The sequence below is a fragment of the Novosphingobium sp. Fuku2-ISO-50 genome (genome assembly GCF_001519055.1).
GTDB lineage: Bacteria > Pseudomonadota > Alphaproteobacteria > Sphingomonadales > Sphingomonadaceae > Novosphingobium.
In genome coordinates this window covers 448678-503253 of sequence record NZ_KQ954285.1, presented here as the reverse complement: position 1 = coordinate 503253, position 54576 = coordinate 448678, and the positions used below count along the sequence as shown (strand labels likewise).

Genomic DNA, 54576 nt, shown 5'->3' with positions numbered 1-54576 from the left:
GCGCGAAGCCGCTCTATTTCACGTCGCGCTCATCACTCGCGCAATCGCCACGAACTCGGCTATGTCGAGCGTTTCGGCGCGGCGGGAGGCGTCGATGCCGAGCGCTTCGAGTGCGGGCAGGGCGCCGGGCAGGCCTTTGAGCGACTGGCGGAGCATCTTGCGGCGTTGGCCGAAGGCGGCCTCGGTCAGGCGTTCGAGCGTGCGGGGGGTGACGCCTTCGGGCATGGCCGCCGGGGTGACGTGGACGATGGCCGACATCACTTTGGGCGGGGGGGTAAAGGCGCTGCGGTGGACCTTGATCGCGATGCGCGGGGTGGCCCGCCATTGGCTCAGGATGGCGAGGCGGCCATAGGCGTCGCTGCCGGTCTTGGCGATGATGCGTTCGGCGACTTCGAGCTGGAACATCAGCGTCAGCGATTGCCAGCGCGGGGGCCAGGCGGGGCCGGACAGCCAGCCGGTGAACAGCGCCGTGCCGACATTGTAGGGCAGGTTTGCAGCGATGTGGTAGGGGCCGTCGAACAGCGTGGCGGGGTCGATCTTGACGGCGTCGCCTTCGATCACGCGCAATTGGCCGGGGAACGCTTCGCCCAGTTCGGTCAGTGCGGGGAGGCAGCGGCGGTCCATTTCGATCGCGGTGACGTGCGCGCCGGCGCGCAACAGCGCGCGGGTCAGGCCGCCGGGGCCGGGGCCGACTTCGAGAACCTGGGCGCCTTTCAGATTGCCGGGAACGGCGGCAATGCGGCCGAGCAACTGTTCGTCGAACAGGAAATTCTGGCCGAGCGATTTCTGCGCAAGCAGGCCGTGGCGGTTGACGACATCACGTAAGGGCGGAAGGTCAGGCATTTTCGGCCCTGCGCGCGGCGCATTGGCCCGCCATCAGCAGCGCGGCGACCGTGGCGCCGGGGCGGGCGGTGCCGGTTCCGGCGATGCCGAAGGCGGTGCCATGGTCGGGGCTGGTGCGGATGATCGGCAGGCCGAGCGTGACGTTTACCCCTTCGTCGAAATCGAGCACCTTGATCGGGATCAGCGCCTGATCGTGGTACATGCAGATCGCAACGTCATAGGCTTCGCGCGCGGCGGCGTGAAACATGGTGTCGGCGGGCAGCGGGCCGGTGGCGGCAATCCCGGCGGCCTTGAGCGCTGCGACCGCAGGCGCGATGATGGCGGCGTCTTCGTGGCCCATGCGGCCGTCTTCACCGGCATGGGGGTTGAGCCCGGCGACCGCGAGACGGGGGGCTGCAATGCCGAAATCGCGGGTGAGCGCGGCGGCGGCGATCGTGGCGCGGCGGACGATGACCCCGGTGGTCAAAAGGCGCGGGACATCGGCGAGCGCGACATGGACCGTGACGGGCACGACGCGCAAGTGCGGCCCGGCAAGCATCATCACCGCGTCTTGCGCAGGCACGGCGCAGGCGGCGGCGACGAATTCGGTCTGGCCGGGGTAGTCGAATCCGACGCGGGCAAGGCGGCTCTTGGCGATCGGGCCGGTAACCAGCGCGGATGCCGCGCCGCTGCGCGCCAAGGCGGTGGCGCGAGTCAGGCTTTCGAGCGCGAGCGCGGCGCCGGTGTCATCGGGCGCGCCGGGGGTATAGGCGCCATCGCCGATGTCGAGCACCGGCAGCGCGGTATCAAACAGCGCGAGCGCCTGATCGGGCGCGGCAATGCCGACGATCGGGACATCGAGGCCGCGCCGCGCTGCCGCCGCTGCGATGATCCGCTGCGAGCCGACGACGAAAAACGGCGGCAGACCGGCAGTGCCCGACAGCGCCCAGGCGGCGGCGGCCAGTTCGGGGCCGACGCCGGCGGGATCGCCCATGCTGAGCGCGAGCGGGCGGATCATCACTGCGCTCAGTTGTATTCGATCACCGCGTCGCGGCGCAAATCGCGCAAATAGGTCTGCGCACGCTTGTTGACACGGTCGTCTTCGAGCTGGCCCTGCAGCTGTTCAAAGCTCGGGCCGTTATCGACTTTGGGATCGTCGCGGCCGCACAGCAAAAGCACGCGCACCCCGTCTTCGACCGAGCCGAACGGCGGGGTCGCTTCGCCCACGGCGAGCTTGAGGATGGCGTCCTGCAAGGCGACCGGCAGATCGCGCGCCTTGATCTGGTCATTGCCGACCACGTTGGCGCCGATTTTTGCAGCGGCGTCATCGACCTGGCCGCAGCCGTGGATTTCCTTGACCGCCTTGGCAAAGCCGCTGGCGCGGACCGCCGCATCCTTTTCGGGCGTGCCGGGGGCAAAGCTGATCGAGATCTGCTTCAGGCTGAGCACGGCGTCGCGCGGGTCGGCGGTCAGCACCTGGCGCTTGTCGATGACATAGATGATCGAATAGCCGCCGGGGATCTCGATCGGTCCGGCAAGCTGACCCGGGCCCATCGTCGCGGCAGAGCCGGCGATCTGGGCGGGCAACTGGGCCAGGCGGATCCAGCCGAGATCGCCGCCGACCGCAGCGGTCGAGGCCTGCGAATACTGGCGCGCATAAGCGACGAAGCTGCCGCCCTTTTTGAGCTGTTCGACGATCTTGTCGGCATTGGCGTGGACTTGCGTCCTGGTCTCGTCGGTCGCGGCGAGATAGATTTCGCCGAGATGGTATTCGTCGGTGCCCTTGGCGGCCTTCAACCGGTCCATCATTTCGCGCACTTCGGCATCGGACACGTTGATGAACGGCTGAACATTGCGGCGCAGCAGGCGCTGCCAGGCGATTTCGCCCCGGATCTGGCGCTTGAGCGAGGCGCCCGCCGAGCCGATCTGGGTCAGATAGGCTTCGAGCGCGGGCGGATCCTTGCCCATGTTCTGTTGCGCGACATAGGCAAAGCGCTGGTTCACTTCATCGTCATCGATGGTGATGTCGGCGCCTTTGGCTTCCTGGATTTCTAGCGTTTCGTCGATCAGGTTGCGCAGAACTTGCGCACGAAGGCGGTCTTGTTCTTCGGGGCTCAGCTTGCCGGCGTTGGCATTGGCAAACAGGGCATAGCGCTGATCGATGTCGGTGCCGGTGATGATCTCGCCGTTGACGATCGCGGTGGCGTGGCGATGGTTGGGGTCCATCTTGCCAAAGAACTGCGGATTGCTGGGCAGATTGAGATTGCCCTCGGAATCGGTCGAGGCGGGCGGGGGCGGCGGGGCCGCGTCTTGCGCGCGTGCGGGCATGGCCGCCACGGCAAGCCCCAGCAACAGCGTCAATCGCAGCGAGACCGGCGTCGAAACAGGCAGCAAACGAAATGCGGACGTCATGACAGTCGATCAATCCTGTTGGTTGCACCCGGCAGGGTGCAAGATCTGGCCTGGGGCATTGCCGAATTGTGCCAAAACCGGCTTAACCCACGCTGAGTGACGAGGGCGATAGCGCCTTTGCCGCAGGGAGGGAAGTTTTCCCGCAGCAAAAACCCGAAGCGAGCCGCACCATTACCGTGTCCCGATATTTTTCAGCGACAACGTCAGCGCATAAGAGTTGCCGCGCACCGCGTCGCCGGTGGTGACATAGTCGCGCCGCCAGGTGAAGGCGAGGTCGAGGCAGCCGTCGGTATAGGCAAGGCCAAGCCGATGGCGGATCATCTGGAACCCGTTCGCTCCGTTGACCGGATTATCGGCCTTGGACGTCAGATTGACAATCCCCGAGCCGAACAGCGACCAGTAATGGGCAAAGGCGGCGCGGGCCGAAACGCGCAGCTCCTTGCTGTCCTGAAGATCTTCATAGGACAGCGGAATGCTGCGGTTGAGCGCGATATAGCCAATTTCGACATAGGTGCGGTGGCTGCCGATGGTCGCGTCGAATTCGTTGCGGCGCAGTTGGAATGTGGCCTTGTCGAGCTGAAACCGTTCGGTCAGTTGGACGATGTCGCGAAACCGTACTTCGGCGCGGCCGACCACGTCGGAAAACCGCGTGGCGAGGCCGGTTCCGACCGGCACGATGCTGGTTTCGTCGAACGAACGATAGGATTGTGCAAGGGTTGCCGAAGCGCGCCAGCCGGGCCGGTCGAACCGCCAGTCGACGCCATACGTCACGCGCAACCCGTCGCCGACCCGGTCATAGCCGGGATAGCGGTTGAGCGAAAAGATGTTGTCCGTCTCCAGCTCGATCGCGCGCGAATCCTCGTCCGGGATGGCAAGGTTGCGCAAACGCGGCGTGGCGACGAACTGCACTTCGGGGGTCAGCACTTGCGTTCCGCCCAGAAACTCGCCCGCAAAGGGCCATTTGACATCGGCGGCAATCGTCGCGATGCCGCGCGCCTGCCATCCGGGCAGGCCTTGATAGATCGGATTGGTGGTCAGCAGGTTATCGCTGCTGTGATAGATGTCGCCGCGCAAGAGCGCGGTCAGCGTCAGGACTTGCCCGCCCGACGTGATCGTGCGCAGATCCCATTGCGCACGGGCCAGCGCGCGTTGCGTGTCCTGCCCGTTGGTGCGGGTCAGCGCCAGCGAATTGACTTCCACTTCCAGCTTTCCGCCGACGCCGGGCATGTCGAAACGCTGGCGGTAGTCGATGCTGGGCAGCGCCAGCGGCTGTTTGTTGGCGAAATCGTTGGTGCCGATCGCCTGGATCGCCCATCCGGCAAAGCTGAAATAGCTGTCCTGATTGATGTGTTCGAGATTGAACGTCGAACGCAGCCGCGTGTCGGACGACAGGTCATAACGCAGCAGGAACGTGCGGTCGGAGACATAGCGGCCCGACGCGGTCAGGCTCCAGTCGTTGCCCAGTTCGAAGCGGCCGTTGGCTTCGAGATAGCCGCGCATCGTGAAATCGCCGTTTCCGGCAGAGACCAGCCCGCCGTTCGCATTGGTGGCGGCATCGGTCTGGCGGCTGTACGTCAGATAGCCGTTGACCTGAAACGCGCCCTTGTCGGTCAATTGGCGATAGTGCGCCGAAACCATCGGCAGCGATTTGGAAAATAGCGTGCCGGTGACCGACAAGTCGCGGTTGGCGGCAAGCCGCCAATAAAACGTGTTGCTGATCTCGGCGCCGTTTGACGACGACAGGCTGAATGTCGGTATCAGGAAGCCCGATGCGGCGCGGAAATCCGACGGATGGCTCAGACCCGGCAGCGGCAGCAGCGGGACGCCGAACACGCGCAGCTTTGCTCCGTAATAGCGCACGGTCTTCTTTTCCGGATCATAGGCCACGCGCACGGCGGTCAATTCCCAGCTCGGCTGCCGCGGGCAGCCTGCATCATCGACCACTTCGCAACCGCTGTAGGCGACCTGATGGAGCACGATGCGCCCGGCATCGTCGCGCTCGCCGGAGCGGGCCGCCATGCGCCCGCCTTCGCGCAGGACGAGCAACAAGTCCTGCGTCGCGCCGGCCTTGAACTGATCGGTCAGATCGATGTGATCGCCATAGAGCACATCGCCGTCTTCGTCGACGAAGCGGATATTGCCGGTGGCCTGGATGGCGCCGGTCTTGCGGTTCCATGTAACCGTTTCGGCACGCAGCGATTGCGCATCGCGCCGCATTACCACGTTGCCCGAGGCGGTGATCACGTCGGTGTCGTGATCATAGCTGACTTTGTCGGCGGCAAAACGGACCAGATCGGTCGCGGCCGGCTCGGTCTTCGCATCGGGTGCGGCCTGCTGGGGATCGGCTGGCGCGGCGGGGGGCGAATCGGCCGCAGGCGCAGCCGCATGCGCCGCCTCGAACGCGGGCAAGAGCCCGGTCATGCCCAACAAGGCAAGGCATGCAGTGGAACGGCGCGCTCGCAAGCGCATGGAAAAGGCTTGCGGCTGGGGCCGCGTCAGGGGTCGCATGCGCTTGCCTATCGCACCGGTGCGGCTTAACTGCAAACCCACAATTCCGGTAATGTCCGCATGCCCGGCGGATCGCCATGGCCCGCCCGGGGCCCGGGCCGGGCCATGGCGCTGCCGATCAGGAGTTTTTGCATGACCATCGTTTTCGCTTCTGCAGGGATTGCCCGCCCTCGCCTGGTCGCCCGTCTGGTCGGCGAAGGCACTCTGCCCGCAGACCTGGCCGAGCCGGTGCGCGAAGCCGCCGTGGCGAGCCGTTTTTCGGGCAAGACGGGCCAGGTGTTCGAAGCGTTCGTGCCCGGCGAAGGCGGTCTGACGCGCCTCGCGCTGGCCGGTATCGGCCGTGCGACGGGGGCCGACCGGATCGCCGCGCTGGAACGCGCAGGCGGCGCGCTGGTGGCGAAATACCTGACGTCGGGCGAGCCCGCGCTGGGTATCGATTTCGCGGGCAGCGCGCTGACCGCCAACGAAGCGACCTCGGTCCTGCTCGGCGCGCGGCTGCGCGGCTGGCGCTATGATGTCTACAAGACGCGGCTGACCGACGAGCAGAAGCCCTCGCTCGAACGGATCGTCGCAATCGACGCGCCCGAAGGCACCGAAGCGCTGTGGCAGACCGAAGCGGCGCTGGCCGCGGGCGTCGAATTCACGCGCGAACTGGTCACCGAGCCCGCCAACGTGATCTATCCCGAAAGCTTCGTCGAACGCTGCGCGAAGCGCTTCGCCGGGACCGGGGTCGACGTCGTCGTGCTCGACAAGGGCGAGCTGGAAGCGCTCGGCATGGGCGCGCTGCTCGGCGTGGCGCAAGGCTCCGTGCGCGAGGCGCGCGTGCTCGCGCTGCGCTGGAAAGGGCGCGCGGGCTCTCGCCCGACCGCGTTCGTGGGCAAGGGCGTGACATTCGACACCGGGGGCATCTCGATCAAGCCCGCCGGCGGGATGGAAGACATGAAGTGGGACATGGGCGGCGCGGCGGCAGTCGCGGGCGCGCTGCTGACGCTGGCGCTGCGCAAGGCAGAGGCCGATGTGATCGGCGTCGTCGGCCTCGTCGAAAACATGCCCGACGGCAATGCGCAGCGGCCCGGCGATGTCGTCACCAGCCTGTCGGGGCAGACGATCGAAGTGATCAACACCGATGCCGAAGGGCGACTGGTGCTGTGTGACGTGCTGACCTGGGTGCAGCAGACCTATGCCCCGGCGACGATTGTCGATCTGGCCACGCTGACCGGCGCGATCATGGTTTCGCTGGGCACCGAATATGGCGGGATGTTTGCCAATGACGATCTGCTCGCCAGCCAGCTCGATACGGCGGGCAAGGCCAGCGGCGACAAGCTGTGGCGTTTCCCGATGGGCCCGGCCTATGACAAGCTGATCGACAGCCCGATTGCTGACATGAAGAATGTCGGGCCGCGGCTCGGCGGATCGATCACGGCGGCGCAGTTCCTGCAGCGGTTTATCAACGAAGGCGTCGCCTGGGCGCATCTCGATATCGCGGGCATGGTCTGGGCGGACAAGCCGGGGGCTACCCACGGCAAGGGCGCGACCGGGTTTGGCGTGCGCCTGCTCGATCGCTATGTCCGCGACGTGCTGGAGGCCTGATCGGGGAATACGGTCCGGCGGCGATGCGCGTCGATTTCTATCAACTGACCCGCGACCCCGCCGAACTGGTGGTGCCGTTGCTCGCGCGCAGCACGCTGGGCGCGGGCGAGCGGTTGCTGGTGGTGTCCGACGATCCTGCGCAATTGGGGCGGATCAGCGCCGCGCTGTGGCAGCGCGTCGCGGATTCGTTCCTTGCCCATGGCTATGCCGGCGGGGCGCATGACGCGCGTCAGCCGATTCTGCTCGGCGCAGAGACGCAGGCCGCCAATGGTGCGCGCTATTGCGTGCTGGCCGATGGGCAATGGCGCGAGACGGAGGGGATGGAGCGCGTGTTCCTGCTGTTTCCGCCCGAACGGATCGACGATGCGCGCCGGACCTGGCGCCTGCTGGGCCAGCGCGAAGGCGTCGAGCGGCGCTATTGGCGGCAGGATGGCGGAAAGTGGCGCGAAGGGCCGTGAGGCCTGTGCCCTGCCTTGCGATTTCCGGCGTTCCCGGCTAGGGGCCGCGCCCATGGGTCGCCCGCGTTGGCCCCAATCCCGATTTTCCATTGCAAGGATCTGTACCATGGCGGTTACCCGCACGTTTTCGATCATCAAGCCCGACGCCACCCGCCGCAATCTGACCGGCGCCGTGACTGCAAAGCTTGAAGAAGCCGGTCTGCGCGTCGTTGCCTCGAAGCGGCTTCACCTCACCCGCGAACAGGCCGAAGGCTTTTACGCGGTCCATGCCGAACGCCCGTTCTTCAACGATCTCGTCGAATTCATGATCTCGGGCCCGGTCGTGGTCCAGGTGCTTGAAGGCGAAGACGCCGTGAAGCGCAACCGCGACGTGATGGGCGCGACCAACCCGGCCAATGCCGACGCGGGCACGATCCGCAAGGAATTCGCCGAATCGATCGAAGCCAACTCGGTCCACGGTTCGGATTCGGAAGAAAACGCCGCGATCGAAATCGCGTACTTCTTCAAGCCCGAAGAAATCGTCGGCTGAACACCGGCGCATCAGCGATGATGACGAAGGGGGCCCGCCGTGGCCCCCTTTTTGTTGCGCAAGTCAGGCAAGGCATGGTTTAATCGCCCGCTGAAACACCAAAAGCGGGAGCGGGCCTGACATGATGGGCATGGGAGAGGGCGCATGCCCATTCGAATTCAATTTTGACGCCGCCACGTTCAAACCCGGCGACATGGTCAGCTATCGCGTCACCGGCAGCCTCGACGGCATGCCCTTCGTCGGCACCCTGATCGAAGTCCACCCCGACCACGTGCTCATCTCCGCCGACCCCAACGATCCCACCATCCGCTATCGCGCGACGCGCGAAAGCCGCCCGGTGGTGGAAGGGAGTGAGATTTAAGCGGCGTTGGGATGCTCGCTGCGTGCGTGGCGGTTTTGAGAGCGATGGTGCGAAAGGCGGCGTTACGCTGCAACGCGCTTTCGATCGTGCATTTGAACGTCAGCTTTGCGCTCCAGAGCGGTCGTTCATCCGGGCGATGCCATTCGTTAAAACCCGCCATACGTTCACTGGGCAGGGGTTTGAGTAGCGACAGAACTGAAAACCTACATTTAGGGCGGGCTTGGTGCTAATATTGCCCTATGACCGACGACACCATGATCCCGCTGGGCTATATGCTCAAGGCCGTAACCACACCTGCCCCTGCTTGGATGAAGTCCCCACAGGTTCGATTCGTTCATTCGTTAAGTGGTTGCGTGTCGGCGAATTTCGGGGACTATATCAACCTGTGGCAACACAATGGCTGGTGGCTCTTCGATTCCCCTGCCGCCGTCCGGCACGCGGCAGAAAGCCTGAGTGTCCCATCCGAAGCGCTTGAACTTTTTTATTACGAGGCGTTTTCGCGCCAATTTAACGAAGATTCCAAAAGCTGGGAGCCAATCGAACCTGAAACATCGTTCGCAACGCAGGTGACTCTACCCGATCAAACACGGGTATCATTGAGCGGCTATGATGTCGTGACGTTCTTTGTGAGGGCTGGACCAGAATGTTCGCCGCTTTCTTGTAACGGGCTTGCAGCTTCTCTTCCTGCGAACGCACGCTGCTTGTTTGACAATTTTGACTTGGCACGATCTGCGGTCGAAAACGGGGACTTCGCCAATAGCGAGCCGGGACCATTCCGCATTATCGCTGTTTACAAAGTATCATAGCTGGTCCCTCCATGTCGGCTAAGCTTGGTCTGTCGTTGATAGGAGTCATTCCGGACTCCAGTCGTAGCAGGGATCGCCAACAACGATGATTTTTCGCCGACTTGGGCGCAGCTCCGTAGCGCACAAGATATGCAGTCACCAATCGGGCTGGGTATTGCCTTCAACCAGCCGGGCGAGGCAGCGGGCGTAAAGTTGGTGTTCGGCGAACAGGACGCGGGCGGCGAGGCGGTCGGGGGTGTCGCCGGGCAGGATCGCGACCGGGATCTGGCCGAGCAGGGGGCCTTCGTCGAGTTCTGCGGTGACCAGATGGACGGTGCAGCCGCCGTGGCTGTCGCCTGCGGCGATGGCGCGGGCGTGGGTGTCGAGGCCGGTGTATTTGGGCAGGAGGCTGGGGTGGATGTTGATCATCCGGCCCTGCCAGCGTTCGACGAACGGGGCTGACAGGATGCGCATATAGCCGGCTAGCGCGATCACCTGGGCGCCGCTGGCCATGACTGCGGCTTCCATTGCCGCGTCATGGTCGGCGCGTTTCATGCCTTTGTGCGGCAGGACGAAAGTCGGCACGCCTTCGGCGGCGGCGAGTGCCAGTCCGCCCGCCTCGGGGTTGTTCGAGGCGACCAGTGCGATCCGGTAGGGGCAGTCGGGCAGGCGGCTGGCATAAAGCAGCGCGGCCATGTTGGTGCCGCTGCCGGAAATGAACACTGCGACCGGGGTGCGACCCGTTTCAGGCATGGTGAGTCGCTTGCCAGGCTTCGCGCGCGGACCAGGTTTCGGCGCTGCCGGTGACGGTGCAGCCGCGTTCGCCGGGCTCGATCGTGCCGATGGTGAACACGCTCTCTCCGGCGGCGGTCAGGTCGGCGGCAAGGCTGGCCGCTTCATCGGGCGCAACCGCCAGCACCATGCCCACGCCGCAATTGAACGTGCGCGCCATTTCGCCCGGCTCGATATTGCCCTGCGCCTGCAGGAACGCCATCAGCCGCGACTGGCCCCAGGCGTCGGCATCGATTCGCGCATGGAGCCCGGCGGGCAGCACGCGCGGCACGTTTTCCAGCAGGCCGCCGCCGGTGATATGCGCCAGCGCGTGGATTCGCCCCTGCCGGATGAACGGCAGCAGCGTCTTCACATAGATTCGCGTCGGCTCGATCAGGAAATCGATCAACAGCCGATCCTGATCGAACAGCGCGGGGCGGTCGAGTTTCCAGCCTTTGTCGGCGGCAAGGCGGCGGACCAGCGAATAGCCGTTGGAATGAACCCCCGACGAGGCAAGGCCCAGCAGGACATCGCCCGCCGCAACCCGGTCCCCGGTCAATTGTTCGCCGCGCTCCACCGCGCCGACGCAAAAGCCCGCCAGATCATAATCGCCAGGGCCGTACATGCCCGGCATTTCGGCGGTTTCGCCCCCGATCAGCGCGCAACCGGCGATCCGGCAGCCTTCGGCAATGCCGGCGACAACGCGCTCGGCAATGCCGTTATCGAGCTTGCCCGTGGCAAAATAGTCGAGGAAGAACAAGGGTTCCGCCCCTTGCACGATCAGATCGTTGACGCACATCGCAACAAGATCGATGCCGATCCTGTCATGACGGTCATGGTCAATCGCCAGTTTGACCTTCGTGCCGACGCCGTCGTTGCCGGCGACCAGCAGGGGGTCTTTGTACCCCGCCGCGCGAAGGTCGAAGAACCCGCCAAAGCCGCCCAGTTCGGCGTCGGCGCCGGGGCGCGCGGTGGCGCGGGCGAGGGGGCCGATCGCTTTGACAAGAGCGTTGCCTGCGGCGATGTTCACGCCTGCCTGCGCGTAGCTGTAGCGGTCGTTGCTGTCGTTTTCGGATGCCATGGCTGCGGCCCCTATCGCAAAGTGTGTGATTTGTGAATCACACACTTTGCGATAGGTTTTTTTGTTGTCGCATCGCAGACTGCAAAAAGCCGGTTCCCACCTTTTTGCGCGATGCTCTGGCGCTTTCCCGCTTGGATTTCCACTTGCCTTTGGGCAAAAGCGCGCCGGATACCTTTTTGCCTGTTTGCGGCGGCTTCGTGCCGCGTCGGAGTTCGCTTGGCCGCCTTGAGCCTTCTGTCGAAGAATTCGCGTCATCGTCGGCTCGCCTTTGCGGGGGCCGGGCTTCTCGTGCTGGGCATCGGCGGCGCGGTGGTCTGGGCGCAGATCGAGGGCGATCGCGGCATTGCGCCGGTCGCCAGCACGGGCGATTTCGAAGTCACCGGGATCGATGTCAACACCACCGGCAAGGATGCCGACGAGGCGCGCATGACCGGCTGGCGGACTGCGACGAGGCTGGCCTGGCAAAAGCTGTGGGCGCAGCGCGGCACGGGAGGCCCGGCGCCGGGGCTCGATGACGGAACGTTGTTGAGCATGGTCTCGGCGGTTTCGATCGAGCACGAAGAGATCGGCCCGCACCGCTATATCGCGCGGCTGGGCATGGTGTTCGACCGCGCCCGCGCGGCGGGCTATCTCGGGCTGCAGGGCGGGGGCGCACGGTCGGCGCCGCTGCTCGTCATTCCCTTGCTCTATCAGGGCGGCGTGGCCAGCGTGTTTGAAACGCGCACGCCCTGGCAAAAGGCCTGGGCCGATTTCCATACCGGCGAAAGCGTGATCGACTATGTCCGCCCCAATGGCGGCGGGGCCGACGGTTTGCTGATCGATGCGGGGCAAGTCGGACGGCGCAGCCGCAACTGGTGGCGATCCATCCTCGACCAGTATGGCGCCGAAGACGTGGTGATCCCGATTGCGCGGCTCGAACGGCAATGGCCGGGCGGGCCGATCAAGGGCACGTTCACCGCGCGCCATGGCCCCGACAACCGTTTTCTCGGCAGTTTCGAACTGACTGCCGACAGCGAGGACAAGCTGCCCGCGATGCTGACCGAAGCGGTCAAGCGGATCGATGCGATCTATGCCCAGGCGCTGGCCGCAGGGCAGCTCGATCCCGATCGATCGCTCAACAGCGCGCCGCAGATCGATCCCAAGCTGATTGCGGGGATCGTCGACAAGATGCCCCCGCCGCAAAACGCGGCCCGCGCGGCCCGCGCGGGCGCGGCGGCGGCTGCCGGTCCCGGTGTTTCCGGGGCGGTGTTCCAGGTTCAGTTCGCCAGCCCCGATGTCGGCGCGGTCGATGCCGCGCAGGCGGCGTTGCGCGCGGTGCCGGGGGTACAGGCCACCGCGACGACCTCGCTGGCGCTTGGCGGCGTTTCGGTCATGCGCGTGACGTATGCGGGCGAGCTTGAAACACTGGCCGCCGCGCTGCGTGCGCAAGGGTGGAAAGTGACGCAAGGGGCGGGCGCGCTGATGATTCGGCGCTGATCCAGGCGTGGCATGACCCAGATTGCGCTTCCTCTCGAATTGCCCGGCGGCGACGAAACGATTGTCGGCGGGCCGTCGTTGCAGCCGGTGTTTGCCGCGCTCCAGGCGAGCGAGGCCTGGCCTTATCATACCGCCGTGCTGAGCGGGCCGCCGCGTTCGGGCAAGAGCCTGATGGCGCGCTGGTTTGCCGCCAGCGGCGCGGGCGAGGCGATCGACGATGCCGACCGGATCGATGAAGTCGCACTGTTTCACCATTGGAACCGCGCGCAGGCCGAAGGACACGCGCTGTTGCTCGTGGCGCGCTATCCGGTGGTCAGCGCGCCCGACAGCACGGGGTGGCACATTGCCCTGCCCGATCTCGCCTCGCGGCTGGGGGCGGCATTGCCGCTGATGATCGGCGCGCCCGACGATGCGCTGTTGCGTGCGCTGCTGGGCGAACATGCGCGGCGGCGCGGGCTGGCGTTGGGCGAGGCGGTGCTCGACTGGCTCTTGCCGCGTATCGAGCGCAGCCATGCCGCGGCCGAGGCGCTGATCATGACGCTCGACCGGCTGTCGCTCGAACGCAAGGCGCCGGTCACGCTGGCGCTGGCGCGCGAGGCGCTGGCCGAGCGGGTTTACGGGCATGGCCATTGGCAACCGAGGCTATTATAACCATATTCCGGCTTTGCGCCGTGTTATGGCGTGCCCGCCATGGGGGCCTTTCATGTTCGAACGCCTGATTGCCTATCTCGATTCGATCCGTGCGCGCGATCCGGCGCCGCGTTCGCGATGGGAAATCCTGCTCTATCCGGGGCTTTGGGCCATGGCGTTTCATCGTCTGGCGCATTGGCTCTACGAAGGCGACTTGTTCTTCCTCGCCCGCGCGGTCAATCATGTCGGGCGCTTTTTTACCGCGATCGACATCCATCCCGGCGCCACGATCGGGCGCCACCTGTTTATCGATCATGGCTTTACCGTGATCGGTGAAACGGCCGAAATCGGCGATAACGTCACGATCTATCAATGCGTTACGCTCGGCGGGACGAATCCGGCCAATGGCGTTGCGGGCAAGCGTCATCCGACGCTGTGCGACAATGTGATCGTCGGTTCGGGGGCGCAGATCCTCGGGCCGATCACGGTCGGCGCGCGGGCGCGGATCGGCGCCAATGCGGTGGTGACCGACGATGTGCCCGAAGGCGCGACGATGATCGGGCTCAAGGCGCGATCGACACTGGTCCCGGCGGAAACCTGGCTCAAGGAATTCCTGCCTTATGGCACGCCCTGCGAAGAGCCGTGCGCGCCGGTGGGCAGCGATCGGCTCGACGCGCTGGAGGCGCAGTTGGCGCAAGTGCAGGCCGAAATCGCCGCGCTGAAACAGCGCCCGGGCGATATGCCCGCGCCGTCGCGGCGGCGGACAAGGTCTTGAGCCGGGTGGCGGGCGGCGACAGTCCCGGCGGGCTCGGCGCGACGATCGTTCCCTTTCCGCGCACCGGCACGGTCCAGATCACGTTTGACCGGGCCGAACTGATGCGCATTCTCGATCTCTACGGGCGGATGGTCGCCGCCGGTCAGTGGCGCGACTATGCGATCACGTTTGACCGCGAGGCGGCGCATTTCAGCGCCTACAAGCGCACGGCCGAACGCCCCACCGCGCGCATCGAGAAACGCCCGGCCTTGCGCGCGCGGCAGGGGATGTGGGCGCTTTATGGCGAGGCGGGGCAAGTGCTCAAGCGCGGGCACGATCTGGCCGGTGTGCTGTCGCCGCTCGAACGCAAACTGCTCAAACTCGTTGCGGATTAGCGCGGCACTCGGTCTGCTGGCGCTGCTTGCCGGATGCGGCTCTGCGCGGGCGCCGCGTCATGATGGTCCGCATGGGACACCGGTCTTGCGCGCGGTCTATCGCGACGCGACGCATCGGCTGCTGATCGTGCTGCCCGATCGGGCGCATCGCGTGCCGCGCGGCGATTGCGCCGCGCCGCTGTTGATCGATGAGGCGACCGGCGCGGCGCGGCAGATCGCGCCCGGCGAGGCCGCGCAATGGATGCGGCAGATGCAATTGACCGGCGCGGTTCAGGGGACGTGCCCCTGAACCGTTGAACCGGGGGGCCTCAGGCTTTTGAGGCCGCCTGCATCGCGGCGAGAATCGCCTGGCTCTGTTCGGAGCCCGACTGCGGCACGAAATCGCCGCTGCGATCGCTGATTCGCGCCCAGTTGGCGGCAAAGCCTTCGACCGTGCGATCCTCGGCGCCGAGGATCAGCGGCGGGTTCATCGTGACATAGGCGCTGTGATAGGCGCCCGCGCCTGCGCCGATGATGGCATTGCTCGGCGCGTCTTCGGATACGAGATAGAGCGCGGCGGGCACGACATTTTCAGGGGCGAACAGCTTGAACGCCTCTTCGGGAAAGATGTCTTCGGTCATGCGCGTCGCCGCGACCGGGGCCAGCGTATTGACGCGGACATTGTATTTCGCGCCTTCGAGATAGAGCGTCTTGGTCAGCCCGGCGAGCCCGAGTTTGGCCGCGCCGTAGTTGGCCTGGCCGAAATTGCCGAACAGCCCGGTCGACGAAGCTGTCATCAGGATGCGGCCATAGTTCTGTTCGCGCATCAGATCCCACACCGCCTTGGTGGCATAGGCCGAACCCAGCAGGTGAACCTTGACCACCAGTTCGAAATCGACCGGGTCCATCTTGGTGAACGTCTTGTCGCGCAGAATGCCGGCGTTGTTGATCAGGACATGGACGCCGCCCCAGGTTTCGCGGGTCTTGGCGACCAGCGCCTGCATCTGTTCGTATTCGGTGACCGAGCTGCCGTCGGCGAACGCTTCGCCGCCTGCGGCCTTGATCTCTTCGACCACTTTGAGCGCGGCGTCGGACGTGCCGGTGCCGTCGCGCGAACCGCCCAGATCGTTGACCACGACTTTGGCCCCGCGCCGCGCCAGTTCGAGCGCATAGGCGCGGCCAAGGCCTCCGCCGGCCCCGGTCACGATCGCCACGCGCCCTTCGAACGAAATGCTCATATCGCCAGTCTCCTGTGCGCTCTTAAGCGCATGTTTAACCGGCGCGGCGATGCCATGACCGGGCTGCCTTGGCAACCTGCTCAGATCAGGCGGTGAACCCAGCCATGGGTGTCGGTCGCTTCGCCGCGCTGGATCGACACCAGCCGCTGGCGCAGCTTTTGCGTCAACTGGCCGGGGCCGCCGCTGCCGATCAGGAATTCACCATTGGTATCGGCGACTTTGCCGACCGGCGTGACCACTGCCGCCGTGCCGCAGGCAAAACTTTCGATCAGATCGCCGCTGGCCGCGTCAGCGCGCCATTGATCCAGCGAATAGCGTTCCTCGCGCACGGTCAGCCCTTCTTCGCGGGCCAGCGCGATCAGGCTGTCGCGGGTGATCCCGGGCAGGATCGTGCCCGACAGCGGGGGCGTGACCAGCGACCCGTCGGATTTGACGAAAAACAGGTTCATCCCGCCCAGTTCCTCGATCCAGCGATGCTCGGCGGCATCGAGGAACAAGACCTGATCATGCCCGCGTGCAAAGGCTTCGGCGGTGGGGACCAGACTTGCGGCATAGTTGCCGCCGCACTTGGCCGCCCCGGTGCCGCCGGGCGCGGCGCGGGTATAGTCGCTGACCCAGATCGACACCGCCGGTGCGCCCGATTTGAAATAGTTGCCCGCCGGGCTGGCGATGACGAGGAATTTGTAGGTCCGCGCCGGCCGCACGCCGAGGAACGCTTCGGACGCGAACATGAACGGGCGCAGATAGAGCGAGCCGCCCTCGACCGTGGGAAACCAGTCGCTGTCGGCACGCACCAGTTGGCGCACGGCTTCGACAAACAGGTCTTCGGGCAATTCGGGCATGGCCAGACGCCGTGCCGAAGCGTTGAAACGCGCGGCGTTCGCCTCTGGCCGGAAGAGGGCAATGCCGCCGTCGGCCAGGCGATAGGCCTTCAGCCCTTCGAAAATTTCCTGGGCATAGTGCAGGACGGCCGCCGCCGGATCGAGCGGGATCGGGCCATAGGGGATCACGCGCGCGCCGTGCCAGCCGTGTTCCGCATCATAGTCGATCTCTACCATGTGGTCGGTAAAGTTCGTGCCGAAGCCGGGGTTGGCCAGGATGGCCGCGCGTTCGTCCACCGGCCGGGGGGCGGGATGCGGGGTGCGGGCAAAGCCTGAAAGGCCGGCGGTCGACGCCATGGGAAATCCTTTTCGCGAAATATGTCCATGCGTCAGGCGAACGGATGGACCGAATCGCAGCTGACGTTGCGCTGCTTTGAATGATTGTTGCGCGCAATGCAATGGTTTTGAAATAAATGGGGGCCTGACATAAATGTGAAGGGCCGCATCCCGGGGGGGGAGCGGCCCTTCGCATGGTCAGCGGCCGGAAGTGCCGCCCACGAAGCCTTTATCGCGTCATCGAAAAATTCAGCGATAATGCCTCGCGTTGCGGAATGCCGACCTCTCTGCTGAACCATGAGACATCGGATCACCTCCTTTCGCGCTGTTGAGCCAGAAACGCCGACCAGGATGATGCACCGTCCGATCGACTGGACCGCCTGAGGCTTTAAAACCCGCCGCGACCTTGAGTCGAAAATGATTCATCCCGGGCCCAACAACAAGACTTGATCTAATTTATTTTGTCGTCAGAATCCATCGCTCGCCCTCGCACGGCGTGCGTTTTCGGGTGAGCTGTTTCAGCCCCGGCAATCCTCCACCACACGGCCGACTTCGGACCACGACGGCAGCACGACCGACGGCAATCCGCCGATTTCGACGCGGAACCGACCCCGGCTGAAGGCCATCGCGTCGAGCATGCGGTGCGCCGACGGCAGGCTGATCGCCAGTGTCGAAACCGCATCGATCGCTTGCGGCTCGGCAACAAAGGTGGCGGTGCTGGTCGATGTGGCAATCGTTGCGGGGCGCGTTGGGGCCTGTTGCGCCTGCGCCGGGTCGGCAGGCAGGGCCACGCGCACCACCCCGGCGGCGCGATCGCACGCCAGAATGGCGATCGGCGGCTGACCGGCCGGGCCAAAGCGCGCTTCGCTGCCGCCGGCGCGCGCGGTCCAGATCCAGTCGCCCGCCGGCAGCGGCAGATCGCGCCAGTCGGGTGTCGTCGACGGGCGGACGGTCGGCACAGGCCGGGGCGCTGTCGCCGCGCGCGGGGGCAGCGGCATCGGCACGGAGGCGGCGGGCGGGGCAGAGGGGCGGCTTTCCCCGGCGCGCGGCGCGGGCCCGCCACAGGCGGCCAGCGTCAGCATGGTCGCCATGATCGGAACGATTTGCGGGAACGCGCGGTTGATCTGCATGGCCTGTCTATGGAAGAGACGGACGATGAGCTCAAGCCGCGAACCCACACCTGCAATTGCCCGTCCCGGCAAGCTGCGCATCGATCAGCTGCTGGTCGAGCGCGGTCTCGTCGAAAGCCGCGCGCGCGCGCAAGCGTTGATCCTGGCCGGGCTGGTGTACCAGGGTGAAACAAAGTTGACCAAGGCGGGGCAGGCCGTTCCCGTCGATGCCGATATTTCGGTGCGCGGGCGCGATCATCCCTGGGTTTCGCGCGGCGGGATCAAGCTGGCGCATGCTCTGGCCCATTTCGCGCTCGATCCCACCGGAGTGGTGGCAATGGACATTGGCAGTTCCACCGGGGGCTTTACCGATGTCCTGTTGCATCACGGCGCGGCCCACGTTTTTGCAGTGGATTCGGGGACAAACCAGCTCGCCTGGAAACTGCGCAATGATCCGCGCGTGACCGTGATGGAACAGACCAGCGCGCGCGTTCTGACGGCACAAATGCTTGATGTTGAGGGGGTTTCTCCGCCGACGTGGGTCGTTTGCGATGCCAGCTTCATCGGTTTGCGCAAAGTGCTCGAAGTGCCGCTGGCGCTTGCTGCGCGGCCGACCCGGCTGGTCGCGCTGATCAAGCCGCAATTCGAAGTCGGGCGCGGCGAAGTGGGCAAGGGCGGCGTGGTGCGAGAGGCCGCGCTGCATGCGCGCGTCTGCGGCGAAGTGCGCGATTGGCTCGAAAACGAAGGCTGGCAGGTCGACGGGGTGATCGAAAGCCCGATTACCGGCCCGGAAGGCAATATCGAGTTTCTGATAGCGGCTGTTCGGTAATGGAGCTTTAGCGCCGTTGCCTTGGCGCGAATGGCCCGTCAATATCCCCCGCGAATCGCCGCCATTGCGCGCCTGACCGCTGGTCGGGGAGCACGGGCGGCCGAACCGCAGGTGCCATGCAACAGATTGCCTCGTCCGCCCAGCTTCGTGCCAGCATCATGCGCTGGGCGTTGTTCACCGTTCCCTTGTGCCTTGGCCTGGGTCTGCTGTCCGGTCGCGCGGCGGGCAGCGGGGCCGACAATCCGTGGTTTGCCCTGCTGGACAAGCCTGCGCTCTATCCGCCTCCGCTTGCATTTCCGATCGTGTGGACCGCGCTTTACGTGCTGATGGGGGTTGCCCTGGCGCTGATCGCGGCGGCCCGCGGGGCGCGCGGCCGCGGCGTGGCGATTGCCGCCTTTGTCGTGCAACTGGCGCTCAATCTGTCGTGGAGCCCGGTGTTTTTCCTCGAACATCGGCTGACGCTGGCGCTGGGCATCATTGTCGCGCTGATTGTGGCGGTTGCGATCACGATCGTGCTGGTGTGGCGCGTGCGCCGCATGGCGGCGGTGCTGTTGCTGCCTTATCTGGCGTGGATCTGCTTTGCCTCGTTTCTCAATCTGCAGCTCGTGCAGCTCAATCCCGGGGCCGATGGTGCAGACGGGTCGGGCGCGGCGGTGCGCGTGCAACTTTAGGGCGTAAACTCGCCTCTTGCCCCGGCGGGCGCCCGGGCCCATCTAGCGGGGGTCATTTTCACCTGCGATAGGGCCACAGATGCAAAGCGAAAACCCGCTGCTTGCCGATTTCGTCAAGCTTCTCAACAGCGCCGCCGGCACCGTTGCCGGCATGGGCCGTGAAGCCGGCGAAACCATGCGCGACCGCGCCAAAGACCTGTTTGGCGGGATGGACTTTGTCAGCCGCGAGGAATTTGACGCGGTCAAGGATCTCGCCGCTTCGGCGCGCGAAGAAGTCGAAGCGTTGAAGGCCCGCATCGCCGACCTGGAAAAGGCAGCCAAGACTGATTGACCGCCAGCCCGATTGACCGTCTCATTCCTCCCTGCCGCAGCGGGGAGGAGTTTGGCGTTACAACCCGATCTTGCGCAGCGCCTGGTCGAGATCGTCGATCACGTCCTGCGGATCTTCGAGCCCGACGTTGAGCCGCAGCATGTTTTCCCCGACGCCCATTTCGGCGCGGGTTTCGGCGCCGACGCCGTGATGCGTCGATGATGCCGGGTGACACATCAGCGAGCGCGAATCGCCGATGTTGTTCGAAATGTCGATCAGGTCGAGCGCGTCGAGCAGGCCATGCGCCTCGGCCCGGCCGCCATCGAGTTCGATCGACAGGATCGACCCGCCGGCCTTCATCTGCTTTTTGGCCAGCGCGTGCTGCGGATGGCTGGGCAGGAAGGGATAGAGCACGCGGGGGACGCGCCGTTCAAGGAATTCGGCGACTTTCAGCGCGTTTTCGCTCTGGCGGAAAATGCGCAGATCGAGCGTTTCGAGGCCTTTCAGGACCACCCAGGCGTTGAACGGGGCAATGTTGGGCCCGGTGTTGCGTTGAAACGGCAGCAGCACGCCATCGATGAATTCGGTCGTGCCGCAGACCGCGCCGGCCAGAACGCGGCCCTGGCCGTCCATCATCTTGGTGGCCGAATAGGCGACCACGTCGGCCCCGAATTCCAGCGGCTTTTGCAGCGCGCTGGTGGCAAAGGCATTGTCGATCACGGTCACGATGCCGTGCTTGCGCGCGAGCGTGCAGATGAATTCGATGTCGACCACATCCATCGTCGGATTGGCCGGGCTTTCGAAAAAGAACACTTTGGTATTGGGGCGGATCGCCGCTTCCCACGCGGCATTGTCGCAGGCGTGGATCGTCGTGCCCGAAACGCCAAAGCGCGGCAGCAGATTGTCGACCAGCCAGCGGCACGATCCGAACGCCGCCTTGGCCGCGACGATATGATCGCCCGCCGAAAGCTGGCACAACAGCGCGGTGGTCATCGCCGCCATGCCGCTCGCCTGCGCGCGGCAGGCTTCGGCCCCTTCGAGCAGCGCGATGCGTTCTTCGAGCATCTGCACGGTCGGATTTTGCAGGCGGGAATATGTCATCCCCTCTTCCTCACCCGCAAAGCGCGCGGCGACAGTCGCCGCATCGTCATACGTATAGCCCGAAGTGAGGAACAGCGCCTCGCTCGTCTCGCCCATTTCCGACCGCCAGGTGCCGCCGCGAACGGCCTGGGTTGCGGGGCGCCATTGGCGCGTGATCGAGCGGTCCTGTCCAGTCGTGCGTTTCATGATGGGGCGCATAATCGAAATGGTGCCTTGGTGCGAGCCGGTTTCGAAGCGCCTTGCCCGGTTTTGCCCTTGCTTGCGTTGCCATTCGCGTCGCCTTTGGCGTATGCGCGGGCGCCAATGGCGATCCCGTCCTTCCTTGATGCCCCTTTGCGGGCCCTGCGCGCCCATGTCCGCGCCTATTTCGGCCAGCCCGACCCGCTGCGGGCGACGGTGCTGATCGTTGCGGCGTTTTTCCTGCTCGGGCTGTGGCGGTTGGGGATCCCGTCAAAGACGATGTTCGATGAAATCCATTATGTCCCGGCGGCGCGGCGGCTGATCGAACTGACGCGGCGGCTCAATCCCGAACACCCCTTGCTCGGCAAGGAAGCGATCGCGATCGGCATCCGCCTGTTTGGCGATCATTCGTTCGGCTGGCGCTTTCCCAATCTCGTGCTGGGCACCATCGGGCTGTTCGCGGGCACGCGCGCGCTGTGGTGGGCTTCGGGGTCGCGGCGCGTTTCGCTGCTGTTTGCGTTTCTGCTGGCGACCGATTTCATCTGGTTCATCCTGTCGCGCATCGCCATGCTCGATATGGCGATGGCCTCGATGATGGCGCTGGGCATGTGGCAATGGGCGCTGTCGGCGCGGCCGCAATGGGCCGATCGGCGCGGCGGGCGGGTCCATCTGATTTGCGCGGGGCTGTTCTTCGGCCTGTCGCTCGGGGGCAAGTGGAACGGGGCGCCGCTGCTCGTTCTGCCCGGCCTGTTGTTCGCCTGGCAGCGCGCCGCCGCGCTCGAGCTGATCCCGCCCCGTTTGATCCCGGGCCGTCGTCCGCGCAGCCTTGGGGCCGTGGTGACGGGGCTGGGGCGGTGGTTGTTTGCGACCCGTGCCGGGCCGGTGCGCGGGGTTTCGCTGGTTGAGGCGGGGCTGTGGCTCGGGCTGTGGCCGCTGGTGGCCTATCTCGCCACGTTTGCGCCCGCGTTCTTCTATCAGGTGCAGCCGATGACCTTTGCCGGGCTGATCCCCTGGCAGCGCTATATGCTGCAATTGCAGGACAGCGTGGTCAAGCCGCACCGCTATATGAGCCGGTGGTGGCAATGGATTTTCAACCTTCGCCCGATCTGGTTTCTCTATGAACATATCGACGGCGAACAACGCGGCATCCTGATGCTGGGCAATCCGGTGTCGATGCTCGTCGGCCTGCCTGCGCTGGCGTGGTGCGCCGTGAAAGGCTGGAAGGGCGAGGCGCTGCCCGCGCTGATCGTCGTGCTCTATGTGCTGAGCCTGATCTTTTGGGCGATCAACGGCAAGCCGGTGCAGTTTTATTATCACTACGAACTCGCGGGCACGTTCCTGATGGCGGCGCTCGCGCTGACGCTGGGGACATGGTGGGACAAAGGCCTCAAATGGCCGGGTAAGACCACGCTTGCGCTGACGGCGGTCGTGTTCATCGGCTTTTACCCGATCATCTCTGCCGCGCCGCTGCCCGGCAAGAAAAGCTATGTCGATTACATGTGGCTGAAAAGCTGGCGTTGACGGCGGGGGCATTGCGGGCGCATATCACTCCTGATGTCTGAAACATCAGGATGTATGTATGATCATCGCTGCGCAGATTCGGGCGGCGCGTGCCCTGCTGGGAATTGACCAGCGCCAGTTGGCCGAAATGGCCGGGGTCTCGCTGCCCACCATTCAACGGATGGAAGCGGCAAGCGGCGAAGTGCGCGGCACGGTGGACAAACTGATGAAGCTGATTCGCGCGCTTGAAGCTGCGGGAATCGAGATTCTGGGCGAACATGCCCCTTCGGCGGGCATAGGGCGCGGGGTGCGCCTGCGCGAGACGCAAGGGGGCGCGGTTCCGGCGCGCCAGACTTCGGCCTTGCTCGATCAGCCGCCATTGCAGGAGAGCGAATGATGCGTATCCCTCCGGCTTTCACGCCCAAACTGGTGACCGCCTTGCGCGAAGGCTATGGCCCCGCGCGGCTGCGCGCCGATCTGGTGGCCGGGCTGACCGTGGCGATCGTCGCGCTGCCGCTGTCGATGGCACTGGGCATTGCCAGCGGCGCATCGCCCGACAAGGGGCTGGTGACGGCGATCGTTGCCGGTTTCGTGATTTCGCTGCTTGGCGGCAGCCGGGTGCAAGTGGGCGGTCCGACCGGTGCCTTCGTCGTGGTCATCGCGGGCGTGATCGCGCGCCATGGTTATGACGGCCTGCTCGCGGCGACTTTGATGGCAGGCGTGATCCTGATCGTGGCGGGCTACGCCGGGGTCGGGCGCTTGATGCGCTATGTGCCGATGCCGGTGGTGACGGGATTTACCGCCGGGATCGCGGTGATCATCGCATCGGGCGAAGTGGGCGATTTTCTCGGGCTGCAGGCAGGTAAGGTGCCGGCGGAATTCATCGGCAAATGGAGCGCCTATATCGGAGCGATGGGCACGGTTTCATGGGCCACGGTCGCGGTCGGCGCGGGCACGCTGGGGCTGATTCTGGTCTTGCGCCGGATCAATCCGCGCTTGCCGGGATACCTGATCGCGATTGTCGCGGCGGGGGCGGCGGTCGCCTTGCTGCATCTGCCGGTGGAAACCGTCGGGCATCGCTTTCCCGCCATGCCGACCAGCCTGCCCGGGCCGCATGTTCCCGCCCTGAGCCTTGATGTCTTGCGCGATGTCCTGCCTTCGGCGTTCACGATTGCCTTTCTGGCGGGGATCGAGGCCTTGCTGTCGGCGGTCGTGGCGGATGGGATGACCGGGTTTCGCCATCGATCGGGGCAGGAACTGGTGGGGCAGGGTGTGGCCAATATCGCTTCGGCGCTGTTTGGCGGCTTGCCCGCGACGGGGGCGATCGCGCGCACGGCGACCAATATCCGCGCCGGGGCGCAGACCCCGGTGGCGGGCATGGCGCATGCGCTGTTTCTGCTGGCGATCCTGCTCGTGGCGGGGCGACTGGTGGCGTTTGTGCCGATGCCCGCGCTGGCCGCGATCCTGCTGATCGTTGCCTGGGGGATGAGCGAGATCGAACGCTTTCGCGCGCTCCTGCGCATGGCGGTGGGCGAACGCGCGCTGTTGCTGTTGACCTTTGGGTTGACAGTGTTTGTCGACCTGACGGTGGCGATCGGCGTCGGGGTAACGCTCGCCTCGCTGCTGTTCATGGCGCGGATGAGCGAAGCGACCGGGGTGCTCGACGAAGACGACAGCGTCGAAGACCCGACGCAGCGCGCCGCCCTCCCCGCCGGCGTCGAAGTGTTCCGCATCGCCGGGCCGCTGTTCTTTGGCGCGGCGGGCCAGATGCTCGAAGCGCTCGGCCGCATCGGACGCACGCCGAAAGTGGTGATCCTGCGGCTGGACCGGGTGCCGTTCATCGATTCCTCGGGCATTCACGTCCTCGAAACAGTGGTGCGCCTTGCCCGCGAGCGCGGCGCCCGCGTGATCTTGTGCGATATGCCGCGCCCGGTCTGGGAAATGCTCGCCCGGACGCATCCGCGCTTTGCCGGGGCCGAGCGGGTGAGCACGCTGGCGGCGGCGATCAGGCGGGCAGGGGCGGGCAGGTGATGGGGCGGCTTTCATCAATTTGCCGCAATTCAATGCGTAATTTCCGATGCTTCAGGTCACCGACGATCAGGCTCATACCGAGCCGATGACGGGTCGGAGCGCCCTTTGGTCCGGCCTGTAAGCACAAGGGTTTCCGCGATGAATGCGATCACGCCAAAGCCGACGATGAAAGCTCTGGTCTATCATGGGCCGGGCAAGAAGTCCTTTGAAGACCACGCCATGCCGGTAATCGCCGCGCCCGGCGATGCCATCGTCAGGATCACCCGGACGACCATTTGCGGCACCGACCTGCATATCCTCAAAGGCGATTTGCCGAGTTGCACGCCGGGGCGCATTCTCGGCCATGAAGGCGTCGGCGTGATTGACAGCGTCGGCCCTGCGGTGACCGCCTTCAAGCCCGGCGACCGGGTCTTGATCTCGTGCGTCAGCGCCTGCGGAAAGTGTGAATTTTGCCGCAAGGGCATGTTTTCGCATTGCACCACCGGCGGCTGGATTCTGGGCAACACCATCGACGGCACACAGGCGGAATTCGTGCGCATTCCTCATGCCGATACCAGCCTCTACCCGATTCCCGAAGGCGCCGATGAAGAGGCGCTGGTGATGCTGAGCGACATTTTGCCCACCGGCTTTGAATGCGGTGTGCTCAACGGCAAAGTGCAGCCCGGATCGAGTGTGGCGATTGTCGGCTCGGGCCCGATCGGGCTTGCCGCGCTGCTGACCGCGCAGTTCTATTCTCCGGCTGCGATCATCATGATCGATCTCGATGACAGCCGCCTCGAAGTCGCCCGGCGCTTTGGCGCGACGCACACCATCAACAGTTCCGACGGCAAAGCGGTCGAGGCACTGATGGCGCTGACCGAAGGGCGGGGCGCCGATACCGCGATCGAGGCGGTCGGCATTCCCGCCACGTTCGAACTGTGCGAGCAGATCGTGGCTGCCGGTGGCATCATCGCCAACATCGGCGTCCATGGCGTGCCCGCAACGCTGCATCTCGAACGGCTGTGGGATCGCAACATTGCGATTACCACACGGCTGGTCGATACTGCCAGCACGCCGATGCTGCTCAAGGTGGTCAAGGCGGCAAAGATCGACCCGACGCGGTTGATCACGCACCGCTTCAAGCTCGACGCCATTCTCGAAGCCTATGAGACGTTTGGCAACGCCGCCAAGACCAAGGCGCTCAAGGTCATCATCGAAGCCTGATCCGGCCCTCCCGATACACACCACGAAAAAGGGGGCCTTTCGCGGGCCCCCTTTGACTATTCGGAGATGGTGGCCGTGCGATCAGCCGTATTTGCCCCAGACGAACTTGCTCGACAGCGCAAAGTTCCACACCGAGGCGATGACGATGCCGACGAGCACGGCGACCACGTCGTTGACGTGCATGCGCTTCAAGGCGTCGGCGCTGGCGATGTTGGCAAGGATGCCCGCCGAGCAGGTCAGGCCGAATTTGGCCCAGCCCTTGATCAGCGGAAACAGCCCGCGCAGCCGCTTGTCGGCATATGTCAGTTCGTTGTTGAGCACGAAGTTGAACGTCATCGCGGCAAAGGCGGCGATGGTGTTGGCGATCGTGAACGTGGTTTCGCCCACGGCCCAGTGACCATAGACGAAACGTTCGCGCAGGATCACGCTGAGCACCAGCCACAGCACGGCAAACTGGACCAGCACGCCGAGCGCGCCGACCGTGCCGAACAGGGCAAAGCGGGTGGGAATGATGCGGCCGAGCCACTTGTCATAGAGGCCGATAAGGAATTCAAACACGACCGTTCTGTCCAGTTTGGATTCGCCGTCCATGCGGGCCGCGAAGTTGAGAGGGAATTCCTTGACCCGCAGCGGTCTGTCGACCGTGGCGAGGATATCGAGCAGGATCTTGAACCCCACGCCCGACAGGCGATGGGCATCGGCGCGCAGCGTCGTCCCGTGCAGCATGAAATAGCCGCTCATCGGGTCGGACAGATCGACCCCGGTCACCCGGCGCGCGATGGCATTGGCGATCCCCGAGGCCTTTACCCGGTCGGGGCGGCCCCACGCCTCGGTGCTGGCACCTTCGGCAAAGCGCGAGGCATAGGCAACATCGTAATCGCCGCTGGTCAGCGCCTCATACATCTGCGGCAAGAGCACGGGATCGTGCTGACCATCGGCGTCCATCACCGCGACGATCGGCGCGGCGCTGGCGCACATCCCTTCGATCGCGGCGGACGCGAGCCCGCGACGACCGATTCGTTCGATCACGCGGATACGCGGATCTTCGCGCGCAATCGTCCGCGCCACGTCGGCCGTGCCGTCGGGGCTGTTGTCGTCGACGAAGATCGCTTCCCAGGCATAGCCTTGCAGCGCCGCGTCGAGACGCTCGACCATGCGCGCGATGTTCGCGCGTTCGTTATAGGTGGGCAGAATGACAGAAAGTTGTAGCATTGCCCGGCCGCTTACAACCTTGCGAGCACGGCGTCACCAATTTCCGCAGTGCCGCTTGATCCGCCAAGGTCCCGTCCGAGGACACCGTCATTGAGCGCAGAGGCCACTGCGGCCTCGATCCGGTCTGCCGCATCGGCCAGACCCAGCGAATGACGCAACAGCATGGCCGCCGACAGGATCGTCGCCATCGGGTTGGCCAGGCCCTTGCCCGCGATGTCGGGCGCGGAGCCGTGGATCGGCTCGTAAAGGCCGAATGTGCCGTAATCGGTCTGCCGCTCGCCGAGCGAGGCCGACGCGAGCAGCCCGATCGAGCCGACGCACATGCTCGCCTGATCCGACAGGATGTCGCCAAACAGATTGCCGGTCAGCACCACGTCGAAATGACCCGGATTGCGCACGAGCTGCATGGCGGCGTTGTCGACATACATGTGTTCGAGCGTGACTTCGGGGTATTCGCGCGCCACGTCGATCACCGTGTCGCGCCACAATTGCGAGGTTTCGAGCACATTGGCCTTGTCCACCGAGCAGAGCCGGCGCTTGCGGCCCATCGCGGTGCGGAACGCGACATGCGCGATGCGCTGCACTTCGGACGTGCTGTAGCTCATCACGTCATAGCCTTCGCGCTCGCCCGCGGCATTGGTGCGAAAGCCCTTTTCGCCGAAATAGACATCGCCGTTGAGTTCGCGCACGATGACGAGGTCGATCTGGCGGGCGATTTCGGGGCGCAGCGCGGAATGGTCTTCGAGACCTGTGAAAACCCGCGCCGGGCGCAAGTTGGCAAACAGCGTCAGGGCCTTGCGCAGGCCGAGAATCGCCTGTTCGGGGCGCAAATGCCGTTCGAGCGCATCGCACGAGGGATCGCCCACCGCGCCAAACAGGATCGCGTCGGAAGCTTGCGCCAGCGCCAGCGTTTCCGGCGGCAGGGGATGGCCCGATGCCTTGTAGGCCGCGCCGCCGACCGGAGCTTCGGCCAGAGCAATGCCGAGATCCAGGGCTTCGATCACGCGCACGGCTTCGTGCGTTACTTCCGGGCCGATTCCGTCGCCCGGCAACACCGCAATTTTCATCAGATCCTCGATCGTCTCGCGGTACGAACCGCCAAAGCGATCCCTTTGCCTTGGGTCCGGGGCGGGGTCAATGAAAGCCTTTGGCTATCGGCTTGCGTCGATTCGGTGCAGTCGGTCGATCAATTGCGCGCGCGCGGCCATGACCTGATGCTGCGCGCGGCTGGTCAACAGGCGGGCGCCGATCGTGGTGCCCTGACGGTCGAGCCGGGCGAGCAGGTCGGGCCAGCTTTCTTCGGCCGGCGGCATCGGCGCGGTGCCATAGCCGACCTCGCGCAAGAGCAGCGCTTCATATCCGGCAAGCACCCGCGCCCAGCCGCGCGCCGACGGGGCATGGCAGATCGCATCGAGCGCGGCGCCGAGCGCGGCGTGGATGGCCGGGTAGGGATGGCTTTCGGGCAGCGTCGCGGCGGCCAGCGCGGTGGTCCAGCCGATTCCGGCGGCGGGCAGCGGTTCGCCCAGCCAGGGCGCGCGGCTGGCGACCAGTTCAACCCTTGCCGCCTGCAACTGGCTGTTGCCGCGCGCGCGCAGTTCGATCGCCAGCGTATTGCCCGGGATCAGCACGGGGCGCAGTTCCCGCCCGCGTGCGCCGGAAACATAGGCGGCGACGAGGCCGTGTTCGGCGGTCAGCACGCGGATCACCGCGCCATGTTCGCCATGCGGGCGCGCAGCACAAAGCAGGGCATCGGCACGGATCAGCATCGCGATACCATAACCGCCGGGGCGGTACGGGGAAAGCGCGGTATTTATTTGCCGTGCTGATCGGAGGTTGGGCCAAAAGAGCGTTGGAACGCGCGACGATGTGCGTTAGCCTTTACCCATGAAGCAGCTTTTTCAGCATGCCGCGATGACGGATGGCGTGACCGTGCGTGTCGCGGTCAATTTTCTGCCCGAACAGTCGCGGGTCGACGCGGGGAAGTGGTTCTGGGTCTATCACATCCGCATCGAGAACGATTCGGACGAAGAGATTCAATTGCTGACCCGGCATTGGCGGATCACCGACGGGCGCGGTGTGGTCAATTATGTCGACGGCGAAGGCGTTGTCGGCGAACAGCCGTTTCTGGCCCCCGGGCAGAGCCATGACTATGTCTCGGGCTGCCCGCTCGGCACGCCGCATGGCAGCATGGAAGGGCACTACACCATGCGACGCGGCGACGGGTCTCACTTTGAAGTGGCGATTCCCTTCTTTCCGCTGGCAGCTTCCGCTCCTGCGGGGTGACCGGCGCGCGCGCTTCGATCCAGCCCGCCGCCAGCTCGCCAATTGACAAAACCGCCCGTGCGGCGTGAAGGAGGCGGGGATGAAACGGACCCATCTCCCCCTCAATGGCTTGCGCGTGCTCGATGCCGCGGCGCGCCACTTGTCGTTCACCCGTGCCGCCGACGAACTGGCGGTGACGCCGGCGGCGGTGGGGCAACAGATTCGCGCGCTGGAAGACCTGCTCGGCGTGATCCTGTTTCGCCGCACGTCCAAGGGGCTGGAACTGACCGACGAAGCGGCGGCGGGGCTCGATGCGATCCGCGAAGGCTTCCTTCACTTTGAAGAAGGTGTGCAGGCGATTCAGGCCGGCCAGTCGAGCCATGTCTATACGATTGCCTGCCCCCGCGATTTCTTTGCCGCTTGGCTGTCGGCACGGTTGGCCGCGTTTCGCAATGACAGCCCGCATCTGCGCTTTGCGTTGATCGGCAGCGATGGCGAGACCGATTTTGCCGAGGCCAATCTCGACCTTGCGGTGCGCTGGTGCGACGGGCCGGGCGATCTTGAGGGAATTCCGCTGGGCCCAGAAGGCACGTTGGTCGTGGTGGGCCCCGATGTCGCGGACAGCGCGCCGTGGATCGCCTGGCCCGGCGACCCTGCTGGCGAAGTCGATGCGCACGGCGAAAGCGCGCGCGAGGTGCATATTTCGGTGGGCGATGCCGGTACCGCGATCAGCGCCGCTGCTGCCGGACTGGGCCGCGTGCGGGTGCCGCGTCTTCTCGGCGAGGCGGCGGTGGCCGCCGGTCGGGTGCGCGCCCTGGGCGAGCCCGAGCCGGGGCGACGCGGTTATTGGCTGGTCGCGCCGGTGCCGCAGTGGCGGCAAAAGAAAGTCAAGGCGCTTGTCGCTGCGTTGCAACAGGCTGCGGACCCGATTGGCGATTAGGGCAGCTATGGCGCGTTGACCCCGCTTTAACCCGGTCCGCCTATGCCGATGTAATGGGCTTGTTGAGCGGCAGCACTGCGTTGCAAATGGCACGGATCGATCGCCAGTGGCGGCGGTTGCGTCGTGCCCTGCGCGAACGCACGTCTGCCGCATTTGTCGAGGCCTATGTCAGCAGCATCGCGCGGCGCGTGCCGGTGCTTTACCTCGTTATCCTGTTTGATGTCGTGCTGCTCGATGTCAGCTTTCACACAGCGGCTCCGCCAGCGGTTCAGGCGATCGGAATCGGGCTGGCGCTGGTCGCCGGTGTGCGCGGGCGGACCTGGCTGCCGCAGCGAATCGCCGCGCTCTCGCTCGAGGACAAGCGCCGGACGCTTGCCCGGATGAGAACGGTGGGCGGGCTGTTCGGCCTTGCCTTCATGCTCTGGACGGTGGCACTGTCTGCCTACGGGTCGGTCGAGCAACGCATGCTGGTCCATTATGTGCTGGCGGTGACGGCATTTGCCGCGATCGTCGCGCTGGCGCAGGCGCCGCGCACGGCATTGAACATTGCGCTGGCCTTTTCGATTCCGGCGGCGGGGGTACTGCTTGCCGCGCACGACCGCGATGCCGCGCAATTGGCGCTGGTGCAGATGGTGTTGATCGCGACGATGATGATCGCGATTTTCACCAATCACCGCGAATTCGTGCGGCGCGAGCTGACCGCCCAGCGGCTGGCGCGCCGACTGGCGCAGACCGCGCGCGAATCGCATGACAATTATCGCCGTGCGACGATCGACGATCTGACGGGGGGGCTTAACCGCCGGGCCATCCTGCAACGGCTGCGTCACGATCTGGAGCATGCGACCGGCGCGTACCCGTGGCTGGCGCTCGTCGATCTCGACGGGTTCAAGCATGTCAACGATACGTATGGCCATGCCGCAGGCGATGCCGTGCTGCGCATGGTGGCCGAACGGATCGGCGCGCAGGCTGGCGTCCTCGCGCACGGACGGTTGGGGGGCGACGAATTTGCCATCCTGTTCGATGGCGCGTTTGACAAGAACGAGGTGCGCGCGACGTGTCGACGGCTGTCGACCGCCGTCAGCCGACCGATTCCGTTCAATGGCACGCAACTGCGCGTGCTGTGCTCGATCGGGGTCTATCGGTTGGGCCAGACCGACATGCACCAGGCGGAAACGCTCGGTACGGACTGTAGTCAGGCAGAAGCCGGCGCCTGTCTCGAACGGGCCGATGCCGCCTTGTACAAAGCCAAGCAACAGGGCGACGGGTCGGTCGTGGTGTTTGGGCAAGAGGACGAGGCCGTACACCGCCAGCGCGCGCTGATCACCCGGCAATTTCATGACAGCGTGCTCGAGGAACGCTTGCGGCTGGTCTATCAGCCGGTCATCGATACGCGCGACGGGCGTATCGTCGCTCTCGAGGCGTTTGCTCGCTGGTCGCCCGACGGGCGGACCTGGCAACCGCCGGCGATGTTCATGGCCATGGCCCATGCCACCGGGCGGATGGGCGAAGTGACGCGGATCGTGCTGACGCAGGCGTTGCAGGAATGCCTGCCCGGGGGCAACGCCATTGCGCTGTCGATCAATCTGAGTGCGCGCGATGTCGTGCGCGACGGAATCGCAGAGGCGCTGGCGGACATCGCCGCAGCGGCAGGGGGGAGTCCGGCGGATCTGATTCTCGAAGTGACCGAGCGGGCCTTGCTCGACGATCCGCGCCGCGCCACGCGTCAGCTCGAAGCCTTGCGCGCGCAGGGCTTTCGCATTGCGCTCGATGATTTCGGCGCGGGCTGGTCAAGCCTGTCGCAGTTGCGCGATTTGCCGCTCGATCTGATCAAGCTGCACGGTGCGTTGGCCCAAGCGCTGCCCGGCGATCCCGGCGCGCGCGCCGTGGCGGGGATGATCGTGGCGCTGAGCTGGCAATTGGGGCTCGATTGCACGATCAAGGGAATCGAGACGGCGGCCCAGGCCGAAGCGGCGCGCGCGCTCGGCATCACCCGCATGCAGGGCTTCTTTTTCGGTACGCCCGACAGCGCGGCGGCGGTCCTGGCCGGATTGAAGCGCGCGGTTGCCTGAATAAACTAATGCTGTTCGCCGTGGACCGGGCCGTGCATGGCGACGGTGTCGCGCGGGGCGAACAGGCGACCGCGTTCGCTGAACAGCACCAGCAACAGCGCGCCGAAACCGCACGCCAGGAACGAGACCGCCAGCGGCAGCGCGGTGCCGTTATAGGCCTGTCCGATCAGGATCCCCAGGCTCGCCGCGATCAGCATGCGCAGAAACGCCTGAACCGAGCTGGCAGCGCCGGCAATGCGCGCAAATGGGTGCAGCGCGATCGAGCTGAAATTGGCACCGATGAACGCGAGCATGCAGACGTTGAACGCGAGAACCGGCATGAACTGCCACAGCGTTTCGTGTGGCGAGCGGGCCTGGAAAATCTGCACCAGACTGAACGCCAGAAACAGCAGCAGCGCGCTGTGCGAGACTCGCCGCGCGCCAAACCGGGTGACGATTCGCGAATTCAGGAAATTGGCGCAGCCCATCATGATCGCGGTCCCGCCAAACAGGAGCGGAAACATCGCCCCGGCGCCGAAATGTTCGGCAACGAGCTGTTCCGAACTGTTGATATAGCCGAGCATGGCGCCAAACGTCAGCGATCCGCCAAGGACATAGCCGACAGAGCGGCGATCGGTCGCAGCCAGGATCATGTTGCGCCCGATTCGCCCGGGATGGATCACCTGACGATGCTTGACCGCCATCGTTTCGGGCAGGCGCCAGGCGATCCAGCCGCCGATCAACGACGCCATGATCGCCAGCAGCGCAAAGATCGCGCGCCAGCCCGCAAAGAGCAGCACAGCCTGCCCCAGCGTCGGCGCGACCATCGGCGCGACCATGAACACCATGGTTACCGTCGACAGCATCCGCGCCATGGCATCGCCGGAATGACGATCGCGGATGATCGCCGAGGGCAGTACGGTCAGCCCGGCGCTGGCCAGCGCCTGCAGGACGCGCATGGCGATCAGCGTGTTGAACCCCGGCGCCAGGGCGCACCCCAGCGCCAGCACGACATAACCGGCAAAGCACACCAGCAGCACGCGCCGTCGGCCATAGCGATCGGACATCGGCCCCGGCAGCAGCGAGCCGATGCCCGCCGCGACGAGGAACACGCCGATCACCAATTGCCGATGATTGGGATTGGATACCCCGAGATCGTGCGCGATCAGGCCCAGCGCGGGCAGCATGGCATCGACTGCCAGCGCCTGCAGCGCCATCGTCGCGGCCATCATCGCGACGAATTCGACAGTGCCGATCGGCATTATCGGCGGGGGCAGGTCCGGCGTGCGGCGAAAACGGTTTTCGGGGGGCATGACGCTGCCTATAGGCAGGAGCCACCCGCTATCCCACACTTATCTGTCCGCGCTCGATCGGCTAGGGTCCGGCCGATGGAGCACCCTGCCGAATCTGCCAGCGAGGCCGCATCGGACTTTGCCGGGGCCGGTTTCAGAAAGATCATCCATATCGACATGGATGCCTTTTATGCCAGCGTCGAACAGCGCGACAATCCCGCGCTGCGCGGTCGCCCGGTCGCGGTCGGCGGGGCGGCGGCGCGCGGGGTGGTGGCCGCGGCGAGCTACGAAGCGCGTGCCTTTGGCGTGCGCTCGGCGATGCCCTCGACACGGGCGGCGCGGCAGTGCCCCGATCTCGTCTTCGTGCCGCCGCGGTTTGACGTCTATCGCGCCGTCAGTCGGCAGATTCACGCCGTGTTTCGGGACTATACCGCGTTGATCGAGCCGCTGTCGCTCGACGAGGCCTATCTTGACGTGACGGCCGATCAGCGCGGGATCGGCTCGGCGACGCGCATTGCCGAATTGATTCGCGGGCGGATCCGCGCCGATACCGGCCTGACCGCGAGCGCGGGGGTTTCGTACAACAAGTTCCTCGCCAAGCTCGCTTCGGACCAGAACAAGCCCGACGGGATCTGCGTGATCCGGCCGGGCGACGGCGCGGCGTTTGTCGAGCGATTGCCGGTGAAGCGTTTTCACGGGGTCGGCCCGCGCGGGGTCGAGCGCATGGCGGCGCTGGGGGTGCAGACCGGGGCCGATCTGCGCGCCATTCCGCTCGATATTTTGCGCCGGCATTTCGGATCGCAGGCGGATTATCTCTATCGCGCCGCGCGGGGGATTGACTTGCGCGCCGTCGAGCCCGACCGCCCGCGCAAATCGGTCGGCGGTGAGCGCACATTTGCCCATGACATCGGTTCGGGCCCGGCGCTGCGCGAGGCGCTGGCCGATATTGTGGGCATCGTCTGGGCGCGCGTTGAAAAGGCCGGGGTGCGCGGGCGGACTGTCACGCTCAAGCTGCGCACCGCCGATTTCCAGACCCTGACGCGTGCGCGCTCGCTCCACCGGGCCGTCGCGGGGGAACAGGAATTTGCGGACCTCGGGCGCGAACTGCTCGATGCGCTTCTGCCGCTGCGCCAGCCGGTCAGGCTGATGGGCATGACGCTGTCCGCGCTTGACGGTGGGGGCGATCCGGCAATCGCATCCGCGCCAGAAGGTCAGGGAAGCCTACCCTTTTGAGGGATTCGCCGACGAGGCTTGCGATGCATGCCAAAGGGCGAGGAATTCGTGCACGGCACTGTTGGTTTCCGGGGGCAGCGCGGCGGGCGCGTGAAGCGCGACTTCGACGATCTCGCGGCCATCGGCGCGCGGGGTGCCGCTGATCCGGCCGGTGACGATCTCGATGCGGTTGGTCCAGCCTTGCGGCATCGAGCGCCGGACTTGCCCCAGCCAGACCGCCTCGGTCAGCGTGCAGCCGGCCTCTTCGGCCATTTCGCGCGCGGCGGCGCGGATCGCGTCTTCGCCCGGCGCGCGTCCGCCGCCGGGCACAAGCCATTGATCGGGCAAGTGATACGAATGGCGCACGAGCAGCAGTCGCCCGTCGTCGGCAAAGCCGAGCACCATGATGCCTTCGACTTCGCGCCGCAACAGGCCCCATAGCCGCAGCCGCCAGGGTTGCAGTCTGCGCAGCAACCAGCGGTGCAGCCCGGCGGGCAGGCGCGCGACGACCCGGTCTGCCAGATGCGCGCGCGCGGGCTTGGCCGATGGTTCAGCCACCAAGCACCTGGGTAAGGAACCATACCCGCTGTTCAGCCTGATCGGTCCAGTCGTCCGAGGCGCCGTCGGTGGCATTGTCCCCGGCATCGCTTGCCGCCGCCTTGGCCGCGCGGATGCGTCCGATCAGCGTCATATTGTCGTCCCGCAGCACGCGAACCATGTCCAGCGCGGCAAGTCCGTCGCGATCGTCGTCGGCAATCGTGGATTTTGCCGCAATCGCGCCGATCGAGGTCAGCGTCGTGCCGCCGTTCTTGCGCACGCGTTCGGCGACGATGTCGGTCAGCGCAAACAGTTCGGTTGCATGTTCGTCGAACAGCAGGTGCAAATCGCGGAACTGCGGCCCGGCGACGTGCCAGTGGAAATTCTTGGTCTTGAGGTAAAGCGCAAACAGATCGGCAAGCAGGCCGTTGAGGCTGTCGATCAGGGCCTTTTTCGCATTGTCACCGGGCATGGTGCATTTCCTTTCGCTGGCTGGCCGAGCCGGTTTAGCACTGCTGTCGGGGCGGTGGTTAGTGAATAAGATTCGCTGCAATTATCGAAAAAAACGATTACTCTCGCGCTTCTGAACAAGGCGGGCGCCCGGTCCTTGCGAGCCGCCGGGCGAAATCACCAGACTTAATCCCGCCCCATGATTCCCAAGCCGTCCGCGTTCGGCTAGGTTGCGCGTCAGGATGGATGTCTATCTTCCCATCGCCAATCTGGCCGTCAACGGCTTCGTCATCGTTGGCCTTGGCGCGCTGACCGGTGTGCTGTCGGGCATGTTTGGCGTCGGCGGCGGCTTTTTGACCACGCCTTTGCTGATTTTCTATGGCGTGCCGCCGACGGTTGCGGCAGCTTCGGCCGCCAGCCAGGTGACCGGGGCGAGCGTGTCGGGCGCGCTGGCCCATGCGCGGCGCGGCGGAATCGACTATCATATCGGCGCGGTGCTGGTGGTGGGCGGGGTGATCGGCACGGGGCTTGGCGCCTTGCTGTTCCGCCTGTTGCAGGCGCTGGGCCAGATCGATACCGCGATCAATCTGCTCTATGTGATCATGCTCGGCTCGATCGGATCGTTGATGGCGGTCGAATCGATCGGCGCGGTTCGCGCGCGGCGCACCGGGCGGGCGCAGCCGGCGCGGCGACGGCGGCACCATCCGCTCGTCGCCAGCCTGCCGCTGCGCTGGCGGTTCTATCGTTCGGGTCTTTATATCTCGCCGCTGGCGCCGCTCCTGCTCGGCATGTTTACGGGTATATTGACGATGCTGATGGGGATCGGCGGCGGCTTTATCCTAGTCCCGGCGATGCTGTATATCCTGGGCATGGGTGTCAATGTCGTGGTTGGCACGTCGCTGTTCCAGATCCTGTTCGTGACGATGGCGACGACGATGATGCACGCGCTGACGACGCGCGCGGTCGATCTGGTGCTGGCCTCGCTGTTGCTGGTGGGCTCGGTGCTGGGCGCGCAATTGGGCGCCGGGCTGGCGCAAAAGGCGAAGCCCGATGTGCTGCGTCTGGTGCTGGCGCTGATCGTGCTGGGGGTGGCGCTGCGCATGGCGCTGGGGCTCGGCTGGCGGCCCGATGAGATCTTCACCGTGGTTTCGCTGTGATCCGTAGGGCGGCGCTGCTTCCTGCCGCGTTGATGCTGGGGGCGGCGCATCCCGAAAAGGCGGGCCCGCTGGTACTGGTGCCCGAAGTGTCGCAGCACGAAATCCGCGTCGAACAGGGTTTTACCGGCGCAGACTTGCTGCTCTATGGCGCGATCCTGACGCCAGAAGGCCAGCCGGTGGCGGGCGATTACGACGTGGTCGTGGTTGTCGAAGGCCCGCCGCGCGCGGTGGTGGTGCGCGAAAAGCGTCAGGTGGCGGGAATGTGGATCAACGCGGCAAGCAGCAGCTTTCGCTCGGCTCCGGGGTTCTATGCGGTGGCCTCGTCGCGGCCGGTGGCCGGGATCGTCGATTCGCGTACGGCGGCGATCTACGAACTCGGGCTCGACTGGTTGCAGCTTTCGCCGATCGGATCGATCGATCCGGCGCGGCAGCAGCGTTTTGCCCGGGGGCTCGTCGATCACATGCAGCGCATGGGCCTCTATCATGAAGACCCGCGCGCCGTCAGCATCAGCCATCAGGTGCTCTATCAGGCGCGGATCACGCTGCCGTCGAGTGTGCCGATCGGCGATTATACAGCCGAGACCTTTGCCATCAGCAAGGGGCGCGTACTCGCTTCGGGCCTGACCCGGATCCGCGTCGACAAGCAAGGGTTTGCGCGGTTCATCGCCGATCGGGCGGAACACGCCGGGCTCGCCTACGGGCTGTGCGCGGTGGCCTTGTCGATCGCCATGGGCTGGATCGCGGGGCGCCTTTTCGCACGCGTATAGGCCTGCGGCAAACGCTTGATCGAGCGGGTGTTAGCCACGTGTTAACTGCTTTCGGCCTAGGCCCTGATAGTCGGCATGGGTGCCGTCGGGGGAAGCTTGCGATGTCGGAAATGAGCAGTCACGCCGCATTCGAGGCCGCGCGGACAGCCTCTGCCGATGCAGGCTCGCCACAGCCGGGAACCATGCCGCCGATGCCCAGTGCCGCTCCTGCCGCGACTATGGACAATGTCCATCGACCGATCGGTGTGGTGCGCGATGTGGCGGGCGGCACCTGCATCGTGGTGTTCGATCCCGACCGGCTGAACGAGTGTCTGAGCGATGCCGATCCGTCGATCGCCATGTCCGGACAAGTCAGCAGCCAGATCAAGATTCGCGTCGGCAACACCTGGCTGCTGGGCGTGGTGCGCACGTTGCGCCAGGCCTATGCCAGCGAAGACCATGGCGGCGTCGTCGCCGAAGTCGATTTCATGGGCGAAGGCGATACCGAGCGGCTGACCGGCAACATTTTCGGATTTCGGCGCGGGGTTACGCGCTATCCCATGCCGGGCGCGCTGGCCCATGTCGCCACGCGCGCCGACCTTCGCCAGATCTATGCCAGCGACGGACGCGCCAATATCGGCATCGGTACGGTTCATCCCACGCGCGACATTCGCGCCGGGATCTATATCGACAGCTTCCTTGGCAAGCATTTCGCGCTGCTCGGCTCGACCGGCACCGGCAAGTCGACGTCCGCCTCGTTGATTCTCCATCGTATTTGCGAACTGGCCCCCGAAGGCCATATCGTGATGATCGACCCGCACGGCGAATATATCTCGGCGTTTCGCGATCGCGGCCATCTGCTCGACGTGTCGAACCTGCAGATGCCCTATTGGCTGATGAATTTCGAGGAACACTGCGAAGTGTTTCTGACTTCGAGCGGGTCAGACCGGGTGGTCGATGCCGACATCCTGGCGCGTTGTCTGCAGCAGGCGCGGTCGAAAAACCGGCTGGCCACCGCGATCGGCAAGATTACCGTCGATTCGCCGATCCCCTATCTGTTGTCCGATCTCGTCAACATCCTGCAGAACGAGATGGGCAAGCTCGACAAGGGCACCGGCTCGATCCCCTATCAGCGGATCAGGAGCAAGATCGAGGAAATCCGCGGCGATGCCCGCTATCAGTTCATGTTTTCCGGCATGCTGGTCGGCGATTGCATGACCGATTTCATTGCGCAGGTGTTTCGCCTGCCTGCCAACGGCAAGCCGATCTCGATCATCGACGTGTCGGGCGTGCCGTCCGAAATCACCCAGACCGTGGTCGCGGTGCTGTCGCGGCTGGTGTTCGACTTTGCCGTCTGGGCGCGCGATGAAGAAACCCGCCCGATCCTGCTCGTGTGCGAAGAAGCGCACCGCTATGTGCCCGCCGAGCGCAATGCCGATGGATCGTCGGTGGCGCGCGTCCTGTCGCGCATCGCCAAGGAAGGGCGCAAATACGGCGTCAGCCTGGGGCTGATTACGCAGCGCCCGTCCGACCTTGCCGAAGGCGTGCTGTCGCAATGTGGCACGATCATCGCCATGCGGCTCAACAACGAACGCGACCAGGCGCATGTCCGCGCGGCGATGCCCGAAGGGGCGCGCGGCTTCATGGACGCGATTCCCGCGCTCAGAAACCGTGAATGCATCGTCTGCGGCGAAGGCGTGTCGATTCCGATGCGCGTGTCGTTCGACGATCTCGATGAAGCCTTGCGTCCGGCGTCAGCCGACCCGTCGTTTGCCCTGCAATGGAGCAAGAGCGGCGGCGAGGACGCGATGATCGATCGCACCACCCAGCGCTGGCGCGCGCAAAGCCGCTGAGGTTATAGAATGCGCTTGCGCCAGCCGGTATAGCGGTATGACACGATGGCGAGCGCAACGGCGATGATCGATCCGACCGGAAAGCTGAGCCAGATGGCGTCCATCCCGAGCACGGGATGCGCCAACGCATAAAAGCCCAGCCGCCCGGGATACATCGCAATGCCCAGCACGATCAGCGGCGGCAATACCGTGCCTGCCGCGCGCATCGTGCCGAACAGGACAATCGTCACCCCGAACAGCGCATAGCTCCAGCTCGCAAGAAACTGGATGTGCCGCGCCAGATCGACCGCCGGGCTGTGCGCACCGAGAAACAGTTGCAGCACCGGGCGGTCGAATGTCAGCAGCAGCAGCGTCATCACCCCGGTCATCGCCAGATTGAGCGTGATCCCGGCGCGGGTGATCGCGCCGAGCCGGTCGAACAGCCGTGCGCCGATGGTCTGCGCGGCCATCGCGCTGACCGCCGCCGAAATCGCCATCGCCGGCATCTGCAGATAAGTCCATACTTGCAGGCTGGCGCCATAGGCGGCGCCGGCGACGGCGCCTTCGCGGTTGACCAGCCCGATCATGATGATCCCGGCCATCGAAACCAGCAGCATCTGCGCCCCCATCGGCAGGCCCTTGGTAACGATGTAGCGCAGCTCTGCCGGGTGCGGGATCAGATAGCGCAGTTCCTTGCCGCGCAGCCGGAGCGGCAGGTTGCGCGCATAGAGATCGAGGCCAAGGGCGAGCATCGCGATCATCGCCGCGATCGTCGTCGCCAGCGCCGATCCGGCAATGCCCAGCGCCGGGATCGGGCCAAGGCCGCCGATCAGGATCGGATTGAGCCCGACATCGAGCGCGACCGACAGGATCATGAAACGCAACGGCGTGGTGGAATCGCCCGCACCGCGCAGGCCCATGCCGACGATCACCGTGGCCATCTGCGCGGGCATGGCCATGAACACCACGCGCAGATAGGCGAGCGCAAAGGCCAGCACTTGCGGCGGGGTCGACATCGCATGGAGCAACCAGGGCGCCCCGAACCAGCCGAGCACCGCGACCAGCAGCGACAGCGCGACGCAAAAGCCCAGCGCTGTGCCGAACGTGCGCCGCGCGGCATCGATATTGCCCGCGCCGAATGCCTGGCCGACTTTGACCGTGGCGGCCATGCCGAATCCGAATGTCGCGGCAAAGACGAGAAACATCACGACATTGGCATTGGCGGTTGCGGCGAGCGCGCTGCCCCCGAGCATCCGCCCGACCCAGATCGCATTGACGGTGCCGTTCAGCGATTGCAGCACGTTGGCCGCCAGCGTCGGCGCGGAAAAGCGCAGCAAGGTGCCCATGATCGGCCCGCGCGTCAGATCGCCGCGATGCTTGCCGGGCCCCCGTTCGGACGCAGCCACCGGGCTATTCCGCGTTCTTCTTCAACGCGCCCAGCGCCGCGAACGCGCCGTTGCCGCCTTCACCTCGCAGGTTGTGTTCGGCCCGCGCGCGATCGGCATCGGGCCCTTCGGCAAAAGGATCGATCGCCAGCGCCAGCGTCTGGGCCAGCGCTTCGCCCAGATCGAAAGTCAGCCCTTCATATTCGATCTCGTCGCACAAGTCGGCGGACAGCTCGATTTCCTCGTCGGGGGAATAGTCCTTTTTCGGGTGGACAAAGCGCAAGTCGACCGGCTCGTCGATCGCGACGGGGAAATCCTCGCCCGATATGGCGCAGGCCTGGATGATCGCGGCGCGGATGCGGCCGGTCACGCTGATCGTGGTGCCCTCGGCGATCATCGTGACGGTGGCCACCATGCTGTCGATCGCGCTCAGGCCGAATCGCCCGGCGAGCCGCCGCCGCTCGGCCTCGTCTGCGGCGATCTCCTGTGCGACCGGGGGCAGGTGGCGAATGTCGATGATCCGCTGAAATTCCGCCGCTTCGGGCAGGCTTGCGTCGGGCTGGATCATCGACCGATCTCCGCTGCGAGCACGCGGTGGGCCGGAACCAGCGCGAGCCCGGCGGCAAAGGCCCGCGCGCGGCGCGCGACCAGCGCCGGATCGCCGCCCTCGCGCATCGTGACATTGCGTGCGACCGCCGCGATCATCGCCTCTTCGCTTTCGGCTTGCGCATCGCGATAGGCGCCGAGCCGTCCGCCCAGCGTGCTCATCAATTGCCCGATGTGCTTGCCCACCATCAGATCGCCGACGCCGCCCTGGCGCAATTGCCCGTCCATGTCGTCGACGAACAGTTCGGTCAGCCGCACCAGCGGCTCGATCAGTTCCTCGTCGCGCTCCATACGGATCAGCACGAGCGCCAGAATCAGCGTGATCGCGTCGAATCGCCCGCCGACCGTGTCGGCAATGCCGCAATCGCGATACCATTCCTTTTCACGCGCGATTTCCACGATGCGGTGCCACAGCGGGCGCATCGCATCGCGAGGATCGGCGCGCGGGCGCAGCCATTTGGCAAAAAGCGACATCAGGTTTCAATCCATCCTCAATAAAGGGGCTGCCCGCAATGGGCGGCACCGACGCCATGAGACCACCGCTTCGCAAAAATTGGCCATTGGCGAATATCGAACCAGTCTCTAAGGCGTGTGATATAGGCGGCCCGGCGGCGAAGGCAAACGACCCGCCGGGCAGTTAACCGGGAAGGCGCACGCGGGCAATGGTCCGCGCAATCGCCGAACGGGCAAGACCTGATGAAGCCGGGCCTGATGCCAAATGGGCTGGGCTGATGAATATGTGGCAGGTGCGAAAGGTGGCAATGCGGATCGAACGGATGAATGGTCGGGGCTTGCGCATGACGTCGGCCACCCCGCTGCGCGTGGTTGCCGCATCGGCCCTGCTGCTGGCGGCGGGCGGTTGCAGCACGATCCGCGATCACCGTGGCTATCTCGTCGATCCGGCGCTGACCCAGTCGGTCCTGCCGGGCGTGGATAACCGGCTGTCGGTCGAAAAGTCGCTGGGCCAGCCCACGCTGAAAAGCCAGTTTGGCCAGCAATCGTGGTATTACGTCTCGCTCGACACGGTCCAGCGGCCGTTTACCCGGCCGCGCATCCATGCCGGCTCGATCCTGCGCGTCAGCTTTGACACGGCGGGCACGGTTCAGTCCGTGTCGAACGATGGGGTCGAACATGCGCAGCGGATCGTGCCCGATCGGCACAAGACCCCGACTCTGGGCCGCGATCGCAGCTTCTTTGAAGACCTGTTCGGCAATATCGGCACGGTCGGCGCGATGCCGGGCGCGCAGGGCGGTCAGCCCGGCGGCGGCGGCGGCGGTCGTGGCGGCGGCGGCACGGGCCCGAACGGCAGCTGATCGGGCTTTGGGGGTGGGGCTATTGAACGCCTGCCCCCGCGCCCCATATCCGGGGCATGAACGACCATGCGGCCAGCCACGGCCTGATCCAGTGGCACGGAACCACCATCATCGGGGTGCGCAAGAACGGGCGTACCGTGATCGCCGGCGACGGCCAGGTGTCGATGGGCAATACCGTGATGAAACCCAACGCGCGCAAAGTGCGGCGATTGGGCGCGGCAGGCCCCGACGGGCGCGCTGCGGTCATCGCCGGGTTTGCCGGCGCGACCGCCGATGCGTTTACCCTGTTCGAGCGGCTTGAACGCAAGCTTGAGGCGCATCGCGGGCAATTGCTGCGCGCAGCCGTCGAGCTTGCCAAGGATTGGCGCACCGACAAATATCTGCGCAATCTCGAAGCCCTGATGATCGTCGCCGATGCCGAAACGCTGCTGGTGCTGACCGGCAACGGCGATGTGCTCGAACCTGAAGCGCTGAGCAGCACGGAGGGCGATACGGTGATCGCCGCGATCGGATCGGGGGGCAATTATGCGCTCGCCGCTGCACGCGCGATTGCCGAATATGAAGCCGATGCCGAAACCATTGCCCGCCGCGCGATGCGGGTCGCCGCAGACATCTGCGTCTTCACCAATGACCGCGTCACGCTGGAAGAAGTCTGAGCCATGAGCGACACCCTCACCCCCAAAGCCATCGTCCGCGCGCTCGACGAACATATCGTCGGGCAACAGGATGCCAAGCGCGCAGTAGCCGTCGCCTTGCGCAACCGCTGGCGCCGCCAGCGGCTCGATCCCGCGCTGCGTGATGAAGTCAGCCCCAAGAACATCCTGATGATCGGGCCCACGGGCTGCGGCAAGACCGAAATCAGCCGGCGGCTGGCCAAGCTCGCCGATGCGCCTTTCGTCAAGGTCGAGGCCACCAAGTTCACCGAAGTCGGCTATGTCGGTCGCGACGTCGAACAGATCGCCCGCGATCTTGTCGAAGAGGCGATCCGGCTGGAAAAGGCGCGCCGCCGCGAAGCCGTGCGCGATGCGGCCAGCAAGGCGGCGATGGACCGCCTGTTGAAAGCGCTTGTCGGCGATGGCGCGAGCGAGGCCACGCGCGAAAGCTTTCGCCAGCGTATCGAACAGGGCGCGATGGCCGATGTCGAAGTCGAAATCGAAGTCGAGGACAGCCCGTCGATGCCGATGGGCTCTTTGGACCTTGGGCCAGGCATGGCCGGCGGCGTCGGCATGATCAACTTGTCCGACATGATGGGCAAGGCGTTTGGTCGTCAGGCGACCAAGCGGCGCAAGCTGCGCGTTCCCGATGCCTGGGACAAACTGATCGACGAAGAATCCGAAAAGCGCATGGATCAGGACGATGTCGCCCGCGTCGCGCTGGCCAATGCCGAAACCAACGGCATCGTGTTCATCGATGAAATCGACAAGATCGCGGTCAGCGACGTGCGCGGCGGCTCGGTCAGCCGCGAAGGCGTGCAGCGCGATCTCTTGCCCTTGATCGAAGGCACGACGGTTGCGACCAAGTACGGGCCGATGAAGACCGACCACGTGCTGTTCATCGCGTCGGGCGCGTTTCACATCGCCAAGCCGAGCGACATGCTGCCCGAATTGCAGGGCCGCCTGCCGATCCGCGTTGAATTGCAGGCGCTGTCCGAAGATGACTTCGTGCGCATCCTGTCGGAAACGCGCGCAAATCTCGTCGAGCAGTACCGCGCCTTGCTCGAAACCGAGCAGGTGACGCTGGACTTCACCCCGCAAGCGATCCGCGCGATCGCGCGCACGGCCAAGCAGGTCAACGACAGCATCGAAAACATCGGCGCCCGCCGCCTGCAGACGGTGATGGAAAAGCTGCTCGAAGAAGTCAGCTTCGACGCCGAGGATCGCGTCGGGACATCGGTGACGGTCGACGAGGCCTATGTCGCCGAGCGCTTGGCCAGTCTTGCCGGCAATACCGACCTGTCGAAATACATTCTGTGAGCCATCCTTCCGGTGTCGTGGGGCCCGTGTAGGGGGGGGGCGCGCAATGGGCAGGATAGCTTTTGCGCGAAAGCGGTTGATCTCTCGGGATCGCTGCGACAGTCTTGGTGACAGGCAATCGTTGCCCGCAGGACATGACACCCAACGATGAGTGAAATCGCCCAACCCCGGCCTCGATTTGTCTGGGCCATGGGCCTGTGCGAAGCGACGTATGGCTTTGCTTTTGCCGCAATTCTGGTGACCATGCCGCAAGTCATGGCGGCGCATGGCGTGGGCCAGCCGGTGATCGCCAGCGTGACCGCGCTGGCGACGGCGGCATCGCTGGGGTCGTTCATCGTCGCGCCTGCGCTTGATACGATGATCAGCCGCCGCGCCTGGACGCTGGGTCTCGGCGTGCTGGTGGCGGTGCTCGTCACCGTCTTGCTGGCCATTCCGCCGGCCAGTGTGGTGGTCGCGCCGCTGATGGCGATTGCGGCGCTTGGGCTGGTGATGTTTTCGGTATCGCTGGGCGGCTGGCTGGGGGCGGCCCTGCCAAAGGATCTCGACGATACGATTGCTACGTGGTTTACCATGGGTAATGCGGGCGGTTTTGGTATTGGCGCGCTGTGCCAATATTGGCTTATCAACACGTTGTCGCCGCGGTTCGGGCCGTTGGCGGTGGGCCTGATCACGCTGATCCCGCTGGCAGGTCTTGGCCTCATTCCCATGCCCGATGCGGGGCCAAAGGCTGTGCGCGAAAGCTTTGGCACGCTGGCGCGCGATCTGTCGGTGCTGGTGCGCCAGCCTGTGGTGCTGCGCATTGCCTTGCTGTTTGCGATGCCCTGTGCGGCGTTTACCCTGACCAATGCCTTTGGCGGGCTGGGGCCGGATTTTCACGTTTCTGCGGCAACGGTCGATCTGGCCAATGGCTTTGGCGCAACGGTCGTGGGCATGGGCTCGGCTTTACTCGCCAAGTGGTGCCTGCGCCATGTTCATGCGCCGCTGCTCTATCTGGGGATTGGCACGCTGGGCGCGATCTTTACCGCGACCATCATCGGCTTGCCGCATACGGCGCCGGTCTATCTTCTGGCGGTGATCGGCGAAAATATGGCGCAATCGATGGCGCAAGTCTCGCAAGGGGCGATCCAGTTCGGCTCGATCCGCAAGGGCAGCCCACTCGCCGCCTCGCAATTCGGCCTGTTGGGCACTGCCGCACTCTTGCCCTATTCCTACATGCAGGCGCTCGACGGCTATGGCTATCACCTCGCGGGCAATGTTGCAGGCTCGTTCTGGATGGATGCCGGGGTCAGTCTGGTCGGTTGCGCGATTCTGCTGGTGCCGGTGTTGCACTGGATGCGCCGCGGCAAACTGGCTGCGCCGGACGACGTTGGGCCCGATGAGGCGGCGCCGGTTGGCGAGGCCGCACCGGCCTGCTAGCATCCGGCCATGCACCAGACCCCCGACGACCGCCCGATCTATCGCCTGCTGACCGGCAAGGACGACCGCGCCTTTTGCGAGCGGGTGTCAGAGGCGCTCGCGCAAGGCTGGCGGCTCTATGGTTCGCCGTCGATGGCATGGGACGGCGGCATGGACTGCATCAAGGTCGCCCAAGCGGTCGTCTGGCACGAAGCCGACGTGTTAAAGGGTTGAGTTTGAAGAGGTGTTTAATTTTCCAGATGAGAATATTCCAGGGGCCCAAAGTACTTAATCATCCTCATCGTGATCCGTGAGGGTCGATTTGGAGATTTTGCTGTCTACCCATTTTCCGGTGACGAATATACCAACGACTCCAGCAATTCCAAATATTGCAATGCGACCTCCCCATGCGAATTGGCCGAGTTTTATTAGGTAAATTGAAGTGGAGAGGAGTAGTACAAGTGCGGCCATTGCAAATATTTGTCCGCGTGCTTTTAAATCGCGATCATCTTTGACCAGATTTTCGATGACACGGTGCCTATGCGATTGTTCGCGCTCGGGCATTGCGACAATCCGTTCGGCAAGCCCAGGCAATATGGCTTCGTATTCGGCAAGATATTTTGGGCTTGGGAGCCAGCCTGAATGACTTTCGCTTTGTGCCACAATGCGCATTATTTCCGTACGCTGGGCTTCGGGTACTTTCTCCAAAATTTCCGCAAGGTTCTCACCGGAATCGGCAACTGCTGGGGGAAAAGATATTTCCTGCTCTGGGTCAGTCGATTGATTCTCGCTCTCTTCGTTCATGGTCAATGTGAACCTTTCCCAGTGCCTTCAAATAGTCGCCTCGCAGTGCGGCCATATCCCTTTTGGTGCCCTTGGAGATAAAACCAGCGAACGCGGCACGAGCGTGCTGATCAAGCGTGATCATCGCAGCACCAGACAGCATGGTGGCCGCTTTGCCATGATGGGTAACAAGCCAAAGCTTTTTGGACAATTTTTTCATCCCAACATGATACGGGTTAAGCGTTAACCCAGCATGACCTGCGAGCCTTGGATCGCTCGTTGACATTAGCAACTAAGCTTACAAGTGCAATCACGTTTCATTCCGGATCGATGGAGCCCATTACAAAACCTCGGGTCTAGCGATGAGGGGAGCCGCCTCGCAGATCGATGGCGGCACACTTGGTCAAGGCGCGAATTTGCCCAAATCCTGATTTACTGCGCCGCTTCGGCCAGGTCTTCCTCGCTGCTTTCGGCGGCCTGACGCGCCCACATTTCGGCATAGAGCCCATCCTGGCGCAACAAGTCGGCATGGCTGCCCTGTTCGGCAAGGCGGCCCTGCTCGATCACCAGAATCGTGTCCGAATCGACGATCGTCGACAGCCGGTGCGCGATCGAGATCGTCGTGCGGCTGGCCGCGACCGCGCGCAGCGTGCTCAGGATGTCCTGTTCGGTGCGGGTGTCGAGCGCGCTGGTCGCTTCGTCGAACAGGATGATCGGCGGGTTTTTGACCAGCGTGCGGGCAATCGCCACGCGCTGTTTTTCCCCGCCCGACAGCTTCAGCCCGCGTTCGCCGACTTCGGTAGCGAGCCCGTGGGGCAGGCGCGCGATGAAATCGGCAATCGCCGCGCCGCGCACGGCGGCTTCGACTTCGTCCGGGCCGGCGCCTTCGCGACCATAGGCGATGTTATAGCCGATGGTGTCGTTGAACAGCACCGAATCCTGCGGCACGATGCCGATCGCGGCGCGCAAGGACGCCTGCGTCACGCGCGCGATGTCCTGCCCGTCGATCAGGATGCGCCCGGATTGCGGGTCGTAAAAGCGGAACATCAGCCGCCCGATGGTCGACTTGCCCGCGCCCGACGGCCCGACAATCGCCACGCGGCTGCCTGCGGGCACTTCGAACGACAGGCCATGAAGGATCGTGCGATCCGGATCATAGCCGAACACCACATTGTCAAACACCACGCTCGCGCGTTTGACCGCCAGCGCGGGCGCGCCCGGCACATCGGCGACTTCGACTTCGGTATCGATCAGGCGGAACATTTCGGCCATGTCGGTCAGCCCCTGGCGAATGGTGCGATAGACCATGCCGAGCATGTCGAGCGGACGGAACAACTGGGTCAGATAGGTCTGCACGAAGACCAGCTGACCCGCCGTATAAATGCCATGCCACCAGCCGACCACGGTATAGGCCAACGCGCCCGCCATCAGCAGATTGACCACCAGCGCTTGCGCGATGTTGAGCAGGCCGAGGCTGTTTTCGCTTTGCACGGCGGCATCGGCATAAGCGCTCGTCGCGGCGGCATAGCGCGCCTCTTCGCGCCGCTCTGCGCCGAAATATTTCACCGTCTCGTAATTGAGCAGCGAATCGACCGCGCGCGACAGCGCCTGCCCGTCGAGCCGGTTCATCTGTTCGCGCAATTGCGTGCGCCAGTCGGTGATGGCGCGCGTTACCCAGATATAGGCCACGACCGCCAGCGCCGTTGCCGCCACCAGCCCCCAGCCGAAACTGATCCAGAAAATCACGGCGACGACCACCAGCTGCAGGATCGTCGGTGCGATGTTGAACAGCATGAAATAGAGCATCGTATCGATGCTCTTGGTCCCGCGTTCGATGACTTTGGTCACTTCGCCGGTGCGCCGGGCGAGGTGAAAGCGCATCGACAGTCGGTGCAGCCGGGCAAAGACATGCTCCGCCAGCTTGCGCGTGGCGTCCTGCCCCACGCGCTCGAACACGATATTGCGCACATTGTCGAACGCCACCGCGGCAAAGCGCCCGGCGGCATAGGCCAGAACGGTCAGCATGACCAAACGCAAGGCGCGGGGCCCCGACACGTTCATCGCGTCGACCGCCCATTTCAGCGCATAGGGCAACGCCAGCTGAATCCCGGTCGAAACCAGAATCAGGATACAGGCGACCACGATCCGCCAGCGCAGCGCGGGATTGTCGCGCGGCCAGAGATAGGGAAGGAACCGTTGCAGCGTGCGCCAGCCGTCATGACGGGGCGGGCGGGCCGAGGATTGGGGTGTTTCGGGTGGCATCGTCCCTGAAATAGGGATTTTCCTGCGAAGTGCCAGTGGTGCAGGGGGGCAGTTCTGCGTTCTGTGGCTCAGCCCGGGGGCGGACCGGGCACGGCGAACAGGATGCGGCGCGCCGCAAAATCGATCGCCACGCGGTGAAACAGCCGCAATTGCGCCATGCCGAGCAGTAGCGCCGGACGCCGCCGCAGCCCCAGCCGGTCGAACGGCGGCGCGTCGGTAAAAGCGATTTGCGTGTTGGCAAGCGTCATCCCGCCGAGCGTCAGCGCGCGCGCCATGCCCACATCGGCGGTCGCCTGTTGCCCGGTGACCGACAGCAGTTGCACGGTTTCGCGGGCATGATTGCGGGCCAGCGCCTGCTCCAGCGCGCGATTGCCGATCGACGTGTCGGACCCGGTGTCGATGACGATCGCGGTGCGTACCCCGTCGACCAGTGCGTCGGTCAGGATCAGTTGCCCGCTTTTGCGCCGGGCCTGGACGACGATGTCATAGCCCCGGTCGCCGCCCAGCGTCCGGGCATCGCCGAGCAGGAGCCGGTTGCGATCGAAATCGAGCACGATCCGTTGCCCTTGCAAGCCATCGAGCCCGATGATCCCGTCGGCGCCGATCGCGTCGGCATCGAGCACGGGCGAGGCCAGATCATAGAGGTTTCGCCGACCGAGCGCGAGCGAGGCCAGCGTCACCATGTCGACATCGCGCAAACCGGCCACGCCGACCAGTCGCCCGCGCCCATTGGGGGCGAGACCCAGCGCCGTTGTCACCGTGCGTGCAACGATGGTGCGCTCTGCCCCGGTGTCGACCAGAAAGGCAAAGGGGCTGTGCAGACCGGCTTCGTTGGTGACTTCGACCGCCACGGTCATGCGATCATGACCATCCTGGCCGAGACGAAGGACATCGTCGCTTGCGGCCGCAGCAGGATCGCGCATCGCGGCGGCTCCGGCGGCAAATGGGCGCGCCGCATCGGGCGTCTGCGCGGGCAGGGCGGCGGTTGCGATCGACGCAGGATCGATTGCGCCGACAGGCGACGGGGCCGCACTCAGCACCGCACCGGCAAGCGCCGCACGCATCATGGTGGCATGCATTCGCATGGCATTCTCTCCTGACGCAGAGTGTATGCTCATGTCGGTGCCGGGGCCACCAATCTCTTTGTGAGGGCGGCAGATCCGGGTCAGGCGGCCGATCGGGCGAGCCCGGCGCGGGCAAAGGCGGCCTTGAGATCGGCGTCTTCGGCAAAATCGGCGGGATCGAAGCGTCCGTCGACGCCGCGATCTTCTTTCCAGCTGTTCGAAATCGGCGTGATGTGGCGATAGGTGAATTCGTCATCCACCCGCCGGTTGTGGCGCGATCCGAATACGTTGTGCACCGACCAACTGGTACGAAAGGGATCGCCGCGCGCCGGAACCACGCACCATTTCGGCGGGCAGGTGCGCATTTCGCCACAGTCGCGAAGAATGAAATCGGCGTGGCGACAGGTTTCATGGCGCACCGGGGCGGGCGAGGCGCCGCTGATCCAGCATCCTTGAAACTTGATGAACCCGTGTCGGCTTTGCTCGGTCGCGGCAAAGATCGAGCGTCCGCGCGCCGACAGCACGAGCTCGTCGATGTCGACATTGAGCACGCTGCGGGCCGCGCGTAAAAAGCGCAGGCGGGCATGTTGCAGCGATCCGGTCTGGCAATAGTCCGAATCCCACGGCGTTTCGCGCCCATCGACTGCGCCGGCCAGGCCCCCTTGCGGCCCATAGCGAAATGGCCAGGACACGACGCGGATGACCATGTCGGGAAAGGCCGCGCGCAGCCCCGCTTCAAGCTCGGCGGCGCTATAGGCGGTCGAGCCGTTGTCATGGATCAGCGCGGCGTCCGCACCATGCTCGGCCTGATAAAAGCGCGCCCAGTCATGGATCCAGCGGGGCGCATTGTCCTTTGACAGCGTATGGATCACGCGGCGACCGGCAAACAGCGGCGACAGGTCGGGCTGAACGGCAAGATGATAGGTACCGATCGGTCCGGCGATGGTCAGCTCTTGCGCATCGCTGCGCAGCCAGATTTCGCCGCGCTTGTCCCGCGCGATCGAGCGCGGGCGGCCAAACCAGCGGCGCATCGCGCCTGCCAAGGGCGCCGAAGCGAGCAGCGGGGCCAGCAGATTGCGATAAGGCGGCCCCTGCAACACGATATGAGGGCCGACGCGATAACAATCGTAGAACAGCGTGTCCCAGTCGAACCGGGCATCATAGGCCGCATTGCGCATGTCTGCCGGGCGCGGGCTTTCGCGGCGAAGCCCGCTGGCCGGGTCGATCAGCGCGCTCGACAGGCGGATCGCGGTGTCGGCGTCAGGCATCAGGCGGTGCGAAACCGGGCCGGGATGCAGCGATCGATCATCGGCACAGCCGCTGCCATCCCGAGAATTTCGCCGAGCGCGGGGTGACGCAGCAGCACCAGCGAAATCAGCCAGCAGACAACGCCGATAGCCGAAGCCAGCGCCAGTTGCGCAAACGTGATCGCTTCCGGCGGTGCCCAGAACGCATACGTCAGCGCCAGCGGCAACAGCGCCGCCAGACTGGCAAGCCCGCTGCGCAGATAGATCATCATCAGACCGCCCAGATCGAATCCGACAATGCGGTGCATGAACCGGAAATAGAGCGCAAACCAGAACAGCGCATAGACCAGTCGCGATCCCGCCGCCCCTTCGACACCCCAACGGCAACCGATAGCCAGCAGCAAGACCGACATCGCAGTATCGATCAGGTTGCGCGCCAGCAACTGGTTGAGCTTGCCCGCCAGAATCGGCAGATCGCTGACCAGCGGCAGCGCGACGAGCATGATTTCGGTCAGCGCGATCATGGCGAGCAAGGGCGCGGTGCGCAGCCAGGCGGGGCCATAGAGCAGGCGGATAATCGGCTCCGAAGCCATCGCCAGCCCCGCCATGCCCGGCCAGACCACGCCCGAATACCCGGCGCAGACCCGCAAGTACGCCGGTCCCAGCGGCTCACCCCTGTCGCGGATGCGGGCAAAGGCGGGAAAGAATACGCTGCCGATCGCGCCCGAGATCAGCATGCGGAACTGATCGGACAGGCTGACGGCCCGGCTGTAGAGCCCGACCGCAGTGATCCCCAGCGCCTTGCCCACGATCAAGTCGGGCGTTCGCGTGCCCAGTGCGCCGGTCAGATAGAGCACGCTGGTGCGCGCGCCGAAGCCCAGGACCTGACCGATCCCGTCAAACCGCATGCGGCGGGGCCAGCTCGGTTGCATGATCTGCGCCACGATTCCGCGCGTGGCTGCCGCTGCGACGGTCGCCCAGGCCAGCGCAAACGAGGAATAGCCCGCCGCCGCCAGCGCGACGGCAACGCCCCCTTGGGCGAGCGCCGCGCCGACGTTGACGGCAAACAGGCCGCGAAATTGCATCGCCCGCGCCATCAGCGCCATCGGCACGACCGACAGGGGCACAAACAGATAACTGCCTGCAAGGATCAGCAGAATCGGGATCAGGCGTGCCTCGTGATACGTCGCCGCCATCGGCAGCGCGGTCGCCGCGACGATTGCGGCGATCAGCAGCGAAAACAGGATCGCCACCGATCCGCAGCGCGCAATCTCGTGATGATCGAGCACGGTAAGCCCGGAAATATAGCGCGACAGGCCGAAATCCTGAAGCACGGCGACGATCATCGCGGTCGCAAGCCCGATCGAGAACAGCCCGACTTCGCCCGGGGTGAGAAAGAAGCGGGAAATCACCACCGAGGCAATGAACTGGATCGCGAAAGCCAGATATTGCCCGGCCATGGCCCAGACAGCGGCGCCGCGCACGCTCATCGCGGCAGCTTCGCGGCCGGGCGCATGGCTGCCGATGTCATCCGGGGTATCGGTCATCATACCGTGGCAAGCGTGCGGGCGGCAGGTCTGCCGGATGTGTTATGCGTGGCCAGTACCATGGCGAGGCGCAACGCACGCAAGGGATAGCCGAACAGCACCAGTCGCGCGACCGTGCGCCATAGACCGGCGCAGCATCCGCCTTCGCGGATATAGCGGCACACAATGTCAAAGCCGGCATCGCCAAGCCCGGCCCGCGAATAGAGCAAGCCCGGCGCAACGCGAGCGCGCACCTCTTGCGCGACGCCGGTCTGACCGAACAGCGCATCGAGATTGTCGATGGGCGGCATCACCGACAGTGTCGAGGTCGGATCGGCCCGCCCCGCCAGGCGCTCGGCATAGGCGATGCGCGATACGGCAGCGTTGATCTGCTGTTCGGTGGCATGGCGGCTCGACACTTGCTGGCTGTAATGGCGATAGCGCAGCAGTCGCTCGGGCAGGTTGGCCACGCGCGTGACCGAGGCAAGCCGCAGCCAGAGATCGAGATCTTCGCAATGGCGAAACGCCGGGTGATAGCCTCCGACCGACAGGACAAGCTCGCGGCGGAACATCACCGCCGGATGGCACAGTAAAGGATGGCCGGCGTCGATCGCGGCGAGAAACCCCTCATGATCGATCGGGTGGTCCGGGGCATCGACCCGATAAGGAGCATCGGTCTCGTCAATATCGTCGGTCCAGCTTCCCAGCACGCCGATTTCGGGATGGTCGTCCAGAAAGGCGATCTGGTGCGCAAAGCGCTCGGGCAGGCAAAGGTCATCGGCATCCATCCGCGCGATCAGCGGCGCGCGCGACACGGCGAGCAATTCGTTCAGGCTGGCGACCAGGCCGCGGTTTTCGCGGGCGATCAGGCGAATGCGCGGGTCATGCCCGGCATAATGGGCCACGATCGCGCGCGTCGCATCGCGCGATCCGTCATCGAGGATCAGGAATTCGAAATCGGCAAAGGTCTGTTCAAGGACGCTCTCTATCGCCCCGGCGAGAAAGCGTTCGCCATTATAGACGCTCATGGCCACGCTGATGCTGGGAACGGAATGCTGCATGTCTGATCCGAAAGAGGCGTCCAGCGAGGCTCTGATAAGGCCCGGTATCTAAGGCACTCACGGTAAACAAAGCGTGACAGGTGCTGCCTGTCGGATGGGGCGGGGGCAGGCAAGCGGATTCGCGCCGGGAGAATCGTCCAGAGGTCTGGCAAAGGGGCTTCTGGGCCTCCTTCAGGGGTGAAAACATGAATTTTTATAATGGCTTGGCGTGGTGTTACAAAAAAAATGCAATTTGTCGTTGACCGGTCGGCACACCCCCCATATATGCCACCTCACCGCAGCGGTGGCGCCGGTTTTTCCGGCCTTTTGCTACTGCGGTCGCCAACATAGACGGACACGCTCCTCCCCGAATCAAAAACGGGGAAGGATGGCTGTCCGTCTGGTTTCGTCGGC

At 65.0% G+C, this 54576-nt stretch carries 54 protein-coding genes and 1 pseudogene; 29 read left to right on the top strand and 26 right to left on the bottom strand.

From position 1 onward, the window contains the following. Nucleotides 1–18 precede the first annotated feature (18 nt). The 4 genes from rsmA to AQZ50_RS02250 all read right to left on the bottom strand — a co-directional run bounded on the left by rsmA (nt 19) and on the right by AQZ50_RS02250 (nt 5655). A complete protein-coding gene (rsmA, locus tag AQZ50_RS02265; RefSeq protein ID WP_067741902.1) occupies nt 19–843 on the bottom strand; it encodes a 16S rRNA (adenine(1518)-N(6)/adenine(1519)-N(6))-dimethyltransferase RsmA in 825 nt (274 codons plus the stop codon). Continuing rightward, nucleotides 836–1840 carry a 4-hydroxythreonine-4-phosphate dehydrogenase PdxA gene (gene pdxA, locus AQZ50_RS02260; protein ID WP_067742426.1) on the bottom strand — a complete coding sequence of 335 codons (1005 nt, stop codon included), beginning with the start codon at nt 1838–1840 and terminating at the stop codon, nt 836–838. The genes rsmA and pdxA overlap by 8 nt, the downstream gene beginning before the upstream one ends. A gap of 8 nt (nt 1841–1848) precedes the next feature. Beyond that, nucleotides 1849–3234, bottom strand: coding sequence for a peptidylprolyl isomerase (locus AQZ50_RS02255; protein WP_067741899.1), 1386 nt, complete (start codon nt 3232–3234; stop codon nt 1849–1851). A 171-nt stretch (nt 3235–3405) separates the two neighbouring features. Further along, nucleotides 3406–5655, bottom strand: coding sequence for an LPS-assembly protein LptD (locus AQZ50_RS02250; RefSeq protein WP_231730067.1), 2250 nt, complete (start codon nt 5653–5655; stop codon nt 3406–3408). Nucleotides 5656–5874: 219 nt separating this feature from the next. Here AQZ50_RS02250 and AQZ50_RS02245 point away from each other — a divergent pair, with 219 nt between their 5' ends. From AQZ50_RS02245 to AQZ50_RS20305, 5 genes are all read left to right on the top strand, one after another. Continuing rightward, nucleotides 5875–7332 carry a leucyl aminopeptidase gene (locus AQZ50_RS02245; protein WP_067742423.1) on the top strand — a complete coding sequence of 486 codons (1458 nt, stop codon included), beginning with the start codon at nt 5875–5877 and terminating at the stop codon, nt 7330–7332. A 23-nt stretch (nt 7333–7355) separates the two neighbouring features. Continuing rightward, the gene (locus AQZ50_RS02240; RefSeq protein WP_067741893.1) at nt 7356–7790 is read left to right on the top strand and encodes a DNA polymerase III subunit chi; all 435 of its coding nucleotides are present in this window, start codon (nt 7356–7358) and stop codon (nt 7788–7790) included. A 106-nt stretch (nt 7791–7896) separates the two neighbouring features. Continuing rightward, on the top strand, nt 7897–8319 hold the full coding sequence (ndk, locus tag AQZ50_RS02235; RefSeq protein WP_067741890.1) for a nucleoside-diphosphate kinase: 423 nt from the start codon (nt 7897–7899) through the stop codon (nt 8317–8319). Nucleotides 8320–8440: 121 nt separating this feature from the next. Further along, nucleotides 8441–8680 carry a hypothetical protein gene (locus AQZ50_RS02230; protein WP_067741885.1) on the top strand — a complete coding sequence of 80 codons (240 nt, stop codon included), beginning with the start codon at nt 8441–8443 and terminating at the stop codon, nt 8678–8680. A 239-nt stretch (nt 8681–8919) separates the two neighbouring features. Beyond that, nucleotides 8920–9486, top strand: coding sequence for a hypothetical protein (locus AQZ50_RS20305; protein ID WP_156427197.1), 567 nt, complete (start codon nt 8920–8922; stop codon nt 9484–9486). Between the two features lie 138 nt (nt 9487–9624). Here the strand turns inward: AQZ50_RS20305 and purN are convergent. Together purN and purM are read right to left on the bottom strand one after the other, a co-directional pair. Further along, nucleotides 9625–10218: pseudogene (gene purN, locus AQZ50_RS02225) on the bottom strand (phosphoribosylglycinamide formyltransferase); the annotation flags it as partial. Then, nucleotides 10211–11317 (bottom strand): phosphoribosylformylglycinamidine cyclo-ligase, encoded by a 1107-nt coding sequence (gene purM, locus AQZ50_RS02220; protein WP_067741879.1) that lies wholly within the window; start codon nt 11315–11317, stop codon nt 10211–10213. The pseudogene purN and the gene purM, both read right to left, overlap by 8 nt. 216 nt (nt 11318–11533) lie before the next feature. Between purM and AQZ50_RS02215 the strand changes: the two genes are divergently transcribed. The 5 genes from AQZ50_RS02215 to AQZ50_RS02195 are packed head-to-tail and all read left to right on the top strand — an operon-like array spanning nt 11534 to nt 14861. Next, on the top strand, nt 11534–12793 hold the full coding sequence (locus AQZ50_RS02215) for a heavy-metal-associated domain-containing protein (RefSeq protein ID WP_231730066.1): 1260 nt from the start codon (nt 11534–11536) through the stop codon (nt 12791–12793). A gap of 12 nt (nt 12794–12805) precedes the next feature. Further along, complete coding sequence (locus AQZ50_RS02210; protein ID WP_067741877.1) at nt 12806–13444, top strand: HdaA/DnaA family protein; 639 nt, start codon at nt 12806–12808, stop codon at nt 13442–13444. Between the two features lie 52 nt (nt 13445–13496). Beyond that, nucleotides 13497–14198, top strand: coding sequence for a serine O-acetyltransferase EpsC (epsC, locus tag AQZ50_RS02205; RefSeq protein WP_067741874.1), 702 nt, complete (start codon nt 13497–13499; stop codon nt 14196–14198). A gap of 44 nt (nt 14199–14242) precedes the next feature. Continuing rightward, a complete protein-coding gene (locus AQZ50_RS02200) occupies nt 14243–14572 on the top strand; it encodes a DUF2794 domain-containing protein (protein ID WP_067742417.1) in 330 nt (109 codons plus the stop codon). Next, a complete protein-coding gene (locus AQZ50_RS02195) occupies nt 14562–14861 on the top strand; it encodes a hypothetical protein (protein WP_197412353.1) in 300 nt (99 codons plus the stop codon). The genes AQZ50_RS02200 and AQZ50_RS02195 overlap by 11 nt, the downstream gene beginning before the upstream one ends. A 19-nt stretch (nt 14862–14880) precedes the next feature. Here AQZ50_RS02195 and AQZ50_RS02190 read toward each other — a convergent pair whose 3' ends face one another. From AQZ50_RS02190 to AQZ50_RS02180, 3 genes are all read right to left on the bottom strand, one after another. Further along, the gene (locus AQZ50_RS02190) at nt 14881–15789 is read right to left on the bottom strand and encodes an SDR family NAD(P)-dependent oxidoreductase (RefSeq protein ID WP_067741873.1); all 909 of its coding nucleotides are present in this window, start codon (nt 15787–15789) and stop codon (nt 14881–14883) included. Nucleotides 15790–15869: 80 nt separating this feature from the next. Beyond that, nucleotides 15870–16967 carry a branched-chain amino acid aminotransferase gene (locus AQZ50_RS02185; protein WP_067741871.1) on the bottom strand — a complete coding sequence of 366 codons (1098 nt, stop codon included), beginning with the start codon at nt 16965–16967 and terminating at the stop codon, nt 15870–15872. Between the two features lie 497 nt (nt 16968–17464). Next, nucleotides 17465–18076: a hypothetical protein gene (locus AQZ50_RS02180; RefSeq protein ID WP_067741869.1), complete on the bottom strand. Its 612-nt coding sequence runs from the start codon at nt 18074–18076 to the stop codon at nt 17465–17467. Nucleotides 18077–18101: 25 nt separating this feature from the next. Between AQZ50_RS02180 and AQZ50_RS02175 the strand changes: the two genes are divergently transcribed. From AQZ50_RS02175 to AQZ50_RS02165, 3 genes are all read left to right on the top strand, one after another. Continuing rightward, nucleotides 18102–18884, top strand: a complete 783-nt coding sequence (locus tag AQZ50_RS02175) for a TlyA family RNA methyltransferase (protein WP_067741866.1) — start codon at nt 18102–18104, stop codon at nt 18882–18884. Between the two features lie 116 nt (nt 18885–19000). Next, entirely contained in the window at nt 19001–19555 is a 555-nt protein-coding gene (locus tag AQZ50_RS02170; RefSeq protein WP_067741863.1) for a TspO/MBR family protein, read from the top strand. A 79-nt stretch (nt 19556–19634) separates the two neighbouring features. Further along, nucleotides 19635–19886: an accessory factor UbiK family protein gene (locus AQZ50_RS02165; RefSeq protein ID WP_067741860.1), complete on the top strand. Its 252-nt coding sequence runs from the start codon at nt 19635–19637 to the stop codon at nt 19884–19886. Between the two features lie 57 nt (nt 19887–19943). Here the strand turns inward: AQZ50_RS02165 and AQZ50_RS02160 are convergent, their stop codons facing one another. After that, nucleotides 19944–21152, bottom strand: a complete 1209-nt coding sequence (locus AQZ50_RS02160; protein WP_067742411.1) for a trans-sulfuration enzyme family protein — start codon at nt 21150–21152, stop codon at nt 19944–19946. Between the two features lie 117 nt (nt 21153–21269). Between AQZ50_RS02160 and AQZ50_RS02155 the strand changes: the two genes are divergently transcribed. The 4 genes from AQZ50_RS02155 to AQZ50_RS02140 all read left to right on the top strand — a co-directional run bounded on the left by AQZ50_RS02155 (nt 21270) and on the right by AQZ50_RS02140 (nt 25880). Further along, entirely contained in the window at nt 21270–22667 is a 1398-nt protein-coding gene (locus tag AQZ50_RS02155) for a phospholipid carrier-dependent glycosyltransferase (RefSeq protein ID WP_067741858.1), read from the top strand. Nucleotides 22668–22725: 58 nt separating this feature from the next. Next, a complete protein-coding gene (locus AQZ50_RS02150) occupies nt 22726–23043 on the top strand; it encodes a helix-turn-helix domain-containing protein (RefSeq protein ID WP_067741855.1) in 318 nt (105 codons plus the stop codon). After that, entirely contained in the window at nt 23043–24677 is a 1635-nt protein-coding gene (locus tag AQZ50_RS02145) for a SulP family inorganic anion transporter (RefSeq protein ID WP_082703374.1), read from the top strand. The genes AQZ50_RS02150 and AQZ50_RS02145 overlap by 1 nt, the downstream gene beginning before the upstream one ends. A 138-nt stretch (nt 24678–24815) precedes the next feature. Further along, nucleotides 24816–25880, top strand: coding sequence for a zinc-dependent alcohol dehydrogenase family protein (locus tag AQZ50_RS02140; protein ID WP_231730065.1), 1065 nt, complete (start codon nt 24816–24818; stop codon nt 25878–25880). 81 nt (nt 25881–25961) lie between these two features. Here the strand turns inward: AQZ50_RS02140 and AQZ50_RS02135 are convergent, their stop codons facing one another. The 3 genes from AQZ50_RS02135 to AQZ50_RS02125 form a co-directional block, all read right to left on the bottom strand. Then, a complete protein-coding gene (locus AQZ50_RS02135) occupies nt 25962–27092 on the bottom strand; it encodes a glycosyltransferase (protein ID WP_067741849.1) in 1131 nt (376 codons plus the stop codon). Nucleotides 27093–27103: 11 nt separating this feature from the next. Then, nucleotides 27104–28159, bottom strand: a complete 1056-nt coding sequence (gene leuB / locus AQZ50_RS02130) for a 3-isopropylmalate dehydrogenase (RefSeq protein WP_067741846.1) — start codon at nt 28157–28159, stop codon at nt 27104–27106. A gap of 84 nt (nt 28160–28243) precedes the next feature. Beyond that, nucleotides 28244–28858, bottom strand: coding sequence for a DNA repair protein RecO (locus tag AQZ50_RS02125; RefSeq protein WP_067741843.1), 615 nt, complete (start codon nt 28856–28858; stop codon nt 28244–28246). A 118-nt stretch (nt 28859–28976) separates the two neighbouring features. Between AQZ50_RS02125 and apaG the strand changes: the two genes are divergently transcribed. From apaG to AQZ50_RS02110, 3 genes are all read left to right on the top strand, one after another. Beyond that, the gene (apaG, locus tag AQZ50_RS02120; protein ID WP_067741840.1) at nt 28977–29375 is read left to right on the top strand and encodes a Co2+/Mg2+ efflux protein ApaG; all 399 of its coding nucleotides are present in this window, start codon (nt 28977–28979) and stop codon (nt 29373–29375) included. Between the two features lie 79 nt (nt 29376–29454). Continuing rightward, the gene (locus tag AQZ50_RS02115) at nt 29455–30294 is read left to right on the top strand and encodes a LysR family transcriptional regulator (RefSeq protein ID WP_067741836.1); all 840 of its coding nucleotides are present in this window, start codon (nt 29455–29457) and stop codon (nt 30292–30294) included. Between the two features lie 86 nt (nt 30295–30380). Next, the gene (locus AQZ50_RS02110) at nt 30381–32363 is read left to right on the top strand and encodes a putative bifunctional diguanylate cyclase/phosphodiesterase (RefSeq protein WP_067742404.1); all 1983 of its coding nucleotides are present in this window, start codon (nt 30381–30383) and stop codon (nt 32361–32363) included. Nucleotides 32364–32368: 5 nt separating this feature from the next. On the opposite strand, the gene AQZ50_RS02105 is transcribed toward AQZ50_RS02110, so the two are convergent. Further along, on the bottom strand, nt 32369–33655 hold the full coding sequence (locus AQZ50_RS02105; protein WP_231730064.1) for a multidrug effflux MFS transporter: 1287 nt from the start codon (nt 33653–33655) through the stop codon (nt 32369–32371). A 75-nt stretch (nt 33656–33730) separates the two neighbouring features. Here AQZ50_RS02105 and dinB point away from each other — a divergent pair, with 75 nt between their 5' ends. Continuing rightward, nucleotides 33731–34867 (top strand): DNA polymerase IV, encoded by a 1137-nt coding sequence (dinB, locus tag AQZ50_RS02100; RefSeq protein WP_067741830.1) that lies wholly within the window; start codon nt 33731–33733, stop codon nt 34865–34867. Here dinB and AQZ50_RS02095 read toward each other — a convergent pair. Continuing rightward, a complete protein-coding gene (locus AQZ50_RS02095) occupies nt 34856–35404 on the bottom strand; it encodes an NUDIX domain-containing protein (protein WP_067741827.1) in 549 nt (182 codons plus the stop codon). The genes dinB and AQZ50_RS02095 overlap by 12 nt on opposite strands. Further along, nucleotides 35397–35855: a Dps family protein gene (locus tag AQZ50_RS02090; RefSeq protein ID WP_067741824.1), complete on the bottom strand. Its 459-nt coding sequence runs from the start codon at nt 35853–35855 to the stop codon at nt 35397–35399. The genes AQZ50_RS02095 and AQZ50_RS02090 overlap by 8 nt, the downstream gene beginning before the upstream one ends. Nucleotides 35856–36075: 220 nt before the next feature. On the opposite strand from AQZ50_RS02090, the gene AQZ50_RS02085 reads away from it, so the two are divergent. The 3 genes from AQZ50_RS02085 (at nt 36076) to AQZ50_RS02075 (ending at nt 39589) form a co-directional block, all read left to right on the top strand. Continuing rightward, complete coding sequence (locus AQZ50_RS02085) at nt 36076–36990, top strand: sulfite exporter TauE/SafE family protein (protein ID WP_067741821.1); 915 nt, start codon at nt 36076–36078, stop codon at nt 36988–36990. A 32-nt stretch (nt 36991–37022) separates the two neighbouring features. Then, complete coding sequence (locus AQZ50_RS02080; RefSeq protein WP_067742401.1) at nt 37023–37757, top strand: TIGR02186 family protein; 735 nt, start codon at nt 37023–37025, stop codon at nt 37755–37757. Nucleotides 37758–37858: 101 nt separating this feature from the next. Next, a complete protein-coding gene (locus tag AQZ50_RS02075) occupies nt 37859–39589 on the top strand; it encodes an ATP-binding protein (protein ID WP_067741819.1) in 1731 nt (576 codons plus the stop codon). A 2-nt stretch (nt 39590–39591) separates the two neighbouring features. On the opposite strand, the gene AQZ50_RS02070 is transcribed toward AQZ50_RS02075, so the two are convergent. The 3 genes from AQZ50_RS02070 to AQZ50_RS02060 are packed head-to-tail and all read right to left on the bottom strand — an operon-like array spanning nt 39592 to nt 42033. Continuing rightward, nucleotides 39592–40974 carry an MATE family efflux transporter gene (locus AQZ50_RS02070; protein ID WP_067741817.1) on the bottom strand — a complete coding sequence of 461 codons (1383 nt, stop codon included), beginning with the start codon at nt 40972–40974 and terminating at the stop codon, nt 39592–39594. A 4-nt stretch (nt 40975–40978) separates the two neighbouring features. Then, the gene (locus tag AQZ50_RS02065; protein WP_067741815.1) at nt 40979–41521 is read right to left on the bottom strand and encodes a YceD family protein; all 543 of its coding nucleotides are present in this window, start codon (nt 41519–41521) and stop codon (nt 40979–40981) included. Then, nucleotides 41518–42033, bottom strand: a complete 516-nt coding sequence (locus AQZ50_RS02060; protein ID WP_067741812.1) for a ubiquinol-cytochrome C chaperone family protein — start codon at nt 42031–42033, stop codon at nt 41518–41520. Before AQZ50_RS02060 ends, AQZ50_RS02065 begins: the two co-directional genes overlap by 4 nt. A gap of 323 nt (nt 42034–42356) precedes the next feature. On the opposite strand from AQZ50_RS02060, the gene AQZ50_RS02055 reads away from it, so the two are divergent. The 5 genes from AQZ50_RS02055 to AQZ50_RS02035 all read left to right on the top strand — a co-directional run bounded on the left by AQZ50_RS02055 (nt 42357) and on the right by AQZ50_RS02035 (nt 46474). Then, complete coding sequence (locus tag AQZ50_RS02055; RefSeq protein ID WP_156427196.1) at nt 42357–42872, top strand: outer membrane protein assembly factor BamE; 516 nt, start codon at nt 42357–42359, stop codon at nt 42870–42872. 56 nt (nt 42873–42928) lie between these two features. Next, nucleotides 42929–43528, top strand: a complete 600-nt coding sequence (gene hslV / locus AQZ50_RS02050; RefSeq protein WP_067741809.1) for an ATP-dependent protease subunit HslV — start codon at nt 42929–42931, stop codon at nt 43526–43528. Between the two features lie 3 nt (nt 43529–43531). Then, complete coding sequence (gene hslU / locus AQZ50_RS02045; RefSeq protein WP_067741806.1) at nt 43532–44845, top strand: ATP-dependent protease ATPase subunit HslU; 1314 nt, start codon at nt 43532–43534, stop codon at nt 44843–44845. Nucleotides 44846–44992: 147 nt separating this feature from the next. Further along, the gene (locus tag AQZ50_RS02040) at nt 44993–46261 is read left to right on the top strand and encodes an MFS transporter (RefSeq protein WP_156427195.1); all 1269 of its coding nucleotides are present in this window, start codon (nt 44993–44995) and stop codon (nt 46259–46261) included. A gap of 9 nt (nt 46262–46270) precedes the next feature. Beyond that, on the top strand, nt 46271–46474 hold the full coding sequence (locus AQZ50_RS02035) for a DUF1737 domain-containing protein (protein ID WP_067741801.1): 204 nt from the start codon (nt 46271–46273) through the stop codon (nt 46472–46474). A gap of 54 nt (nt 46475–46528) precedes the next feature. On the opposite strand, the gene AQZ50_RS19940 is transcribed toward AQZ50_RS02035, so the two are convergent. From AQZ50_RS19940 to AQZ50_RS02005, 7 genes are all read right to left on the bottom strand, one after another. Beyond that, nucleotides 46529–47044: a DUF2335 domain-containing protein gene (locus AQZ50_RS19940; RefSeq protein ID WP_082703352.1), complete on the bottom strand. Its 516-nt coding sequence runs from the start codon at nt 47042–47044 to the stop codon at nt 46529–46531. Further along, nucleotides 47013–47309 (bottom strand): hypothetical protein, encoded by a 297-nt coding sequence (locus AQZ50_RS20300; RefSeq protein WP_156427194.1) that lies wholly within the window; start codon nt 47307–47309, stop codon nt 47013–47015. The genes AQZ50_RS19940 and AQZ50_RS20300 overlap by 32 nt, the downstream gene beginning before the upstream one ends. 146 nt (nt 47310–47455) lie before the next feature. Next, nucleotides 47456–49285 carry an ABCB family ABC transporter ATP-binding protein/permease gene (locus AQZ50_RS02025; RefSeq protein WP_067741795.1) on the bottom strand — a complete coding sequence of 610 codons (1830 nt, stop codon included), beginning with the start codon at nt 49283–49285 and terminating at the stop codon, nt 47456–47458. A 68-nt stretch (nt 49286–49353) separates the two neighbouring features. After that, a complete protein-coding gene (locus AQZ50_RS02020) occupies nt 49354–50370 on the bottom strand; it encodes an aspartyl protease family protein (protein WP_231730063.1) in 1017 nt (338 codons plus the stop codon). Between the two features lie 80 nt (nt 50371–50450). After that, the gene (locus AQZ50_RS02015; RefSeq protein ID WP_067741789.1) at nt 50451–51617 is read right to left on the bottom strand and encodes a hypothetical protein; all 1167 of its coding nucleotides are present in this window, start codon (nt 51615–51617) and stop codon (nt 50451–50453) included. Further along, a complete protein-coding gene (locus AQZ50_RS02010; RefSeq protein WP_067742394.1) occupies nt 51617–53143 on the bottom strand; it encodes an oligosaccharide flippase family protein in 1527 nt (508 codons plus the stop codon). Before AQZ50_RS02010 ends, AQZ50_RS02015 begins: the two co-directional genes overlap by 1 nt. Beyond that, nucleotides 53143–54183: a glycosyltransferase gene (locus AQZ50_RS02005; protein WP_067741786.1), complete on the bottom strand. Its 1041-nt coding sequence runs from the start codon at nt 54181–54183 to the stop codon at nt 53143–53145. Before AQZ50_RS02005 ends, AQZ50_RS02010 begins: the two co-directional genes overlap by 1 nt. Between the last annotated feature and the right edge of the window lie 393 nt (nt 54184–54576).

What these genes read in the sequence shown, in the direction of transcription:
- rsmA (WP_067741902.1), bottom strand. Translation starts at nt 843, where the DNA reads ATGCCTGACCTTCCGCCCTTACGTGATGTCGTCAACCGCCACGGCCTG.
- AQZ50_RS02075 (WP_067741819.1), top strand. Translation starts at nt 37,859, where the DNA reads ATGTCGGAAATGAGCAGTCACGCCGCATTCGAGGCCGCGCGGACAGCC.
- pdxA (WP_067742426.1), bottom strand. Translation starts at nt 1,840, where the DNA reads ATGATCCGCCCGCTCGCGCTCAGCATGGGCGATCCCGCCGGCGTCGGC.
- dinB (WP_067741830.1), top strand. Translation starts at nt 33,731, where the DNA reads ATGGAGCACCCTGCCGAATCTGCCAGCGAGGCCGCATCGGACTTTGCC.
- AQZ50_RS02180 (WP_067741869.1), bottom strand. Translation starts at nt 18,076, where the DNA reads ATGCAGATCAACCGCGCGTTCCCGCAAATCGTTCCGATCATGGCGACC.
- AQZ50_RS02250 (WP_231730067.1), bottom strand. Translation starts at nt 5,655, where the DNA reads ATGACCGGGCTCTTGCCCGCGTTCGAGGCGGCGCATGCGGCTGCGCCT.
- AQZ50_RS02160 (WP_067742411.1), bottom strand. Translation starts at nt 21,152, where the DNA reads ATGAAACGCACGACTGGACAGGACCGCTCGATCACGCGCCAATGGCGC.
- AQZ50_RS02135 (WP_067741849.1), bottom strand. Translation starts at nt 27,092, where the DNA reads ATGCTACAACTTTCTGTCATTCTGCCCACCTATAACGAACGCGCGAAC.
- AQZ50_RS02065 (WP_067741815.1), bottom strand. Translation starts at nt 41,521, where the DNA reads ATGATCCAGCCCGACGCAAGCCTGCCCGAAGCGGCGGAATTTCAGCGG.
- AQZ50_RS02245 (WP_067742423.1), top strand. Translation starts at nt 5,875, where the DNA reads ATGACCATCGTTTTCGCTTCTGCAGGGATTGCCCGCCCTCGCCTGGTC.
- AQZ50_RS02125 (WP_067741843.1), bottom strand. Translation starts at nt 28,858, where the DNA reads ATGCTGATCCGTGCCGATGCCCTGCTTTGTGCTGCGCGCCCGCATGGC.
- AQZ50_RS02105 (WP_231730064.1), bottom strand. Translation starts at nt 33,655, where the DNA reads ATGCCCCCCGAAAACCGTTTTCGCCGCACGCCGGACCTGCCCCCGCCG.
- AQZ50_RS02060 (WP_067741812.1), bottom strand. Translation starts at nt 42,033, where the DNA reads ATGTCGCTTTTTGCCAAATGGCTGCGCCCGCGCGCCGATCCTCGCGAT.
- AQZ50_RS20305 (WP_156427197.1), top strand. Translation starts at nt 8,920, where the DNA reads ATGACCGACGACACCATGATCCCGCTGGGCTATATGCTCAAGGCCGTA.
- hslU (WP_067741806.1), top strand. Translation starts at nt 43,532, where the DNA reads ATGAGCGACACCCTCACCCCCAAAGCCATCGTCCGCGCGCTCGACGAA.
- AQZ50_RS02230 (WP_067741885.1), top strand. Translation starts at nt 8,441, where the DNA reads ATGATGGGCATGGGAGAGGGCGCATGCCCATTCGAATTCAATTTTGAC.
- AQZ50_RS02035 (WP_067741801.1), top strand. Translation starts at nt 46,271, where the DNA reads ATGCACCAGACCCCCGACGACCGCCCGATCTATCGCCTGCTGACCGGC.
- AQZ50_RS02165 (WP_067741860.1), top strand. Translation starts at nt 19,635, where the DNA reads ATGCAAAGCGAAAACCCGCTGCTTGCCGATTTCGTCAAGCTTCTCAAC.
- AQZ50_RS02240 (WP_067741893.1), top strand. Translation starts at nt 7,356, where the DNA reads ATGCGCGTCGATTTCTATCAACTGACCCGCGACCCCGCCGAACTGGTG.
- AQZ50_RS02055 (WP_156427196.1), top strand. Translation starts at nt 42,357, where the DNA reads ATGACGTCGGCCACCCCGCTGCGCGTGGTTGCCGCATCGGCCCTGCTG.
- AQZ50_RS02025 (WP_067741795.1), bottom strand. Translation starts at nt 49,285, where the DNA reads ATGCCACCCGAAACACCCCAATCCTCGGCCCGCCCGCCCCGTCATGAC.
- AQZ50_RS02005 (WP_067741786.1), bottom strand. Translation starts at nt 54,183, where the DNA reads ATGCAGCATTCCGTTCCCAGCATCAGCGTGGCCATGAGCGTCTATAAT.
- AQZ50_RS02185 (WP_067741871.1), bottom strand. Translation starts at nt 16,967, where the DNA reads ATGGCGTCGACCGCCGGCCTTTCAGGCTTTGCCCGCACCCCGCATCCC.
- AQZ50_RS02110 (WP_067742404.1), top strand. Translation starts at nt 30,381, where the DNA reads ATGGCACGGATCGATCGCCAGTGGCGGCGGTTGCGTCGTGCCCTGCGC.
- AQZ50_RS20300 (WP_156427194.1), bottom strand. Translation starts at nt 47,309, where the DNA reads ATGTCAACGAGCGATCCAAGGCTCGCAGGTCATGCTGGGTTAACGCTT.
- leuB (WP_067741846.1), bottom strand. Translation starts at nt 28,159, where the DNA reads ATGAAAATTGCGGTGTTGCCGGGCGACGGAATCGGCCCGGAAGTAACG.
- AQZ50_RS02175 (WP_067741866.1), top strand. Translation starts at nt 18,102, where the DNA reads ATGAGCTCAAGCCGCGAACCCACACCTGCAATTGCCCGTCCCGGCAAG.
- AQZ50_RS02115 (WP_067741836.1), top strand. Translation starts at nt 29,455, where the DNA reads ATGAAACGGACCCATCTCCCCCTCAATGGCTTGCGCGTGCTCGATGCC.
- AQZ50_RS02040 (WP_156427195.1), top strand. Translation starts at nt 44,993, where the DNA reads ATGAGTGAAATCGCCCAACCCCGGCCTCGATTTGTCTGGGCCATGGGC.
- AQZ50_RS02010 (WP_067742394.1), bottom strand. Translation starts at nt 53,143, where the DNA reads ATGACCGATACCCCGGATGACATCGGCAGCCATGCGCCCGGCCGCGAA.
- apaG (WP_067741840.1), top strand. Translation starts at nt 28,977, where the DNA reads ATGAAGCAGCTTTTTCAGCATGCCGCGATGACGGATGGCGTGACCGTG.
- AQZ50_RS02020 (WP_231730063.1), bottom strand. Translation starts at nt 50,370, where the DNA reads ATGCGAATGCATGCCACCATGATGCGTGCGGCGCTTGCCGGTGCGGTG.
- epsC (WP_067741874.1), top strand. Translation starts at nt 13,497, where the DNA reads ATGTTCGAACGCCTGATTGCCTATCTCGATTCGATCCGTGCGCGCGAT.
- AQZ50_RS02080 (WP_067742401.1), top strand. Translation starts at nt 37,023, where the DNA reads ATGCTGGGGGCGGCGCATCCCGAAAAGGCGGGCCCGCTGGTACTGGTG.
- AQZ50_RS02085 (WP_067741821.1), top strand. Translation starts at nt 36,076, where the DNA reads ATGGATGTCTATCTTCCCATCGCCAATCTGGCCGTCAACGGCTTCGTC.
- AQZ50_RS02170 (WP_067741863.1), top strand. Translation starts at nt 19,001, where the DNA reads ATGCAACAGATTGCCTCGTCCGCCCAGCTTCGTGCCAGCATCATGCGC.
- hslV (WP_067741809.1), top strand. Translation starts at nt 42,929, where the DNA reads ATGAACGACCATGCGGCCAGCCACGGCCTGATCCAGTGGCACGGAACC.
- AQZ50_RS02090 (WP_067741824.1), bottom strand. Translation starts at nt 35,855, where the DNA reads ATGCCCGGTGACAATGCGAAAAAGGCCCTGATCGACAGCCTCAACGGC.
- purM (WP_067741879.1), bottom strand. Translation starts at nt 11,317, where the DNA reads ATGGCATCCGAAAACGACAGCAACGACCGCTACAGCTACGCGCAGGCA.
- AQZ50_RS02190 (WP_067741873.1), bottom strand. Translation starts at nt 15,789, where the DNA reads ATGAGCATTTCGTTCGAAGGGCGCGTGGCGATCGTGACCGGGGCCGGC.
- AQZ50_RS02210 (WP_067741877.1), top strand. Translation starts at nt 12,806, where the DNA reads ATGACCCAGATTGCGCTTCCTCTCGAATTGCCCGGCGGCGACGAAACG.
- AQZ50_RS02255 (WP_067741899.1), bottom strand. Translation starts at nt 3,234, where the DNA reads ATGACGTCCGCATTTCGTTTGCTGCCTGTTTCGACGCCGGTCTCGCTG.
- AQZ50_RS02155 (WP_067741858.1), top strand. Translation starts at nt 21,270, where the DNA reads ATGGCGATCCCGTCCTTCCTTGATGCCCCTTTGCGGGCCCTGCGCGCC.
- AQZ50_RS02150 (WP_067741855.1), top strand. Translation starts at nt 22,726, where the DNA reads ATGATCATCGCTGCGCAGATTCGGGCGGCGCGTGCCCTGCTGGGAATT.
- AQZ50_RS02015 (WP_067741789.1), bottom strand. Translation starts at nt 51,617, where the DNA reads ATGCCTGACGCCGACACCGCGATCCGCCTGTCGAGCGCGCTGATCGAC.
- AQZ50_RS02145 (WP_082703374.1), top strand. Translation starts at nt 23,043, where the DNA reads ATGCGTATCCCTCCGGCTTTCACGCCCAAACTGGTGACCGCCTTGCGC.
- ndk (WP_067741890.1), top strand. Translation starts at nt 7,897, where the DNA reads ATGGCGGTTACCCGCACGTTTTCGATCATCAAGCCCGACGCCACCCGC.
- AQZ50_RS19940 (WP_082703352.1), bottom strand. Translation starts at nt 47,044, where the DNA reads ATGAACGAAGAGAGCGAGAATCAATCGACTGACCCAGAGCAGGAAATA.
- AQZ50_RS02140 (WP_231730065.1), top strand. Translation starts at nt 24,816, where the DNA reads ATGAATGCGATCACGCCAAAGCCGACGATGAAAGCTCTGGTCTATCAT.